The following is a 56751-nucleotide window of genomic DNA, read 5'->3' on the forward strand; positions in this document are numbered from 1 at the left end:
ATGTCGCCGCAGCACGTGCTCGCGGAGGGGCTGCGCCGCGGCACCGTGGCGATCTCCAGCGCCAGCGTGGTGTCCATCGGGGTCTTCAGCGCGCTCGGGATCGCCGGCAGCGGCGAGCTGAGCGAGTTCGGCTGGGCAGCCGCGGCGGCGCTGGCGATCGACGTGCTGGTGATCCGGCTGGTGCTGCTGCCCTTGCTGCTCTCGCTAGCCGGCCCGGTCCGCTGGTGGCGGCGGACCGGGCCGGGGGCTGCACGAAAGTGAACCGGGGAATCACCCCGTGGTCGGGTGTCCGGTGAGGTCGAGGAAGGCTTCGTCGAGAGTCGGCCTGCGGAGCGCGAAGTCCGCCAGTGCGACGCCGCGTTCGTGCAACGCGTTCGCCGCCGCGGCGATCCCGCCGCTCTCGTCGAGCAGTTCGAGCGAGATGCTGCACCGGCGTTCGTCCACGACCGGGACGCCCACCGCGACCGGCGTCAGCGCCGCCACCGCGTCCGCGAGACCTTCGGGGTGGGCGACAGCGACCTCCAGCCGTTCCCGGCCGACCTTGCGCTTGAGCTCGTCCGCGGTTCCTTCCGCGACGCTCCGGCCCTTGTCGATGACCACGATCCGGTCGGCGAGGTAGTCGGCTTCCTCGAGGTACTGCGTGGTGAGCAGGACCGTGACGCCTTCGCTGACCAGCTCGCGGACCATCGTCCACAAGCCCATCCGGCTCGCCGGGTCGAGCCCCGTGGTCGGTTCGTCCAGGAAGAGCACCGACGGACGCGCCACGAGACAGGTCGCGAGGTCCAGGCGGCGGCGCATCCCGCCGGAGTAGGTCCCGACCGCGCGGTCGGCGGCCTCGGCGAGGTTGAACCGCTCCAGCAGTTCTCCCGCGCGGGCGCGTGCTCCTCGGCGGCCGAGGTGCAGAAGACGGCCGAGCAGCACCAGGTTCTGGCGGCCGGTCAACAGTTCGTCCACAGCCGCGTACTGGCCCGCGAGGGCGATGTGCCGCTGGACCTGTTTGCGTTCCCGCATGATGTCGTGCCCGGCGACCAGCGCGCGGCCGCCGTCCGGCGGGAGCAGGGTCGCGAGCATCCGGACGGTGGTGGTTTTGCCCGCGCCGTTGGGACCGAGCAAGCCCAGCACCGTGCCGGGCGGGACGGCGAGGTCGACGCCGGCGAGCGCTTCGTGGTCGCCGTAGCGTTTGCGGAGCCCTTCGGCTTCGATCGCGAGTTCTCCGTGCGGTGTCATGTCAGCCTGCTTCCCGGATGTTCTCGGGCGACAGATCGGTCCAGTGGCCCGAAATGTGCGCGAGGGCTTCTTCGCGGCTGCTCTCCCCGAGCGAAACCCGCCAGCCGGGCGGGACTTCCGCGAAGGAGGGCCAAAGACTGTACTGCCGGGCGTCGTTGACCAGGACGAGGAAAGCGCCGTTCTGGTCGTCGAACGGGTTTGTCATTGCGTACTCCGGATCGGTTAGGCGAGGCGGTAACGGCGGAAGCTCAGCAGGGTCGCCGCGGCGAAGAGGACGACCAGCGTCACCGCGACGACGACCCCGGGATGCTGGGCGGGGAACGAACTGTCCGCGGGCACCGGCACGCCCCACAGCTGGCGGCACAGCGTGGTGACGGAGCTGACCGGATTCCATTCGGCGATCGGCCGGACCCACGACGGCAGCTGGCTGACCGCCATGAACGCGTTGGAGAGAAAGGAAAGCCCGAGGGTCAGCACCGCGCCGACGCCGTCGATGGATTCGGGATTGCCCATGGTCAGCCCGAGCAGCACGCCGACCCAGATCATCACGTAGAGGAACAGCGCGAGCACAGCCAATCCGGCGAGCAGCGCGGGGAACCCGGCGTGCACGCGGCCGCCGACCGCCAGTCCGATCCCGGTGACGATCGCCAGCGCGACGAAGCCGACCAGCGCGTCGCCGATGGTGTGGCCGAACAGCACGGCGGGACGGGAAATCGGCAGCGAGCGGAACCGGTCGGTCAGGCCGCCTTTGAGGTCCATCGCCACCGCGATCGCGGTCGGTGCGACGCCGGCGAGGCCCACCTGCATGAGCGCGGCCGGGAAGAGGAACTCCGGATAGCTGCCGCCGCCTTCGACGCTCACCGCGCCTTTGAAGACGTAGCCGATGGCCAGCATGGTGATCAGCGAATTCAGCGTGATCGCGAGGAGCCGGCCCGGCACCTTGCGCAGGTGGGTCAACCGGCGACCCGCCAGTGCGAATGTCTCGACGAGCGCCGCTGCCCGCGGAGTGTTCGCCGGGGTGGTCATTGTGGTCACTGCGACTCCTCGTTGCTCGCCAGCGTTCCGGCCGTCGCGGCGCCGATCTCCGCTTGCGGCCCGGGATCCATCAGGTATTCGTGCCCGCATTCGATCCGGTGCGCCCGTACTGGACCGGACACGTGCGGCACCCAGCGGCCCGCTCGTTCGGCCACCTCGGCGTCGGTCAGGCCTTCGGCGGCAACGAACAGTTCGACCGCGCCGGTGAACCGCGTCGGGCGGTACCGGTGGGCTAGCGCGGCGTTGTTGTCCATCACGGCTAGGACGCGTGTCATGCGTTCCTCGCCGATGTCGGCCAGTCGGCTGTCTCCCTGCCGCAGCACGGCGATGACGTCGGCCGGGGTCAGCTCGGTACCGGCTTCGGTGTCGTGGAAGCCGACGTGCTCCAGGAAATCGACGAGCAGTTCGTGCCGGGACAGTGCGGCTTCGGTCCCGTCCTGCGGGTAACTGTCCAAGATGGACAGTGAACCGACCGTTTCGCCTTCGGCTTCGAGGCGTACCGCGAACTCGAAGGCCAGCAGACCGCCGTAGGACCAGCCGAGCAAGTGGTACGGGCCGTGCGGCTGGAGGCGGCGGATGTGCTTCAGGTAGTCCTCGGCGACCTGCTCGACCGAGTCCGGGAACTGTTCGGCACCGCTGATTCCCGGCGATTGCAGGCCGTAGATCGGACGGTCCGGCAGGTGCGCGGCCAGCCCGAGGTACGGCAGGCTCAGGCCGAGTCCGGCGTGCAGGCAGAACAGCGGCGGCTTCGTCCCGGTCGGCCGGATCGGCAGCACCGGCGCGAACGGGTCCGGCAGGTCCGCGAGATCCGGTTCGGCTCGTTCGGCGAGCGCGGCCAGGCGTTCGATGCTGCCGTGGGTCAGGACGTCGGCGACTGTCAGCCGGAGTCCGGCTCGTCGGGCCAGTGCGACCAGGCGGACGGATTGCAGGCTGTTGCCGCCCAACTCGAAGAACCCGGTCTGGATGTCGGGGTCCGCGATACCGAGGGTTTCCGCGAAAGCGGTGCGCAGCAGTTCGACGGTTTCGCTGATGTCCTGGCTGGTTTGTGCGGCCGGAGCGGGCAGGGCGGAGCGGTCCAGCGAGCCGTCCGGCGCGACTGGGATGGTGTCCAGTTCCGCGAAGGCGGTCGGGATCAAGTAGTCGGGGAGTTCGGTGGCCAGCGCTTCCCGCAGGGCTAGCGGGTCGACGCCGCGTTCCCACTGCGGGACGACGTAGGCGATCAGCGCGTCATCCTCGGCGATCACCGTGGCTGCGGCGACCGAGGGCTGGCGGTGCAGGGCCGCTTCGATCTGCCCGAGCGGGACCGCGAAGCCACGCACCTGGGCCTCGCGGATCACTTCGACGGTTCCGTCCAAGCGGATGCGGGCGGGGAGACCGGTGGGTGCGTCCGCCAAGTACAGCTCTCCTCGGCCACCGCGAGGCACTGGCTGCCGACTCTGGTCGAGGACGTTGGCTTGACGGTGCGCGAACGGGCGTCCGTTGACTAGAGACAGCCAGCTGGAGGCCGCAGTGCCTTCGCAGTTGAGCGCTCCGTCGAGGAAGCTCTCGCCGAAGTTCACCACCCGGGTACCCGGTCGCAGCGCCAGCATTTTCGCGATGCTCGGGGTCAGGACCACGACGCTCGGGTCCACCGACGAGGCGAGTTCCGCGATCTCCGCGGCGGGAGCGACGGTCACCACCGCGCCGACGTGCAACGCGGCGAGCACAACCGGCAGCGCGAACTCGGTGTCCGGTGCCAGGAGACGGTCGCCGGCGGTGAGCGGCAATTCCTTCAGCAGAGCGGCGATGGTCGCGGCCAGGGCATCTCGGCTGAAGACCGCGTCTCCGCGATACGCCAGCTCCGCTCCGGGCAGCGACACCTCCAGGTCGGTGTCGGCGAATCCGGACACGTCCGCGGGGATGGTGTAGCGGGACTCCCCGCTCGGTGTCCAGGCCGCGCCGATGGCGAGGACACCGAAGATCGCTGCCCAGCGGTCGCGGCCTGGCGGCAGGTCAACGGTCACCGTCTCCCCCGGACCCGCGCCCTGCGCCTGCAAAGCCCGAGCCAGCCGGTTGGCTTGCTCGCGCAGACCGATGTCCCCTGGCACCAGCAAGCCGTCGGGCACCTCGAGAGCCGGTGCCGCTGGGGTGACTCGCTCGGCTGGAGTGCGCAGGTCGATCCGGCTCAGCGGCTGCCCGGGGTCTTCGGCGGCGGCCGTCAGGAGAAGCGTCAGCCGGTCGACTAGCAGCTGTGCGGTTTCCGCGGTGAACGCGTCGGCGTTGTATTCGAGCGTGCCTTCCAGACCGCGCTCGCCCTTGTGCTGGCCCAGCTGGAAGGTCAGGTCGAACTTGAACTTCTTGTGCGTCGGGGCGAGCATTTCGGGTCGCGCGGTCAGGCTGCCGAGGCCGACTTCCGAGGGCGGGACGTCGTAGAAGGACAGCAGCACTCCGAACAACGGCTGTCGCGACATCGACCTTGCCGGTTGCGTCGCCTCCAGCAACCGCTCGAACGGCAGATCCTGGTGGGCGTAGGCGGCGAGGTCGGCGTCGCGGACTCGCGCGACCAGTTCGGTGAAGCGCGGATCGCCGCTGGTGTCGGTGCGCAGGACGAGCGTGTTGACGAAGAAGCCCACGAGGTCGTGCACGGCTTCGTCCGGACGTCCGGCGACCAGGCTGCCGAGCGGAATGTCGGTTCCCGCGCCCAGGCGGGTGAGCAGGGTGGCCAGTGCGGCTTGGACGACCATGAACAGGCTCGCCCCTTGATCGTGCGCGAGCCGCGCGAGGTCGCGGTGCACGGTCGAGGACAGCTCGAACTCGATGGTTCCGCCGCGGTAGCCGGCGGAGGCGCGGCGCGGCAGGTCGACCGGCAACGCCAGTTCTCCGGGGAGTCCCGCGAGCGCTTCCCGCCAGTGCTTCAGCAGGCGGGCGGATTCGCCGTCCTTGGTGTCGTCCAGCAGGGAGTGCTGCCAGACCGAGTAGTCCGCGTACTGGGCGGGCAGTTCGGTCCACTGTGGACTGGTTCCGGACAGCCGTGCCTCGTAGGCGGTCGCGAGGTCGCGGGCGAGCACGTCGACGGACCAGGCGTCTCCGGCGATGTGGTGCAGCACCAGCAGGAGGACGTGGTCGCCATTCTGGTCGGGGCCGAACAGTTTGCTGCGCAACGGAAGGTCGACGGCCAGGTCGAAGCCGCGGGCGACCTCCTCGGCCAACGCGGCGGCGAGGTCCTCGGGCATCGGTGCGGTGCGCAGCGACTCCCCCGCGTCCAGGACGCGCTGGAACGGGACGCCGTCGGTGTCGGGGAAGACGGTGCGCAGGATTTCGTGCCGTGCGGTCAGATCGTCGAGGGCTGCGGCGAGCGCCGAGCGGGCCAGCTCGCCGGAAAGCCGGACGGCGAGGGGGATGGTGTATCCGCCGTGGTCGCCTTCGAGCCGGTTCAAGAACCACATGCGCTGTTGCGCGTACGACAACGGCAGCGGGTCGGGACGGTCCAGCTTGCGGAACGCCGCACGTGCCTGGCCTGCCGACGCGAGCCGTCCGGCCAGCGCGGCCACGGTGCGTGCTTCGAATAGATCCCGCAGCGGCAGTTCGACGTTCAGTTCCGACCGGATCCGGCTGACCAGCGCGGTGGCGAGGAGGGAATGGCCGCCGAGTTCGAAGAAGTCGTCGTCGATACCGGCCTCGGGCAACCCGAGCACCTCGGCGTAGAGCCGGGTCAGCTGTTCCTCGACGGGAGTGCGCGGGCCGCGTTTTTCTTGGCCGGTGAAGCTTTCCGGAGCGGGCAGCGCTTTGCGGTCGACCTTGCCGTGCGCGGTGAGCGGGAGCCGGTCGAGTACGACGATCGCGCTGGGCACCATGTACGCGGGCAGCAGCTCAGCCAGCTGAGCTTGCAGGTCCTCGGGACGGGCGGTTCCCGCGACGTAGCCGACCAGGTGCCGGTTGGCCGCGTCGGAGCCCTGCACGACGACTACCGCGTCGGTGACGGATTCTTGCGCCAGCAGACCGGCTTCGATCTCGCCCAGTTCGATGCGGTGTCCGCGGATCTTGACCTGGAAGTCGCGGCGTTCCACGAACTCCAGCGCGCCATCGGCCCGGCAGACCACGCGGTCGCCGGTCCGGTACATCCGGGTGCCGGGTTCGCCGAAGGGGTCGGCGACGAACACGGAGCCCGTCTTGACCGGATCGCCCACGTAACCGCGGCCGACGACCAGGCCGCCGACGTACAGCTCGCCTGCGGCGCCGGGCGGGACCGGACGCAGCTCGTCGCCCAGCACGTACAGCCGGGTGTTCCGCACCGGAAGACCGATCGGCACCCGCAGGCCCTGCGCATCGTCCACACTGGACAGAACTGCGTGCGTGACGTCGTCCGAGCACTCGGTCGGGCCGTAGGCGTTCACCATCGGGATATTCGGGAAGTACCCGAACCACCGCACGCACAGATCCGGCGGCAACGCTTCACCGGTCACGACCAGCCACCGCAGACCGGTCAGGTCCGGCGGGCTGCCCGCGTCCCAGAAGTCCAACGCGGCTCGCAACAGCGACGGCACGACTTCCAGCACCGACATGCCCAAGCCGAACAATGCGTCCGGATCCGCCGCGGTCTCGCGGCTGACGGCTCGGACTTGAGCGCCGACCATCAGCGGGGCGAGCATCTGCCACACCGAGACGTCGAACGTCAGCGGCGCGTTCTGCACCAGCACGTCCGAGGGCTTCAACGCCAGGTCTTCGACCTTGGCCAGCAGGTGGTTGACCATTCCGCGGCGAGACACCATCGCGCCCTTGGGGCGGCCGGTGGAGCCGGAGGTGAAGATTAGGTACGCGACGTCGTCGTCCGCACCGACGACCGGGGTCGGCTCGGTGTCGATGACGCCGTCCAGCTCGATGACCTCCACCGGCAGGTTCGCTGCGAGCTCCCGGAATTCCGGGGCTGCGATCACGCACGCCGCGCCGCTGTCCTCCACCAGGCCTTGCAGCCGGGCGAGCGGCACGGTCGGATCCAGCGGCACGTAAGCACCGCCCGCGCCCAGGACGCCGAGAACCGCGGAGATGAAGCCGATCCCGGGACCGGCGAGCACGCCCGCTACCCGTCCCGGCGGCACCCGGCGAGAAAGAGCCGACGCCAGGCCGACCAGGTCCGCGTAGGTCACCGAACCGGAGTCGTCGACCACCGCGACCGCGTCTGGCTTCTGCGCACGCACCCGTTCGACCACGCCCGCACCGACCGGGCCGGTCGCGCCGAGCAGGAAGGTCTGCGCCGGTTCGGCCACCACGTCGATCCGGCCGAGCAGGCGGTCGGGATCGCCGAGCACCGTGTCGAGCAGCGCCCGGAACTGCTGCGCCAAATCGCGGACGCGGTCGTCGCCGAAGGCCTCGCGGAGGTAGTCGAAGCGGAAGACGAGCGAGGCGTGCGGTTCCACGACGAGGCTGAGCGGGTAGTGCCGGGAGTCGAGCGTGACCGCGTCGACTACGCGGACGTCCTCGCCGAGCATCACCAGCGGGCCGCCGTCGCCGGCGGGGACGTTCTCGAACACCACTGCGGTGTCGAAGAGTTCGCCGCTGTCCGGGATGGCTCCGCTCAACTGCGCTTGCCCGATGTGCTGGTAGGACACCATGGCGGCTTGTTGCCGGCCCAGTTCGGCGAGCAGGTCGCGGACCGGGCGGGCCGGGTCGAGACGGGCCCGGACCGGCACGGTGTTCACGAACATGCCGACCATCGTTTCGACGCCCGGCAGTTCCGCGGGACGTCCGGAGGCCACCGCGCCGAAGACCACGTCCTGCTGCCCGGCCAAGCGGCCGACCAGAATCGCCCAGCAGGCTTGCACGATCGTGCTGACGGTCAGCTCATGCTCCCGTGCCCAGGCGTAAAGGTGTGCAGTGTCGCTTTCGGACAGTGCTAACTCGACAGTCGCGGGCAGGTTCGCGGCGGCGGGCAGGTCTGGTGCGACGCGGGTCGGTCCGGGCAGGCCGTCGAGCAGGTCCTGCCAGGCTTTCCGCCCGGCCTCCTCGTCCTGGCGGGACAGCCAGGCGAGGTAGTCGCGCATCTGCGGCACCTCGGGCAGCGCGGTCGTCGCGCCGCCCGCGTAGAGCTGAGCCAGTTCGTCGATGAGGATGGGGACCGACCAGCCGTCGGTGGCGATGTGGTGTGCGCTCCACAGGAACCGGTAGCGCTCGGCGGCGACCCGGATCAGCGTGAAGCGGACCAGCGGCGGGTGCGCCAGATCGAAGCGCTGCAATCGGTCCTGGTCGACGAGTCGCTGCAGTTCCGCCTCGCGATCCTGCTCCGGCAGCACGGTCAGGTCGATTTCGGTCCACGGCAGCTCGACCGATTCGGCGACCAGCTGCACCGGTTCCCCGTTGCGGCGTCGCCGGAAATATCCGCGCAGGGCGGTGTGGCGGGTCAGCAGCGTGGCGCAGGCGTCTCGGACGGCGGCGGTGTCCAGGGGGCCTTCGAGGTCCGCGATTGCCTGCACGGCATAGAAATCGACGCCCTCGGCATCGAGTTCGGTGTGGAAGAGCATGCCCTGCTGCAACGGCGCGAGCGGAAGCACTTCCTCGACCGGCCCGGCCCGCAGCTCGTCAAGTTCTCCCGGTTCGAGTTCGACCAGTGCGGCGGCGGGTTCCGGAGCGACGTCGTCCCCGATCGGGACCGCGTTTTCCGCGATCGCCGCCGGTGTCCGGGCTTCCAGCAGGTCGCGCGGGGTGATGACCAGCCCGGCCTTGCGCGCGCGGCTGACCACCTGGATCGAGCTGACGCTGTCGCCGCCGAGCGCGAAGAAGTTGTCGTCGATGTAGACCTTCGGCACCGTCAGCACCTCGGCCAGCACGTCGCACAGGATGGCCTCGACGGCGTTGCGCGGGGCCCGGCCGACCGCTTCGGCGGCGAAATCCGGCTCGGGCAGCGCGTCCCGGTCGACCTTGCCGTGGACAGTCAGCGGCATCGCGTCGAGCACGACCATCGCGGGCGGCACCAGGTAGTCCGGCAGCCGCTGCTGCAGTTCGCTGCGCACGGACGGCACGTCGACCGGCTCCGTGCCGACCAGGTACGCGGCGAGCCGTTTGGTCCCGGCGTCGTCGCGCACCACTACGACCGCGTCCGCGATCTCGGGCAGCTCGCGCAGGGTCGCCTCGATCTCGCCGAGTTCGATGCGGTGACCGCGGATCTTGACCTGGAAGTCCCGGCGCTCGATGAACTCCAGTGCTCCGTCGGCGCGGCGCACTACGCGGTCGCCAGTCCGGTACATCCGCGTGCCCGGCTCGCCGAACGGATCGGCGACGAACACCGAACCTGTCTTGCCCGGATCGCCCACGTAACCGCGGCCGACCACCAAACCGCCGACGTACAGTTCGCCAGCCGCACCGGCCGGAACCGGACGCAGCTCGTCGCTCAGCACGTACAGCCGGGTGTTCCGCACTGGAAGACCGATCGGCGTCCGCAGCCCGCGTACATCGTCCACACTGGACAGAACCGCGTGCGTCACGTCGTCCGAGCACTCCGTCGGACCGTAGGCGTTCACCAGCGGGATCTGCGGGAAGTACCCGAACCAGCGCACGCACAGGTCCGGCGGCAACGCCTCGCCCGTCACCACCAGCCACCGCAGACCGGCCAGCTCCGGCGGACCACCGGCGTCCCAGAAGTCCAACGCGGCCCGCAGCAACGACGGCACGACTTCCAGCACCGACATGCCCAAGCCGAACAGCGTCTCCGGATCCGCCGCGATCTGCCGGTCCACCACGCGGACCTGACCGCCGACCACCAGCGGCGCGAGCATCTGCCACACCGACACGTCGAACGTCAGCGGCGCGTTCTGCACGACCACGTCCGACGCGCCCAGCCCGAGGTCTTCGACCTTCGCCAGCAGGTGGTTCATCATCCCGAGCCGCGAAACCATCGCGCCCTTCGGACGACCGGTCGAACCCGACGTGAAGATCACGTACGCGACGTCGTCGTCCGCGCCGACCACCGGTGCCAACTCGGGGTCGACCGTGCCGTCCAGCTCCACGACGTCCACCGGCAGCTCTGCCGCAAGCTCCTGGTACTCCGGGGCCGCGAGCACACAGGCCGCGCCGCTGTCCGCCACCAGGTCGCGCAACCGCGCCAACGGAAGCGTCGGATCCAGCGGCACGTAAGCACCACCGGCACCGAGCACGCCAAGAACCGCCGAGATGAAGCCACTCCCCGGCCCAGCGAGCACGCCGACTACGCGTCCGGCAGGCAACCGCCGCGACAACGCCGAGGCCATCCCGACCAGGTCCGCATAGCTCACCGCACCGGCAGCATCAACCACCGCCACCGCGTCCGGAGCCTGCGCGCGCACCCGCTCCACCACGCCCGCACCCACCGGGCCGCGAGCGCCCAGCCCGGCGGCGAGCAGTTCCTCGCGCTCCTGTGCGTCGGCGACATCGATGCGGGCGAGCGGCGCGTCCGGATCGGCGCGCGCGAAGCGGTCCAGGAATCCGGCGAACCGGTGCAGGTGAGTGTCCACTCCGGACTCGTCATAGAGATCCGGGTTTCCGTTGAGGTGCAGTTCGATCCCGCCGCCGGGTTCGTCGAGGACGGTGATCGACAGATCGTTCGTGATCCCGGTCGACAGATTCCGCACGCGGGTCACGCAGTCGCCCAGCCGCAGGCCGGGGTCCGCGGGCAGCACGTTGACGAAAGGCCCGCCGAACGGCCGCCGCTCGTCGCTGCGCACGCCGATGTCGCGGCGGATCTGGTTGACGTGATACCGCTGGTGCTTCAGCGTGCGGGCGAGCTCCCGCGAGGCTTGCTTCAGCAGCAGCTGCGGCGTCATCGCCGGCGTGACCTGCATTTTCAACGGCAGGTAGTTCGCCATCATCCCCGGGATCGTCCGCGTCCGGACCCCCGCGCGGGCGGCGACCGGGACGGTCAGCATCAGGTCCTGGATCCCGGAAAGACGCTCGGTGTAGGCGGCCATCGCGGCGAGCAGGAAGGTCGGCAGGGTCACCCCGGCCTGTGCCACCGCCTTGCGCGCCGCGGCGGCCGCGTCGGCGGGCAAGGCGAGGGTGCGGCGAAGGAATCCGCGGGCCGGCGCGGGTTCCTTGCCGGACAGGCTGATCAGGTCCGGGACCGTGCTGAAGTGGCTGCTCCAGAACTCGCGGTCACGGCCGAGGTGCGTCGAGTTCTGGTAGGCGAGTTCGGATTCCAGCAGGTCCCGGAACGGCGGCAGCGGACGGCCCTCGGGCTCCTTGCCGGTCAGCACCGCCGTGTACAGCTCGCCCATCCGGCGGTGGCAGATCGCGGCGCTGAACCCGTCGCCCACCAGGTGGTGGGTGGTGAGATACCAGAACCGCCGGCGCGGGCCGAGCGTGAGCAGCGCGGCGCGGAACAGCGGGAAATCGCTGACCGAGAACGGCCGGGCCAGGTCCTCGTGCATCCACGCGAGCGCGGCCGCCTCGGGGTCCGGTTCGCCGGACAGGTCCAGGAAGCTGACCGGCAACTCGGTCAGCGGCTCGACCACCTGGCGCGGTTCGCCGTCGACCTCGAAGAAGCGCGCGCGGAAGCATTCGGCCTCGTCGGTGAGCAGGCGGAACGCCTCGACGAACACCGGCACGTCCAGGTCGCCGGAGATGTCCAGGTAGTCGGCCATCGCGTAGGCGAGACCGCCTCCGGACAACTGCTCGTCGAACCAGACGTCGGTCTGGGCCGTGGACAGGGGCAGGCTGGTCTCGACAGCGGTCATCGCGGCACCTCGGAAAGTCGGTCGGTGGTCTGCCCGGGCACGCGGCCGAGCGCGTCGGCGGCCCAGTGGTCCCGGTAGACCGTGTCCAGGTAGTGGTCGCCCAGATCCGGGGAGATGGCCACGGCGGTCAGGTCGCGGTCCTCGCGGGCGAGCCAGGACAGCGCTCCGGCGACGACGGTGCCGGTCGAGCCGCCGAACAGGAACCCGTGCCCCACCAGCGTCCGGCACATCTCCACGGTTTCGGTTTCCTCGACGTGCACCACGTCGTCCACCAAGGACTCGTCGAGCAGCGCCGGGCGGATCGCGGAGCCGAGCCCGGGAATCTGCCGCGGCCCGGGCGGGCCGCCGAAGCTCACCGAGCCGACGCTGTCCACCGCGACCACCCGGATCGACCGGCGCGCCTCGCGCAGGTACCGGGCGCAGCCCATCAGCGTCCCGGCCGTGCCGGTGCCGACGAACAACACGTCGAGGCCGGGGAACATGCGCAGGATCTCCGGGCCGGTGGTCCGGTAGTGCGCGGTCCAGTTGCCCGGGTTGGTGTGCTGGTCGAGCCAGACGTAGTCCTCGTGCTCCGCGCAGAGGCTCTCCACCAGCCGCTGCCGCGCGCCGACCAGCCCGTCGACCGGATGCGGTTCGGTCAGCACGCGGACCTCGGCGCCGTAGTTCTGCATCAGCTGCCGCGCGGACAGCGTGCAGTGGTCGTCGGTGACGCAGATGAACCGGTAGCCGCGGCTGGCCGCGACCATCGCGAGCGCGACGCCGATGTTCCCGGACGAGCTCTCGACGATCGTCTGCCCGGGACGCAGCCTGCCGTCGCGTTCGGCGCGCTCGACGATCTCCAGCGCGGCCTTGAGCTTGATCGACCCGGCGAAGTTGAACCCCTCGCACTTGACGAACAGGTCGCGGCCGACGAACCGGCGCAGGTCGACGTACAGATCCGGGACGGTGAACTCCTGAGGGGCGGATATCACCCGCACGGCAAACCTCCGCGGTTCAGCGCCGGGAACGACTCGCCCTGGCCGACTTTGCCGGCGAGCAGCCCGGTGAAGACGATGAGTTTCTGGATGTTCGCGGCGCCTTCCATGAATTCGACGCCGCGTGCGTCGCGAATCAGCTTGTCCAGCAACGGATGCGTCCAGCGCGCGCCCGGCCCGAAGAACCGGCAGGCCGCCCTGGTCGCGTCCTCGGCGAGCCTGCTCGCTTCGGCTTTGGCGGACGAGGCGAGGTGCCCGCCGCGGCTGCCGCCCGCGTCCACCTCCATCGCCGCGAGGTGCACCAGGTTCCGGACGCTCTCGATCCGGTAGCCCAGCTGGTCCCATTCGGCTGCCGCGCCGCCGGTGAGCAGGCCGCCTTCGGCCCGGACGTACTCGTGCGCCGCTCGCGCGATGCCGATCGCGATCGCCGCGACGCCGGGACGGAGGCGGTTGAACGTCAGCGTGGCGGCCCACATCCCGCGCCTGGCCGGGGAAAGATGGTGGCCCAGGACCCGGTTCGCGGGAATCCGCACGTTGTCGAACTCGAGGGCGCAGAATCGTGCGCCGCGCAATCCGAGCATGCCCAGCGGTTCGGCGTGGAAGCCGGGGGAAGCGGTGTCCACGAGGACCGCCCGCACGCCGAGCGGGCCGGGCGCGGTGCGGGCGAAGACGACGCCCATGCCTGCGCGGGAAGCGTTGCCGACATACCGTTTCCGGCCGTTCAGCACGAAGTCGCCGTCCGGTCCCGGAGTCAGGCTCGTGGTCAGCGCGTTCGCGTCGGAACCGGCGTCCGGTTCGGTGAGCGCGAAGAAAGTCCACGTTGGACGGTCGACGAGCCGGCCGTAGAACCAGGCTTTCTGCTCGTCGTCGCCGAGCACGTCGAGCAGCACGCCGGACATGGACGCGCCCGGTGCCGCGAGCGTCGCGCCCGCGTCGCCCCGGGCGAACTCCTCCAGCAGCACCGTCCGTTCCAGCGCGCTCATCCCGTGGAACCGGTGCCCGGCGACGTTGATGCCCTCCGAGCCGTACTCCCCCGGGACCAGCAGCTGCGCCATGCACCGCACCGCGGGCAGGTCAGCGAACTGGTCGACTGCCTCGGGATCGCGGTCGAGCACCGCACCGGCGGCACGCAGGCCGGTCGCCCACTCGGCGGCGAGATCTCGCAGCGCCAGCAAGGGTTCGGTCAGCACAGTGCCCGTCACGTCGTCCCCTCGGCCATTTCGTGGACGCTCGCGAGCAGCTCCGAGACGTCGGCGACCTCACCCGGTCCACCGGCCAGGAAACCCTTCGCCCCCAACAGTCCGAGCAGTTTCCGGTCCACATCGGACAGCAAGTGGTGCAGATACCGCACCCGCGCGGGAGCCAGCGTCTCACCCGCGGCCAGCAGATCAGCTTCGACCGCGAGCTGGCCGTTGAGCGCCGTGGCGAGGCAGTCCTGGATCATCTGCTTGCGCAGCAACGACTCTTCCCCTGAACGCCGCTCGCCCAAGTACCGGACGCACTCGTCGCGCAGGGCCTGGGACAGCCCCAGCCGCACCCACACCAGGTCCGGCCCCGCGGGCGCGCCCGGCAGCCCCCGGGCGAACGCGACCGCGCCGCCGGGCAGCTCGGCTTCCCGCAGGATCTCCGTCCCGGCGGGCAGTTCTCCCGCCGGGACGGCCGCGATCGCGGTGTTCCGGGGCCCCGTCCGCAGCAGCTTGAGCGCGGGCGCGACGCCCTGCTCCCGGGCGACGCGACGGCACTCCTGCCACGACGCCTGGTCAGGCACGGATTTCCGCGATGACGAACGCGGCGAGCGAACGCACCGATTCGAAGTGCTGCATCTCCAGGTTCTCGGTGTCGAACTCGATGCCGAACGTGTCCTCGAGCTGCATCAGCAGCTCCAGCACACCGGTCGAGTCGAGGCCGGCGTCGGACAGCCGGGTGTCCTCGGAAAGGTCGGCGACGTCGCGTTCGAGCACCGCGCCCAGCGCGCCGGTGATGCCCTCGACGACCCGGTCCTCGGTCAAGGTCTGCGTGGTCTCAGTCATGGCTCTCCTTCTCCTTACACGGGGTTCAGCGCGCCGTCGGAGCGAATCCGCGGGCGTCGCGGCGGGCCTGGCCGCGGGAAATCCGCAGCGGATCCCAGTCGTGGCCGCGTTCGGGCAACAGGGCGCGGTCGGCGAAGACCGCGCCGTCGTAGGCTTCGGCCAGCACCGGCCGGTCGAGAATCGCTTCGGCGCATTGCGCACCGCCGACCGCGGCTCCGACGACTCCCCCGCCGTGGACGTCCTGTCCGGCGACGAACAGTCCTTCCACCGCGGTCCGCACGTCCGGCCGCCGTCCGTGCGGGCCCCAGGACTGCAGTCCGTACGCGGCTCCGCCGGTGGCGAGCGTGTAGCGCTCCTGCGTGAGCGGGGTGGCCGATTCGAGGTAGACGATTCGGTCCCGGAACGGGCCGAGCACCTCTTCGGCGCGGTCGAGCAGGCAGGCGGCGAGTTTCTCTTTGGCCGCGCGGTATTCGGCAACGCGTCGGTAGCGGAGCCCGGACGCCGGTCCATCGGTGACGCCCCATGGTGCGTAGCCGGGCGGGCACGCGGTCATGATCTGGAGGTTCGTGTGTCCGGGCGGGCAGACCGCGGTATTGCCGGGATCCTTGTGCGACGCGGACGAGATGAAGACGAACGGCAGCTCGTCGAACTGGCCCGCTTCCGTTCGGGCGTAAGCACTTTCGACGTCGCCGCTCGGCCAGTACCAGATGTTGGCCTCGGACGCTTCGGGCAGTTCCGCGGCCACCACCGCATAACTGGTGACCAGCGGCAGCCGCATGACCGCGTCTTCGGTGCGCCGGACGACGCCTTCGGGGAAGTTTTCCCGGCCGCCGCACAACTCCAGCACGGTGCGCCGATAGTCCGCATTGGACACGACGAGCGGCGCGCGCAGCACGTCTCCGTCGGTCAGCTCCACGCCGGCCGCGCGACCGTCCTCGATCAGGATCCGCGCGGCGCGGGCTTTGGTGCGCAGCTGGCCGCCGTGCGCTTCGAGCTGCTCCACCAGCGCGGCCGCCAGCATCTGGCCGCCGCCGACCGGGTAGTACGCGCCGCCGGTCAGGTAGTCGTCGAGCATGCGAATGTGCGCCGCGACAACGGTGTTCGCGGGCGAGGAGGCGTAGTTGCCGGACTGCGCGGCCAGCACCGTGCGAGCGGCCGCGGACAGTCCACAATGGTCGAACAGACGGCTCAGGCTGCGCCGGCTCCAGCGCACCACCGCGGGCGAACCGCCCAAGACCGGCTGAGCACTCGCCGAATACCGGGCCGACGCGGCAATCTCGCCGCAGATCGCCAGGTACTCCTGCAGTGCCGCGGCCTCCGCGGGAAAGGTCTCGAGCAGCCGGTCCCCGTACCGGGACCAGCCTTCCGGCACGTCGAACCGCACGCCCGGCAGCACGATCCGGTCGAAGCCGTCCGGATCGAGCCTGCGGAACCGCACCCGGTCGCCGACGCCGAGCCCGGCCAGCAGCGACGGGAGCAGCCCGCCGGGCCCGCAGTCGCCGAGGTAGTGCACGCCGATGTCGAACTCGTAGGAGCGCCGCCGCCGAAACATGTGGCAGTTGCCGCCCGCGACGTCGTGCTGTTCGAGCACCAGGACCCGGCGGCCGAAGGCGGCGAGGTAGCCGGCGCAGACGAGGCCGCCGATCCCGGACCCGATCACGATCGCGTCCCAGGAAGGGCTTCCCGCCTCGTTCGGACTCATGCCGGTGACGCTACGGCGGGGCGGTGACCCCGGGCTGACCGCGCGCTGACAGCTGGGGGCAGTCAGCGGCGGGCGGCCGCCCAGGGGTCACCTATTCAGGAGAGAGCATGGCGATCGAGGTCTTGCCGCGCACCGCGAGCCACGTCGGGAAGAGCGTGGCGACCATGCTTACCACGACCGCGAGCACGACCACCACCCCATAAATCCACAATGGACCATACGGCAGCCAGCTGTCGGACACCGCCTGGCTGAACGGGACCAGCATCGCGAGCGAGACGGCGGTGCCGAGAACCACGCCGATGATCGCGACGACGATCCCCTCCACAGCCATCACTCCGAGCACCTGGCCCCGGCTCGACCCGGCCAGCCGTTGCAGGCCGAACTCGCGCCGCCGGTGCGCGGTCGAGAGCACGAGCGTGTTCACCACCGAGATCGCCGCGTAGAGCAGGATCATGCCGACCACGAGGTAGTTGACCCACGCGTTCGCTTCCTGTTCCTGCACGAACTTGGCGGTGAGCGTGTCCCGGTTCGCGACCTGCACGCCGGGCGAGGACTGCGCCAGCCCGTCGAGCGTGCTCATCAGCTGGGAGACCCTCGTGCCCGCCGCCGCGGTGACGAGCACCTGCGACGCGATCCCGTCGGTCGTGTGCGGAGCCAGCGTGCCCGCGGGCAGCAACGCCGTCGCGAACTCCGCCGCCGAGCGCAGGGTCGCCACTACGCGCAACCGCACCTGCGCACCGTCACCGAGCCGCAGGCCGATCTCGTCGCCGACCTTGACGTGCAGCCGGGTCGCGTTGTCGACCGGAAGCGCGATGGTGTTGCCCTGCAACGCGTCCAGCGAACCGGTCGCGACCTCGGACGCCCGGGTCTTCGCGACCGCGTCACCGGTGACCCCGGTCAACGCCAGCCCGTCCTCGTCCTGGCTCGAGTCCGACGGCTTCTCGTTGTAGCCCTTGCTGGTCACGTACGCCGAAGCGGTGCCCACCCCGGGCAGCGCCCGGACCTTGTCGAGCAACCCGGTGCCGACGTCGCCGGTCGACGAAGTGACGACCGCGTCCGCCGAAAGGTTCGACGCGTACTTCTGCTTCGCCGATTCCACCTGCGTGGTCTGGAAGTAGAGCATGAACACGGCCAGCGTCGTGGCCAGCATGACCGGCACGACCGCACCGGACATCGGCAGCCAGCGCACCCGGGCGTTGGCCATCGCGAGATAGCCGGACAGCCCGCTCACCGCCCGCACCGGAACCCGCAGCACGGCGACCATCACCCGGGTGATCCCCGGCGCGAAGAGCGCGACCGCCGCCGCGACTAGCGTGACCGCCGGACCGGCCGTACTGGCGGCGAGCGGTCCGTCCATCACGGTGATCGTCAGGTACGCGAGCGCCACGCCGCCGATCAGGCTGCCGATGCCCCACCACAGCCGGAACGACGTCAGCCAGCGCTTCGGCGAGACCAGTTCCTGCATCGCCTCTACCGGACGCGTCCGCCCGGCGTACCGTGCCGCGACGAATCCCGCGCCCCACGCGGACAGCAGGCCCACGAGAACGCCGGCGGCGGTCGGAATCCAGTCCTGGTGATACGCCAGCACCGGTTCGAAGACGCCGAACCCGGACAGCCGGTCGAACAGCCAGTTCCCGAGCAGTTCGCCGGGGAAAGCGGCCAGCACGGTCGCGAGGATCCCGATCACCATCGACTCCGCGGTGATCATGCGGCTCACCTGTTTGGGCGTCGCGCCGACCGCACGCAGCAACGCGACCTCGCGCCGCCGCTGCTGCACCGACAGACCCAGCGTGCTGGCCACCACGAACAACGCGACCTGCACGGCCAGCCCGCCGAACACCGCGGCCAGGATCACCAGGATTTCGCCGCCGTCGCTGGCCTGCGCGAACTCGGCCGTCCCGCGCGCCACTCCGGTCAGCGCGACCGCGTGCTGGTCGCGGACCACGTTCGCGATCTGGGTGCTCAGCGCGGCCGGATCCGTGCCTGCGGCGGGAAGCACGCCGAACGCGTCGACCTGACCGGTCGCGGGCGTAAGCGCGAGAGCGTCTTCGTGGGAGAAGAACACGGCGTCGGAAGCTATTTTTCCGCCCGCGACAGCGATTCCGACCACCTGGAAGGACCGGACCCCGCCGCGCACGGCGATCTGCACCGAACCGCCCGAGGCGACCCCGGTGGCCGCGGCCGTCGACTGGTCGAGCACGACTTCGCCGCTGCGCTGCGGAGCCCGCCCGTCGGTCAGCGAATACGGGGCCAGCTCGGCGGTCGCCCAGTCGTGCCCCAACGCGGTGCCGCGTACCAGTTTCACGTCGGGATCCGCGGGCAGCGTCGCCGGGATCGACACGTCGGGAATGACCTTCGCGACGCCCGGAACGGCCGCGATCTTGGCCCCGAGCGACGCGTCGAGGCGCACCCGTTCGGGCAGGGTCGCGGATTCGTGGTCCTCGTCCTCGGTGCCCGGATTCGTCGGCGGGAGGTTGTAGTGCTGGTCGCCCGCGACGACCACCGGGGCCTCGGCCAGCCGCTGCGGCGGCACCCGCGGCGAGATCCCGGTCTGCATGAGCCCGCCGCACGCCATCACGATCGCGGTTCCGACGAGCAGCGCGACGAACGTCGCGGTGAATCCGGCCTTGCGGAACCGGAGCGTGCTCAGGGCAAGGCGCAGCATCAGCGCACCGTCCCGACGGTGTTCCGGCCGTCGCGGCCGAGCCGCGTCGTGCGTGCGCTCAACGCGGTCAGGCCGCGCGCGACCTCGTCTACGGTCGGTTCGTGCAACTCTCCGGCGAACTGCCCGTCGGCGAGGAACAGCACCCGGTCGGCGTAGGAGGCGGCGACCGGATCGTGCGTCACCATCACGATGGTCTGCCCTTCGGCCCGCACCGCGGCGCGCAGCAGGTCCAGGATCTCGCTCGCCGACGTCGTGTCCAGCGCGCCGGTCGGCTCGTCGGCGAAGGTCACGTGCGGACGGCTGACCAGCGCGCGGGCGATCGCCACGCGCTGCTGTTGGCCGCCGGACAATTCACCGGGGCGGTGCCCGCGCCGTCCGCCGAGCCCGACCTGCTCGATGATCCGGTTCACCAGCGCCGGATCGGCCTTCGTCCCCGCCAGCCGCAGCGGAAGCGTGACGTTGTCGACCACGTCGAGCGACGGCAGCAGGTTGAACTGCTGGAAAATGAATCCGATGTGGTCTCGGCGCATCCGGGTCAGCTGCGCCTCGTCGAGCCGGCCGAGATCCTGGTCGGCCAGCACGACCGTGCCCGAATCCGGCTGGTCGAGCCCGGCCGCGCAGTGCAGCAGCGTGCTCTTGCCCGAACCGGACGGTCCCATCACCGCGGTGAAACTGCCGCGGGCGAACGAAACCGAGATCCCGTCGAGTGCGACGACGCGGGCCCGGTTCCCTCCGTAGAACTTGGTGACGGAGCGGAGCGTCACCGCATCCGTGCTTGGCTGTCCGGACTGGTACATCGGTCACTCTCCCAGGCGCGTCGGGTACAGAAGAAACCTACGAGCGGCAAGGGCGGATTCCGATGGTGCTAACTCTTCGATCCGGACTGGTCCTAGCACCCCTGCCGGGAAAGCCGGGAACAGCACATAATCGGGACATGCCCTCCACCGATGCCCGCGAGCCGGCGGCGCCGAAGCCCTGGTTCGCGCGGGGCGGCCTCGCCGTGCTGCACAGCACCGCGCTGGGTCTGCTCGCACCGGTCGAGGTGGTGCTTTTCGCGCTCCTGGCCTGCGCGGCTTCCCTGCTCGGCGTCGGCGTCGGGGTCTTCCTGATTCCGCCGGTGGTGTACGCCGTCCGCGCGGTCGCCAATCTGCAGCGGAAACTGCACGGCGCCTGGACCGGGCGGGAGGTGCCGCAACCGTATCTCCCGCTGCCCGAGGGCACGCGGTTCTTCCAGGTGTTCGCGCGGTTGCTGGCCGACCGTGCCACCTGGCGGGACACGGCCTGGCTGCTGGTGGACTGCACGATCGGGTGCCTGCTCACGCTGGCCCCGCTGGCGCTGGTGGTCGACGGCGTGCGCGGGCTGCTGATGCCGTTGCTCTACCCGGTTCTGGACGATTTGTGGCTCGGCGACTGGTACGTGGCGCTGCCGGTGGACAACCCGGCCGTCGCCTGGATCGCGGTCGTGCTGGGCCTGCTGCATTTCCCGCTCGTCCTGTGGGCGGCCCCGCACCTGCTGAAACTGCACGCGGCGCTGGCGGCGAAATTCCTTTCCCCGTCCGAAAGCACCGTGCTCGCCCAGCGCGTCCAGCACCTCACCACCACACGCGACGACGCGGTCGGCCACCAGGCGCTGGAACTGCGCCGGATCGAACGCAATCTGCACGACGGCGCGCAAGCCCGCCTGGTCGCGATGGGAATGACGCTCGACGCGGCCGCGAAACTCGCCGAACGGCAGCCGGAAGCCGCGAAGAGCCTGCTGGAAGAGGCCAAGGCGAGCTCAGTGAAAGCACTGCAGGAACTGCGCGATCTGGTGCGCGGGATCCAGCCGCCGGTGCTGGTCGACCGCGGTCTCGCCGACGCGGTCCGCGAACTCGGGATGGAAGCGACGCTGGAGATGGAGACCACCGTCGACCTCCCCGGCCGGTTCGCGCCCGCCGTCGAGACCGCCGCGTATTTCACCGTTTCCGAGGTGCTCAACAACGCGATGAAGCATTCCGGCGCGGATTCCGGGAAAATCGACATGCACCATTCCGCCGGACGGCTGTCCATCACGGTCACCGACTACGGCAACGGCGGCGCGGACCCGGCGAAGGGCACCGGCCTGCGGGAACTCGAACGCAGACTCGCCCCGCTGGACGGATTCCTCACCGTGCTCAGCCCGCTCGGCGGCCCGACCTCGGTGGTCATCGAAATCCCGTGCCGGCCGATCGGCTGAACGCTCAGCGCCGGTCGTGAGTAGCGATGCCCGGGTATCGCCACGCACGACGCCCGGTATCGGCGCACAGTCAGCGGCGCAGGTAGGCCAGCACCGCCTGCACCCGCCGGTTGCTGTCCTCGGACACCGGCAGCTGCAGCTTCGCCAGGATGTTGTTGATGTGCTTGGACACCGCCTTTTCGGTGACGAACAGCTCGGCGGCGATGTTGCTGTTGGACCGCCCCTCGGCGATCAGCCGGAGCACGTCGTTCTCGCGCGGGGTGAGGCTCTCCAGCGCGACGTCGCGCGTGTTGTGCGTGAACAGCCGCGACACCACCTCGGGATCCATCATGGTGTTGCCCGCGGCGACCCCGCGCAGGACGTCGACGAAGTGATCGCCGTCGAGCACCCGGTCCTTGAGCTGGTAGCCGACCGCGCCCGCACCGTCGGCCAGCAATTCGTTGACGTACAAGCGTTCGACGTACTGCGACAGCACCAGCACCGGCAGCCCCGGCACCTGGCGGCGCGCCTCGATCGCCGCGCGCAACCCCTCGTCGGTGAACGACGGCGGAAGCCGGATGTCGACCACGCCGACGTCCGGCTTCTCCGTGACCAGCGCGTTCAGCAGATCCGGCCCGTTGTCGAGCGCCGCGACGATCGTCATCCCGTGCGCTTCGAGCAGCCGGACCAGCCCGTCGCGGAGCAGGAACTGGTCTTCGCCGATGACCACGCGCACAGATCTTCACCTTTTCTTCGCCGCGGCAGTTCCGCTCCCGATTATAGGGGCGCGGAGGGCTCGCTTTCCCCGGCGAAGGCGCAAATTCCCAGAGTCCCGCGAATCGGGTCGTAATCAGCGAGAACCGCAGGCGGCTCGGCCCACAAGGCGGTAGCGGAGCGTCCTTCCGCGACCGACCCGCCAGCCAAACCCGGCCCATAACGATCCGCCGACGCGAGCCGATCAGCCTCGGCTCGAGCATCAGCCGGGTCGATTCCGGGCAGCAGCGCAACGCGAGTACTGCCTGCTCCGGACTCGAACAGCAGCGCGGCCGCCGCGTCCACGGGCGGGCGTGCTCCGGCGTACGGCATTCCCCGCTGCTCCATGACGAGGATCAGCACGCGCCGCATCGGCCTCCGGCGCGCGTATCCGGCCGCCACCCGCAGGGCGAGGAAACCGGCGAGCGGGCCCTGTCCGGAGACCGAGTACGTCATCGGGCCGCCCGGCAGCACCGCGGTCAGGTTGACCGGAGCGGACAGCCGCGGGTCGAAATCGGGGCCGTCGTGGGCGACGACGACCAGGTCGATCGGCTCGCTCACCTGGTCGTGCAGCAGTTCCCGGGCCAGGGAAATGAACGTGTTGCCTTGCGCTTGGGCGACCAGCTCCGGCGAGTAGCCGACGTCGTGTCCGGCGGCCAGATCGGTGAAGTACCGCGTCATGATTGGGCCGTCGAGCCGGTCGGCGCCAGAGCTGAAACGCCGGTGCAGCACGGTTTTCAGCCCCATCGGCAGCACGGCGAACGGCGAGGTCCGCGTGGCCGCCACGGGAGCGCCGGCACTGAACATCAGCCCTCCACCGCGGGAACCGGCAGCCGGTGCAGGTGCTGGCGGCGCAGCAGGTCCTCCGGCTGGTCCCGTTCACTGATCACATAGGACTGTCCATCATGGACCAAAACCTCAGCGGGATAGCCGTGACTGAGGAACAGCACCGGTGACGCACTCGGGCCATAAGCACCGGAGCGTTCCACTCCGATCAGATCGCCCGGCTGCACCGGCGGCAACGGGATCTTCTTGCCCAGCACGTCGTTCGGCGTGCACAGCGGGCCGGTGATCTGCCAGGTTTCGGTGGCCGGTTCGTCGATCCGGTTCAGCAGCCGCATCGGGAAATCGCGCTTGACGTAGGAGCCGATGCCGACCGCCGCCATGTGGTGGTTGGTGCCGCCGTCAGCGACCGCGAAGTTCTGTCCCAGCGAGGTTTTGACGTAACGGACGCGCACGACGTAGGTGCCGCTCATCGCGGTCAGGTAGCGGCCCAGCTCCATCACGAGCCGAGTGTCCGGATGCCGCGTGGCGAACTCGTCGATCACCGGGTTCAGCCGCGAGGTCAGCAGATCGAGGTCGAGGTCGCGTTCCCCGTCGAAGTACGCCACGCCCAGCCCGCCGCCGACGTCGACCAGGTCGAGCCCGAAGCCCAGCCGCGCGGACAGCTGTTCGGCCAGCGCGAAGATGCGCGTGGTGTTCTCCACCACCGATTCCTCGCTGAGAATGCGCGTGCCCATGTAGACCTGGACGCCCATGATCTGCACATTCGTGTGCCGCGAAACCAGGTCCTCGGCAGCGAACAGCTGTTCCTCGTCCATGCCGAACTGGCGCGGCTTCCCGCCCATCGTCAGCCCGGACCCCTTGACCGCGAAGCTCGGGTTGACCCGCAACGCCACCCGCGCTCGCACTCCGCGCGCCGCGGCGAGCTGGTCGATCAACGCGAGTTCCCCGAAGGATTCGCAGACGATCGCCGCGATGTCCTCGTCCAGACAGGCTTCGAGCTCCGCCTGGCTCTTGCCCGGACCGAGGAAAATGATGTCGTTCGGCGACACTCCAGCACGGCGTGCGGTGCGCAGTTCGGCGAGGCTCGAAACCTCCGCGCGAGCCCCATTGTCGTGCAGCACAGCCAAAATCGACACGTTCGGGTTCGACTTGAGCGAGAAGAAGACCTCCATGCTGTCGTGCAGTTCCCGCCGCAGCCGGGCCATCCGGCCGGACAGCTCGCCGCCGTCGTAGACGAACAGCGGGGTGCCGTAACGGTCGGCCAGCTCGGTGATCCCGACGCCCTCGATCTCGAGTTCCGTACTCATCAGGTTCTGCTCCTAGTGTTCGAAGACCATCGCGGAAAACGTCGAGCCGAGGCCGACCGAAACCATCAGGTAGCGCTCGCCCGGGTTCAGCAGCCCGAGCCGGGTCGCGGTGTGGTAGTTGAGAAACGGGTCCGCGCAGAAACAATGGCCGGTGCGCGGGACGTTGCCGAGGAAGATCCGCTTCCGCGGCACGTCCATCGCCTCCGCCGCGCGGATCCACGAAACCTTGTTGACGTTGTGCGGAAGGACGAGCGCAAGATCGCCCGCCGCGCACCCGGCGGCCTCGAGGGCGGCGCGCGTGACGTCGCCCAGCGCGTCCGGATAGATCTGCCGGAACACCTTGTTCTGCTCTTCGTTCGTGATGACCTCGCCGCCGGGACCGCCGAGCGTCGTCGTCGCGTAGCCGAGCAGCCGATCCCGTTGCCCGCCAGGCGCGACCAGCACCGCGGCGGTCCCCTCGCCCATCACCGCGACGTCCGGGATGATCTGCGCGGCCGGGGTGAAAGCCTTCTCCCCAGCGAGAATCAGCGCCAGCGCGTCCGGGTCGCCGTCCTGTTCGAGCAGTGCGCCGGCGAGGTCGAGGGCGAGCAGCCCGGACGCACACGCGTGATCAGTGACGGTGAAGGCGAGCGCGTTCTGCAGCCCCAGCCGCTGCTGCACTTCGGCCAACGGATCGAACGGATGCGGCGACGCCGCGGGCACGGTCTTGGGCCGCAGCACGTAGCGGACGCGTTCCTCGACCCCGGCGAACCCGTCGAGCTTCGCGACCGCGCCGAGCAGCATCTCGGCCTCGGACTCGGGCGACCGGCAGACCTCGGACAACCCGTAGATGCGATGCAGCCTGCGCAACTGGGCGTCGGTGAGGCCGAGCGCGTCCTGCAGCGTCGCGATCGGCACCGCGGCGGGCAGGTAACTGGACACAGACATCAGGCACGTCACCCCGACAGCGTCGCAACCGGCACTGACGTGACGCTGACGCGCGGCTTTCAACCGGCTTCGTTCACCACAGCACGACGGCGGTGAGCACATGCACCGCGCCCACCACGGAGCTTCCCGCGATCATCCCCTTTTCCCCGCGGAAGATCCCGATGCCGACGTCTCCGGCCTGCGCGACCGCCGCCGCGATCAGGACCACCGCGCAGACTGGTCCAGACCAGATGAACGGCACCACCGCGGCCGCGCAGCCCAGCGGCACGGCTCTGACCGCGTACATCCAGCTGTAGAACTTCTCGCCGTTCGCCGGCGCCTCGCTGTGGCTCAACGCCGCCGGCCGCACGGCCGCCACCACCGCGAAAACAACGCTGACCACCGCGAGCACGGCATTGGCCACCACCAGGACGATCATCATTACCTCACTCATCAACTATTTACAAATTGAACTGTGCACAGATGATAGAGTACCCGCGTGGCGACCGACAGCTCCTTGCCCGAGACCGCGGCCTTCCGGCTCATGGTGCTCGGCACCGACCTGGCCAACGACTTCGCCGGGCACCTGCGCGAAACCGGGCTGACGCCCAAACACCTCGGGACGCTCGCCATGGTCGACCAGGGTTTCGCCCGGACCCAGGACGACATCGCCCGGCTCATGCGGGTGAGTCCCAGCCTGGTCGTCCGGCTGGCCGACCAGCTGGAGCAGCGCGCCCTCATCGAGCGACGCCGGGACCCGGACAACCGGCGCAAGCACATCCTCACCGTCACCGCGGAAGGGAAAACCCTGCTGGCCGAGATGGGTTCGCTCGCGGCGGCCGTCGACGCCGAACTGGCCGCCGTGCTCGGCTCGCGGCTCGGCGGCCAGCTGGACGAGGCGCTCTCGCGGCTGATGGGCAAGCTCATGACGGACCGGCAGCGGTGATCAGCGGAATTCCGCTCGTCCGGCTACCGTCGCAAGCATGCGGGTACTGGTCGCCGGAGCCTCGGGGTTCGTCGGCAGACGGTTGTGCCCGGCGCTGATCGACGCCGGGCACGACGTGCTCGCCATGACCCGCCGCCCGGACAGCTACCGCGGCGCCGGTCAGCCGGTCCACGGCGACGTCGCCGACATCGGTTCCTTGCGGGACGCGCTCAAGAACGTCGAAGCCGCCTACTACCTGGTGCATTCCCTGGACAGCACCGATTTCCAGCAGCGCGACGCCGCCGCGGCCCGCGCGTTCGCCCGTGCCGCCGCGGAAGCGGGAGTGCGCCGGATCGTCTACCTCGGCGGTCTCGGCGACGACGCGGACTCGCTGTCGGCGCACCTGGCCAGCCGACGCGAGGTCGAACAACTGCTGGCGGAAACCGGAGTGCCGGTGACCGTGCTGCGCGCGGGGATCGTCATCGGGCACGGCGGCACGTCGTGGGAGCTGACCCGCCAGCTGGTCGAACGCCTGCCCGCGATGATCACGCCGCGCTGGGTCGGGACGCGCACCCAGCCGATCGCGCTCGCCGACGTCGTCCGCTACCTGGCCGGCGTGCTGGAGCATCCCGAGACCGAGGGCCGGACGTTCGACATCGGCGGCCCGGAAGTGCTGACCTACCGGGACATGCTGCAGCGCGTCGCGGTGATCGAGGGCCGGATGCTGGCGATCGTGCCGGTCCCGCTGCTCACACCCCGGCTGTCGTCCTACTGGCTTTCGCTGGTCACCGACATCGACGCCACGACCGGGCGCGCGCTGATCGACTCGATGGGCAACGAGGTCGTCGTCCGCGACGACGCCATCCGCCGCATCGTCGACTTCGAGCCGATGGGCTACAACGACGCCGTGCTGCAAGCACTGGGCGAACGAGCGCGGCGTCGGCGGGCCAAGTGAAGAAGCTCCTGACAGCGGTGACCGCGGCGGGCTCCGGGCTGCTGGGCGCGTCCTTGGCGAGCAAGCCGGGGTCGCGCCGGTTTCACGCGCTGACCGCGTCGGTCGCGGCGACCTGGTTCGCCGGAGCGCGCGCGGCTGGCCCGGTGCCACGAGGTCGTACCGCCGTCGTGCAGCCGGTATTGGCGGGCGCGGGCGCGTTCGGCGGGTTTTACGGCTGCGCACTGGTCGCTCGCCGAATTCCGTTGCTGCGCCGGGCAATCACCGGCGTGCTCGGCCACGCCCATCACGGTTCGACGCCGACCGTGGTGACGACGACGCTCGTAACCGGTGCCGCTGAGGAGATTTTCTTCCGCGGCACGCTTTACGACGCGTTCGGCGCGCGAACCTCGACCGCGATGTACGTGCTGTCGACCACGGCGACACGGAATCCGGCCTTGGTGCTGGCGTCAGCGACCATGGGAACGCTCTTCACGCTGCAACGCCGTTGGGGCGGCGGTGTTCAGGCACCCTTGTTGACGCACGTGACCTGGTCCGCCCTGATGATCAGCTTCCTGCCGCGGCTTTTCCCGCCTCAGGATTCCAGCACCGGCGGAGTAGGTCCGTAGGCATTGGCACGGGCGGCGCGAGCGCGGGCGCCCGGGATGCCGGTGAGCAAACGCAGCAGTCGATACGGCGGGGCGGCGGGACGACCACGCTCCCTCGCGCGAGCGGCGCGTTGTTCCAGCCGGACCTGCTGTGCCTGCACCTGCCGGATCGCGGGTTCGCGTTCGGCCTGAATCCGCGCGAGGGCAGCGTCGGACGTATCCCGCACGAGGTGGTTGGCCGCGGCGACGGCGTCCTGGACCGCCATGAGGATTCCGTTGCCGCCGACCGGCGAGATGACGTGCGCGGCGTCGCCGATGAGCAGCAGCCCCGGCCGCCACCAGCGCTCCACCCGGGAGATGTCGACCGACAGCAGGGTCGTCTGGCTGAAATCGGTCAGCAGCTCGGCACGGTCAGCCAGCCATGGCACGTGCTCGGCGAGGAACGCCCGGATCGGGCCGACGCCCTGTTCGCGCGCCTCCGCGTAGCCGCCCTTGGGCAGGCTGTACCCCACCTGCCAACCGCTGGTCCCGGCGAGCAGGCCGACATAGTGGTGCCGGCCGAAGAAGAGGTCGACGTCGGCGTCCGGCGGATCCTCGGGACGGTGCGGGAGCCGGAACCACAGCAGGTCGGTGGTGGCGCCGAGGGAGCGCGCCGGAGCGTCTGCCAGGCGGCGGATTCGGGAGAAGCGGCCGTCCGCGCCGACCACGAGCGCGGCGGGCTGGTCGTGGGTACCGGTGTCGTCGCGGTAGCGGACGCCGGTGATCCGGCCGTCGTCATCGCGGTTCAGATCGACGACTTTGGCACCGGTGCGCACGCTCGCGCCCGGGAGCGCGGCGGTTTCGGCGGCGAGGAAATCGAGGAAGTGCGCCTGCGGCATCAGGGCGACGTAGTTGTACGGCGAGGAGAGCTTGCCGTAGTCGGCGGTGGTGATCGACCCGGCCGGGGTGTGGAAGCGGAAGAAGCGCGCTTTGTGGTGCGGAATGGCGAGCAGCCGGTCGGCCAAGCCGAGACGGTCGAGCAGTTCGAGGGTGTAGGGGTGCAGCGAATCGCCGCGGAAGTCGCGGTCGAAGTCCTGGCGCGCTTCCAGCAACGTGACCGGGATTCCGGCGCGGCCGAGCAAGTAGGCGAGCATCATGCCGCCGGGTCCGCCGCCTGCGACGACCACGCCGGTCATTCCGCCCCCGGTTCGAGGCCGTCGAGCAGCTTCCGCACCATCTCGGCATTGACGTCGGCTAATTCGCTAGATTTTCTAGCCATACCCGGCACCATACCTCGTCGCTAGAAGTTCTAGCTACTATGCCGACGTGGCGGACGAGCAAGCGGCGCGGGACCTCTCCCTGGCAGTGCGGCGGCTGCTGCAAGCGGGCCGGGGCATGCAGGCGGCGCTGGCGCGGAAACTGTCGCTGCGGGTCACCGACGTGCAAGCCCTCGACCAGGTCGTTTCCAGTCCGGAGCCGATCGGGCCCGGCGAGCTGGGCACCCGGCTCGGCATCACCTCGGCGTCGGCGACCGTGCTGGTCGACCGGCTCGCCGCGGCCGGGCACCTGGCCCGCCACGCCGATCCGGGCGACCGGCGGCGCGTCCACCTCGAGGCCACCGACCACGCCCGCGAGGACGTCCGGAACGCGCTGGGCCCGCTGCTCGCCGAGATGGAAGCCATCACCGATCGGCTCGAGCCCGAGCACGTCCCGGTCGTCCTGTCCTTCCTGGACGACGTCGCGGCCGCGATGCGCGCCTACGACCGACGCTGAACCGCCTGCTCGCCCCGCCGCCGGGTCAGCAGCGTCCACCCGATCAGCCCGGCGAACGCGACGACCATCAACGCCTGCGAAAAAGCGGCCGCCGTGTCGAACGGCAGCGTGTAGACGCCCACGATGCGAAGCACGGAGTCGGCGGTCAACCCGAGGCCCCACACCAGCGAGACCTGGTACCAACGCCGCCGCAACCTCGCGTCGCCCGCGGTGGCCTCGAATTCGCGCTGCTGCTCGCCGCCGGCCGAGAGCGCGAAGCGTCGTGCCGCGTAGTACGCGAGCGGCCGGTTGAGCACACAGCTGCCGACTAGAGCGACGCCGGCGCAGAAGGTCGTCACCGATTCCTTCGCCAGCAACAGGCGCGGGTCGCCGGTGAGGAAGCTCAACCCGAGGCCCAGGCCGAAAAGCAGCACGAGGAACGACGAGAAGAGGTCGAGCCGCCGCTGTGCCACCGCGACCCAGATCGTCCGCAGTCCCGCGACGATCGTGCCGATCAGCAGTGACACGTAGGCGCTCGCGCCGAGCAGGTTGGCCGCGTAGTAGGCGACGACGGACAGGCCGACGTCCAGGAACAAAGTGGTGATCATCGTGCGGGCGTGCGAGGTCATGCCGTACTCCCCGATTTTGGCTTGGCTGCTGGGATTCGCCAGGAAAACGCTACGGTCGCCGCGCCCGGCCGTCTTGGCGCCGCGGGCGTATCCCGGGTGGAGAAATCCAGGGCCGGGTGGAGGCGTTTCTCCACCCGCGAATACGCCGCTCACCGCACGACTTCGCCGCCGTTCCGCCGTAGTTTTCTCGGCATCGGAACGAAATCGAAAGGCAGGAACAACCCATGAGCGGACCCGTGGAGATCGTCCTGATCGTGGCGGCGGTCGGCTACCTGATGGTGCGGCGGATGATCGGCGAACCCGCGCAGGCCAAGCAGATGCTGATCCTGCCCGCGATCCTGTCCGTCGTCGGCCTCAGCACGGTGTCCGGCGACGTGAAGACCGCGGCCTCGCTGGTCTTCCTGATCGGCACCGCGGCGATCAGCGTCGTCCTCGGCGTCCTGCGCGGGTACAGCGTCCAGATTTCCCGGCGCGACGGCACCGCCTTCGTCCGCTACACGCCGGTCACCGTCGGGCTGTGGGTGGCGAACATCGTGGTCAAGATCGGCGTCAACGTCGCGCTCGACGCGTTCGCCCCGCAGGACGCGGGCGGCGTCTCGAACAGCATGCTGCTCACCATCGGCGTCGGCATCCTCGCCGAGGGGCTGGTCGTGCTCTACCGCGCACTGCGCGCCGGGCACCAGGTCATGTGGACCCGGGGCAGCGACGGCGCGCCCGGGCAGACCTCGCCGCTGCTGGACAACATCCAGCGCAACCTCACCGGCCGCCCGGCCGAGTGGAACACTCAGTCCGCGCACGACGCCGGCCAGACGAGGAGGAACCTGGTCCCATGAGCACGACGGACCGGCGGTCGCTGTCCCTTCTCGGGCAGTACCGGGACGAGCTGATCCAGCCAGCCCTCGTCCTCACCGCGATCGCCTGCACCGCGGTTCAATGGCCGGACGCGACCATCGCGTACCGGCCATTGGCCTTGTCGCTGTTCGTGCTGTGCTCGGTCGCCGGGATCGTCTCGCTGCTGCCCTGGGCGCGGGTCGCGGAGAACCGGCAGATCACCGTGATGGGCGCGTACATGCTGTTCGGCGCGCTGCTCCTGCCGCTGGCGCACGGAACGTTCGCGGCGATGTTCCCGTTCGTCGCCGCGTCCGCCTCCGGGGTCAAGCTCGCGTCCCGCCGGGCCGCGGTGACCATCGCGGTCGCCGGATCGGTCATCGCGGCCGCCGCGACCTGGACGGTCGGCGAGCTGCTGCCGGGCTTCCCGGTGTGGCCGGTGTGGGTGCCCCTGACCGTGGGTCTTCCGGTCGCGGTCGGCATCTCGCACCACGACCGTCTCGACGCCGTCCGCAACGCCCAGCTCGCCGCCGACTCGGCCCAGCGCGCCCGCGAGTCCGAAGCCCGCGAGGCAGCGCTCGTCGAACGCGGCCGGATCGCGCGCGAGATTCACGACGTCCTCGGTCATTCGCTTTCCGGGATCGCCCTGCAATTGGACCTCGCCGACGCACTGCGCGGCAGCGGCCGCGACGACGAGGCAGCCGCCGCGGTCCGCAAGGCACGCGCCATCGCCGTCGACTCGATCAGCGAGACTCGCCGCGCGGTGCACGCGCTCCGCGAAGACACCTTGCCGCTGCCTGAGACGTTGAACCAGCTCGCCGAACACGCGTCGGCCGAGTACGCGATCGAGGGCGAAGCCGGCGCGGTCGGCCCGGAGACCACGCACACCATGGTCCGGGCGGCGCAGGAGGCGATGACCAACGCGGCCAAGTACGCGCCGGGCGCGACTCGCAGCCTCCGGCTCGCCTTCACCGCCGATCATGTCAGGCTGACCGTGCACAACGGGCCCGCGACCGAACCCCGCCGCGCCGAACTGGCCGGCGGTTCCGGGGTCGGGCTCGTCGGGATGCGCGAACGGGCCGCCCTGCTCGGCGGCACCCTGAAAGCAGGACCGGCCGGCGACGGCTGGACCGTGGAACTGGAGCTGCCTCGATGACCGACCGCCCGATCAGTCTCGTTGTCGTCGACGACCAGGCGACTGTCCGCGAAGCGCTCGCGGTCATGCTCGACCTCGCCGAGGACGTCAACGTCGTCGCGACCGCGACCAACGGCGCGGAAGCGGTCAAGGCGGCGCAGGAACACCGTCCGGACGTCGTGCTGATGGACCTCAACATGCCGGTGCTCGACGGGGTCGGCGCGACCGGGCGCATCCGCGAAAGCCAGCCGGACACCACCGTTCTCGTGCTCACCACGTTCGACGACGACGAGTCGATCCTGGCCGCACTGCAGGCGGGCGCGAGCGGATACCTGACCAAAGAAGCGGACCGCACCACGATCCTGCACGCCGTGCGCACCGCGGCGCAGGGCCAGACCGTGCTCTCGCCCGAGGTGCAGCGACGGTTGCTCGCGCTGGCCGCCAAACCCGCCCCGCCCGCCGAACCGGATCTGGCGCTGACCGCACGCGAACGCGAAATCCTCGGCCTGATCGGCGACGGCCTGCGCAATCCGGAAATCGCGGCCGCCTTGGTCATCAGCGAGGCGACCGTGAAAACCCACATCAACAACCTTTTCGCCAAAGCCGGCTTCCACTCGCGCGCCGACGCTGTCCGCTACGCGCTCAACTATCAGAACGGCCAGCGTCGGCCATAACCTTTGCGGCGCGGTTCCTATCCAGGCAGGTCTTCGAGACCGAGCCGGTACCAGTCGTCCCGGGTCACGACGTGCAAGTCCGCGCCCCGCCCGAAAACCCGGGCATCTCGCGGTACTTCCTCCCCATCCGGCAACACGAGCCGGTACTCGCCGGTGACCCGGAACCGGTCGTCATCGAGCACTCCGGCAACCAGCCGATCCCGGTACGCCTCGTAACCGCCGTAGAAGGCCAGCCGGGAACCACGCACTGCCAACGCGGTGGCGCTGCGGATTTCGTTGCGCCACCCGGTCACGCCGCCGTCGTGGATCCGGACGACGGGCCATTCGGTGTAGAAGCACGTCCATGCGGTGTCGCCGTCGACGTTGAGGGCGTAGCAGTCCAAGATGTGGCCCCACGCCGCCCGCGCGGAATCGGGGTAGCGCCATTGCTCAGTCAACTCGGCCGAGAACCGGACCAGCCCGCTCCGGCCAACGGGAGGCGCGGCACCGTCGTCACCCCAGCCGTGCGAACCGAGGACGCCTTCGTCGAAGTAGCCGACCCAGATCTCGCCGTTTCGGGTGGCCTGCACGTGATCGATGCCGTCGCCGAAGGTCTGCTCGGCCACCGCTTCACCGTCAGAGTCGTAGACGATCGCGTTGCGGTCCGGCCCTTCAGACCGCCAGGTGCACCGCGCGTCGACCGTGAGCACGCGACCGTCCGGCAGTGGCTGCACCGTCGGATGCGCCAGCCGAAAATCCGGAATCCGCGCGGCGACCGCCATTTCCGGCACATGCACGGTCACCCGCACCGGACGCGAGGCGCGTACTTCCGGAAGCTTCACCGCTCGGTCCTCAGGGGCCGTCCAGACCGCCAGCAGTTCACCTAGCGGCCCGATGGACTCCGAGATCCGCACGTCTCCCGGCTGTGGCGGCACGATTCGCGCATGATGCCAGGCGTGGACGGTCGGCAGGGCCAAGACGGTCGCCCGGCGCGCGGCGTTCTTCCGCTCCCACTCCCCCATCCGCGTATCCGACCACGCCGAGGGCTGCGAGCTCCACCGGTTTTCCCCACCATCCCCCGGCGACCCGCGATCCGCATATCGTCCGTGTATCGGAAACCGCATACGTGCTGGCAACATCCTCCTGCCTTGACTGGCACCCATGACCTACCGCGAACCGGCACGTGCTGCGGGGCTTCGGGTTCGGTCGCTGGTTCCGGCGGCCGGGATCACGATCTACGGCTGCGGGCCCGACGAAGCCGCTCTGGTCGAGGAGGCGGTGTCTCGTTTGGGGGTGACACCGACTGTCACCGCGGCGGCGTTGTCCGAAGCCACCGTCGAACTCGCCGCCGGGAACCGGTGTGTCAGCGTCAGTCACAAAACCCGCATCACCAATGGCACCTTGCGCGCGCTCAGCGAGGTCGGCGTCAAGTATCTCTCGACGCGGAGTATCGGCTGCAATCATCTCGACGTCGGATACGCCGAGAAAATGCGCATAACGGTGGAAAACGTGGCGTACTCGCCCGACAGTGTCGCTGATTACACGCTCATGTTTATGCTGATGGCGATCCGAAACGCGAAGTCCCTCATCCGCCGGACCGACGCGCACGATTACCGATTGAGCCATACCCCTGGAAAAGAACTGCGCGACCTCACCGTAGGCGTCATCGGAACCGGACGGATCGGCGCGGCGGTCATCGACCGACTGTGGGGTTTCGGCGGGCAGAAGCTGGCCTACGACCTGTACCCCCGGACGTCAGCCGATTACGTTCCCCTCGACGATTTGCTGCGGCAGAGCGACATCGTCACCCTGCACACCCCGCTCACTCCGGAAACCCACCATCTCCTTGACCGACAAAGGATCGAGCAGATGAAACCCGGCGCGATCGTCGTCAACACCGGCCGCGGCGGGCTGATCGACACCGACGCTCTCCTGTCCGCACTGGAAAACGGCAGGCTCGGCGGCGCGGCATTGGACGTCCTCGAAGGGGAGGAAGGGATGTTCTACGCCGACTGCCGCCGCAAACCCCTCGAGAACACGAATCTGGCGCGGTTGCAAAACCTCCCGAACGTCCTGATCAGCCCGCACACCGCGTACCACACCGACCATGCCTTGCGCGACGCGGTGGAAAACAGCCTCCTCAATTGCCTGAATTTCGAAAGCTGGACAAACCATGCCTAAGCTCAAGGTCGGCGTCATCTTCGGCGGAATCTCCGAGGAACACCCCGTCTCGATCAAATCCGCGCGAGAGGTCGCGAAGAACCTCGACCCGGAAAAATACGAACCGTACTGGGTCGGGATCACCAAGGACGGCTCGTGGCAGCTCTGCGACGGACCCGGCGAGGCGTGGGAAGACAGCGGTCGCCCGGCGATGTTGTCGCCGGATCGAAGCGTCCACGGGCTGCTCGTCGAGGAGCAGGGCAAGTACGAACCGGTCCGGCTGGACGTGGTGCTGCCGGTGCTGCACGGCAAACTCGGCGAGGACGGCGCGATGCAGGGCCTCCTCGAACTGTCCGGAATCCCCTACGCGGGCTGTGACGTGCAGAGTTCCGCGCTGTGCATGGACAAATCCCTCGCGTACCTGGTCGTCGACAGCGCGAGCATCGCGACACCGAATTTCTGGGCTGGCACCGCGGACGAGGATGTCGACGCCAGCAAGTTCTCCTACCCCGTCTTCGTGAAACCGGCCCGGTCCGGTTCGTCGTTTGGCGTCACCAAGGTCTCGCGCGAGGAAGACCTGCCGGGTGCGATCGCGGAGGCGGCGCGGTTCGATTCCAAGCTGCTGATCGAGGAAGCGGTCGAGGGCAGCGAGGTCGGGTGCGCGGTCCTGGGCAACGGCGCGGACCTGATCGTCGGCGAACCGGACCAGATCCGGCTGTCGCACGGGTTCTTCAAGATCCACCAGGAGGACAACCCGGAAAGCGGCTCGGAAAACTCGACCATCCTCGTCCCAGCGGACATTCCGGCGGAGTCGCGCGCCCGCGTCCAGGCGACCGCGCAGACCATCTACCGCGCCCTGGGCTGCAAGGGACTCGCGCGCGTCGACCTGTTCCTGCTCGAAGACGGCACCGCCATGCTCAACGAGGTCAACACCTTCCCGGGCTTGACCTCTTACAGCCGATACCCGCGAATGATGGCGGCGGCCGGACTTTCGTTCGCCGAAATGCTCGACCGGATGGTGTCGCTCGCGCTGGCCGGGACGCCCCGATGAAGCCCGGTTTCGCCTTCCTCGACGAAGCTGTGCCCGGGATCCGCTGGGACGCCAAGTACGCCACCTGGGACAACTTCACCGGCAAACCGGTCGACGGCTACCTGGCGAACCGGATCGTCGGCACCCACGCCTTGTGCAGCGCACTGCAAAGCGCGCAGGACAAAGCCGCGACGCTGGGCTTCGGCCTGCTGATCTGGGACGGCTACCGGCCGCAGCGCGCCGTGGACTGTTTCCTGCGCTGGGCGAAACAGCCGGAGGACGGCCGGAAAAAGCGTCAGCACTACCCGAACCTCAACCGTGCGGAGATGTTCGAAAACGGTTACGTGGCAACCAAATCCGGACACACCCGAGGCAGCACAGCGGATTTGACGCTGTATCACCTGGACACCGGCGAACTCGTCGCGATGGGCGGCGGCTTCGACCTGATGGACGCGGTCTCGCACCACGGCGCACCCGGCCTCACCGCGACCGAGGCGGCGAACCGGCAGCACCTCCGTTCCCTCATGGAGGACTGCGGTTTCGGCGCCTACGAATCCGAGTGGTGGCACTACACGCTAAAGGACGAACCCTATCCGGACACGTACTTCGATTTTCTCGTTGCCTAGATGGACATCAAAGCACCACGCGTGGTCGTCGCCGGAGGCCATTCGGCCGGGCACATCGAACCCGCGATGAACTTCGCCGACGCACTGCGGAGATTGGCCCCCGCCGCGGAGATCACCGCGCTCGGCACCGTCCGCGGTCTGGACACGACGCTGATCCCGGCGCGCGGGTACCCGCTGGAACTCATCCCGCCGGTCCCGCTGCCGCGCAAGGCAACCCGGGCGCTGCTGCACATTCCGTCCCGGCTGCGCGCTTCGATCCGGGCCGCCAGCGCAGTCCTCGACCAGGTTCAAGCCGACGTCGTGGTGGGCTTCGGCGGCTACGTCGCCGCACCGGCCTACCTCGCCGCCCGCCGGCGCCGGCTGCCGATCGTCATCCACGAAGCGAACATCCGCCCGGGAGCAGCCAACCGCATGGCCGCCAGGCTGACGCCCCACGTGTACACCGCTTCCCCGGACGTCCGGCTGAAAAACGGCACCGCGATCGGGATCCCGCTGCGTCCAGCGATCACCGGACTCGACCGTCCCGCGACCCGCGAAGCAGCTCGCCGCAAGTTCGGCCTCAGCACCGATGGCCCCGTCCTGCTGGTCACCGGCGGTTCGCAAGGCGCCACCACGATCAACGCCACCGCCTCCGGGGCGGCTGCCGCATTACAGAGAGCCGGGGTGCAAGTCCTGCACATCACCGGCCCGCGGCACAGCGTCGAAGCGGACGACCCGTCGTATGTCGTCCTGCCGTTTGTCGACGAAATGCAGTACGCCTACGCCGCCGCCGACTTCGCGATCTGCCGTTCCGGCGCGATGACCTGCGCCGAACTGGCCGCCGTCGGACTCCCCGCCGCGTTCGTCCCGCTGCCCGACCGCGGCGGCGAGCAACGGCTGAACGCCCGACCAGTCGTCGCGGCAGGCGGCGCACTGCTCGTCAACGACGCCAACCTGACCCCAGCGTGGATCGAATCCGCCCTCGTCCCGATCCTCACCGACCCAGCACGTCTCGCGGCGATGTCCGCCCGCGCCTCCGCGACCGGAGCACCCGACGCCGACACCGCCCTAGCGCGACACGTCCTGTCGATCGCCCAACAACATCGACCCGCCAGGTAGCCGCACCGTCACCCGAAGCCCGCCCGCAACACCCGGTGCGAGAGAAAGCGTCCCGTCATGCGCCTGCGCGATGCTCTTCACGATCGCCAGCCCCAGCCCGACCCCAGCGTGATCACGACGGATCCGCTCGGTGCCGCGCTGGAACGGCTCAGTAAACGTCCAGATCCGCTCCGGGCTGACTTCCTCCCCGGTGTTTTCCACGATGAGCGTGCTCGACGTCGCGGACGCAGTCGTGCGGAGCTGCACCGTCCCGCCTTCCGGCAGGTTGTGGACGATGGCGTTGTGCAGCAGATTCGTCGTCAGCTGCAGCAAAAGCGCCCGAGACCCGTTCACTGCAGTGACATCGCCGGAGGTCTCAATGGTCACCCCGTGTTTCTCGGCGAGCGGGAGCAACGTCTCCGCGGCTTCTTCCGCCAGAAGCGACAGGTCGACGGGCTCCCGGGTGAACGACCGCTGATCCGCGCGGCTGAGCAGCAGCAACGCTTCGGTGAGTTCGATCGCCCGCGCGTTCACGACGCGGAGACGCTCGTGCAGTTCGCCGATATCGCGCTCCGGGTCGTCGCGGGCGACTTCGAGGAGGCTCTGCGTGATCGCCAGCGGCGTGCGCAGTTCGTGGGAGGCGTTGGCGGCGAATCTCCGCTGTTCGGCGACGTGCGCGTCGAGGCGCGCGAGCATGGCGTCGAAGCTGTCGGCGAGTTCGCGGAACTCGTCATCGCGACCTTCCAGTTCGATCCGGTGCGCGAGCGACCCGGTCGAAGCCTGCCGGGTCGCGGCGGTGATCCGGTTCAGCGGGGCGAGCATGCGCCCGGCGAGAATCCAGCCGCCCAGCAGGCCGAACAGCAGCAGGAGCAGCATCACGACGGCGGCGTCGGGCGCGAAATCCTTGATCAGGTCGCGGCCCGACGGGGCCATCACCACCGGCATGACCTCCAGCGCCCGGTCCTGGTAGTCCAGCAGGAAGAAACCCACCGCGCCGAGCAGCAGCGTCCCGGCCAGCATGAGGAATCCGGCGTAGCTGAGGGTCAGTTTGAGCCGGACGCTCATCCCGGGCTCGCGGATCACGCGCGGTCCGATCCGTCGTCGATCCGGTAGCCGACCCCGGGGACGGTCGCGACCAGCCACGGTTCGCCGAGCCGTTTGCGCAGCGCCGAAACCGTGATGCGCACGGCGTTGGTGAACGGGTCCGCATTCTCGTCCCAAGCCCGTTCGAGGAGTTCTTCGGCGCTGACCACCCCGCCCTCGGCCGCGACGAGCACCTCCAGGACGGCGAACTGCTTCCGGGTCAGCGCGACGTACCGGCCGTCGCGGTAAACCTCGCGGCGGAACGGGTCCAGCTTCAGTCCCGCGATTTCCCGCACCGGCGGCCGGTTGTGCGCGCGCCTGCGATCGAGCGCGCGCAGCCGGAGCACGAGTTCCCGCATCTCGAACGGTTTGGTGAGGTAATCGTCGGCGCCGAGTTCGAAGCCGGAGACCTTGTCGTCGAGCCGGTCGGCGGCGGTGAGCATGAGGATCGGCATGCCGCTGCCGGACGCGACGACGCGCTTCGCGATCTCGTCGCCCGAAGGCCCGGGGATGTCCCGGTCGAGCACAGCCATGTCATACGCGTTGACGCTCAGCATTTCCAGCGCGGTGTCGCCGTCCCCGGCGAGGTCGGCCGCGATCGCCTCCAGGCGCAACCCGTCCCGGATGGCCTCAGCCAGGTAGGGCTCGTCCTCGACGATCAGCACACGCATGCCGTCGATGCTACGAGCAGACACGTATCGCTGGCATATCCGAAACCGCGTACGTGCTGGCAACACCGGTTCCCCTTGGCTGAATGCCATGACCCGCAGCGAATCAGCACGACGCCCGGCTCTCGCCGTTTTCCGGCGAACCGTCCGCCAGGTGCTTCGCCGTCGTGGCGCATTGAGCGAGGCCGACGGAGCCGTCCCGCCCGGCACCACGGTGTTCGCCGAGATTCCGGCCGTGGCCAATCTCGACCCGGTTTTCCTGGATGCGCTGCGTCGAGCGGCGAAGGACGCCGCGAACGACGGCGTCGAATTCCGCGTCAACAGCGGCTGGCGTTCCCCGGCGTATCAGAACCGGCTTCGGCACAAGGCGATCGCGAAGTACGGCTCAGAACAGGAAGCCGCTCGCTGGGTAGCCACCGCTGACCGGTCCGCGCACGTTTTGGGAAACGCGATCGACCTCGGTCCCGCCGAAGCGACGTCGTGGCTCTCGAAACACGGTGCCGCGTATGGACTGTGCCAGATCTACCGCAACGAACCGTGGCACTACGAACTGCGCCCCGAAGCCATCGACCGGGGTTGCCCGCCGATGTACGCGGACCCGTCGCAAGACCCGCGATTGCAGCGCTAACCCGGATCCGCCGCGAGCCGTTCCTGCAACCGCGCGTGCCGGAACTGGTAGACCTCGCCGACCTGGCGCAGCACACCGCGGCGATGCGCGTCGTCGAGGAAACCCATCAGATCCACCGGGATCCGCTTCCGCGAGGCCAGCCACAACCGGCTGAACGTGTACGCGCCCCAAGCCCGGGAGATCCACACGCTCAGCCCCACGGCCAACCCGAACATCAGCCCGGCCGCCACCGCCTGTGCCGTGCTCGACGCCCGCGAGAAGACCTGGCCGCCGATGATCACGCCAGCGAGGCCGTAGGCGAGACTTCCCGGACTCCGCACCAAAAACCGGCCCAGCAACGCCGATGCCAGTCCGCCGGCGAAGGCCAGCGCCAGGTCGTAATGGTCGTTGAAGACGCCGAGGAACCGCGTTTCCTTCGTGAAGGCGAACGCCATCCCGTAGAACAGGCCCAGCGAGACGATGAAGGACAAGGTGAACGACAACGTCGCGGCGCGGTCGTTGCGCAGGACGCTCGCCGGACTCGACACGCGGCTCGCCTCCAGGGGCGTATCCAGCCAGACGTGGACGCCGATCGCCAGCCCGAACACAATCGCGAGCAGGGCGATCACCCCGACCGACAGCGACCACGCCAACCCGAGGCACACCCCGATCAGCACCCCGACCGCGAACCGACGCAGGAACCGGCCCGCAGTACCGCGGAACCGCGCCTCCACCCGAAGCGGCCCCGGTCGGCTGCCGACTGTATGCGTTACACAACCTGCCACCGCGAACGACAGCCCGTAGATCGCCCCGATCACCGGACCCGCGGCGATCCAGCCGGTCAGCGCGAACAGCAACGCCGGCGGCAGTCCGAGGCACAGTCCCAGCACCAGCCTCGGCACCGCCCGGTCCAACTGCCACCACGCGAGATCGCGGCTTTGGTCGCGTTCCAGCTGCCGGGCGAAGAAGCTCAGCCACCGCTGCGCCTGCTCCGCCGGGTAATCGCGCGGACGGGTCGGCCGGTCGAGCCGGGCGGGCGGGGCCGGTCGCGAGGTGTAGACCACGGGCAGGTACTCGTCCAGCAGATGTCCCTCGATCGCCGCGCGGTCGGGAAAGCGCGTCGTGTCGCAGAGTTCGCCGGGATCGGTCGACGGATGCGCGTACGCCGTCCTGGCCAGATCGACCATCAGCGGCGTGCGAAGGGCCTGCGCCAGCGGGCTTTCCGGATGCTGCCGCAACTGCCGGACCACCGGGTCCCAGCGAGTTTCGCCGAAGCGCTGCCGGGCGGTGAGGAAGTCGATCGCGTCCTCGGTCTCGACCGGTTCGATCTCCACCACCGCCGCGCGCGACAGAAAGGTCCCGGACTGCTCCACCGCGGATTCGTACTCGGTGCTGCGGCAGGTCACCACGAGCGGACGACCGCCGGAAACGGCCTGGTCCAGCGCGTCGATCGCGGCGGTGTGCAGTCCGGGAGCCAGCTCGTCGAGACCGTCGAGCACCGGGATGACCCGGCCTTCGAGCACCAGCCGCAGCGCCGCGCCCTTGCCGTACGCGCCGGTATTGGCCAGGCCCGGATACTCCTCGACCAGCCGTCGGGCGAGCCAGCCGTGCAGGTGTTCCTCGCGCGGATTCCACGACGACAGCGGCAGCAGCACCGGCACCGGCTCGCCCGGCGGCGGGTCGGCCAGCAGCCCCAGCGTGAGCAGGATGGCCAGCACCGACTTCCCCGCGCCCGGCTCGCCGAGCACGACCAGCTGCCGCGCCGGGACCTGCCGGAACTTCGCGACGACGTCGGTGAGATCGCCGCTGAACGTCAGCCGCTCCGGGTCGCCGGGCCGCCCGAGCACCGCCGACGCGGCCGCGGCCACCGGACGCTCGGTGCTCGTCCAGGTCAGCGGCACCGGCTCCGGACGGTGCAGCGAGCGGATCTCGGTCTCGGCGGTCCACTGCCGGACGATCGCCGCCGCGAGTTCCTCGGCCGCCCGATCGAGCTGACTCGAGGGCTGCTCCGGCCGCACCTGCTCCACGACAACCGGCTCTTCGGTCTCCCCGCGCAGGATCTGCTCGTGCAACCGGCGCACCTCGGCACCGGGATCGACCCCGAGCTCCTCGGAGAGCTGCGTCCGCAATCGCTGGAACACCGCGAGCGCGTCCGCCTGCCGCCCGCTGCGGTCCAAGGCGAGCATCAGCTGCGCGTACGGCCGTTCCCGCAGCGGATGTTCCTCGACGATCTCCCCCAGCTCGTCCACGACCTCGCGGTGCTGGCCGAGCTTCAGCTGCCAGTCGATGCACAGCTCCACCGCGTTGAGCCGCTGCTCCTCCAGCCGCGCCGCCCGCCCGGCGAGCGCCGCGGCGTCCAGTCCGTCCAGCACCGGACCGCGCCACAGCCGCAGCGCCGACCGGATCTTCTCGACCCCGTCCGCCAGCGCTCCGCCCTCCGCCGACTGGCGGGCGGCGGCAACGGCGTCGGTGAACCGAAGCCAGTCGACTTGCAGATTGTCGACCGTGATCCGGTAGCCCGAGCCGTCGGTGACGATGAGCTTCTGCTTGGGATCGCCGAGCCGCTCGCGGAGCACGGACACACAGTTCTGGATCTGCTTCGTGGCGGTCGCGGGCGGCTCGCCGTCCCACGTCGCCTCGATCAGCTTCGGCAGCGGGACGACCGAGTTGGGCGAGAGCAGCAAACAGGCCAGCACGCGGCGATGGCGCGCGCCGGGCAACGTCAGCCGGTCGGTCCCGTCCTGGATTTCCAGCGCTCCGAGCACGCGAAAATCCATTCCGCGACTTCCCTCCTCCGCTCCGGGTTACGAGCATACCCGCGCAGGTCACCGGCACCGCGAAGATCGAAAGGACAGACCGGGGACAGCTTGGGGACGGCGCCGGGCAGGGTGGAAACCACGTCCGGCCCCCGAGGTGGGGACCTGGTCGCCTGGCCTCCGGGCCGGCGGCGGTGGGGCCGGGCGGACAGCCTCCGCGGGAGGGGCGAGTGCTGGGGGTACTCGCCGCGGCGCGCCGGAAAATGGGGCGACGCGAGTGATCGTCTTCGTGACAATCGCGGCCATGGAGGAAGTCGAAGTCATCGTCGCCCACCACGAACGCGCGACCCTGCGCGTCGGCGACGTGTTCCTGAAGGTCGACACCGATCAGGCGCGCGCCGACGCCGAGGTCGCGGCGATGGCGCTGGCCCCGGTCCCGACGCCGGAGATCCTGTGGCGGAAACCGCCCGTGCTCGCGCTCGCCGCCCTGCCCGGACGCGAACTGGGCCGCCCTGGCACACCGTCGACCGCGTCGCCCGAGGCCTGGGCCGCTGCCGGAGCCGCCGCCCGGAAACTGCACGAGGCGCCGCTGCCGCCTTCGCCCGGCTGGGACCCCGACGAACTCGCCGCGGAACTCGACCGCGAATGCGCGTGGCTGATCGCGAACGACGCCCTCCCCGCCGACCTGGTCACCCGCAACCACCAGATCGCCAAGGCGGCGCTGCGGCCGTGGACCCCGGTGTTCACCCACGGCGATCTGCAGGTCGCCCACATCTTCGTCGAGGGCGACGAGGTCACCGGCATCCTCGATTGGTCCGAAGCCGCCCAGGGCGACGCCCTCTTCGACCTCGCCGCCCTGACCCTCGCCCACCAGGAACACCTCGCCGACGTCGTCGCCGGTTACGGCACGGACATCGACCTCGACGTGCTCCGCGCGTGGTGGTCGCTGCGCAGCCTCCGGGTGGTCCATTGGCTGCTCGGGCACGGCTTCGACCCGGCACCGGAGGTCGCGGTCCTGGAGGCGCAGCTATTCTAGTACTAGAATAGCGGTCGTGCCCGCCCTCACCGACGCCGAACTGACCGTCCTCGGCCTGCTCGTCGAACAACCCCGGCACGGCTACGAACTGGAGCGGGTGATCGAGGACCGCGGCATCCGCGCCTGGACCGCGCTCGGCTTCTCCTCGATCTATTACGTCCTCGACAAGCTGGCCAAACGCGGCCTGATCGAAGCCACCGGCGGCCCGCGCTCTGGGAAATCGCGGGCGACCTTCCAAGCCACGCCGTCCGGGGTCGAACTCTGTGCGGACGCCACCCGCGAAGCGCTCACCACCCTCACGCCGGTCCACGCGCGCGTCCTCATCGCGATGGCCAACAGCCCGGGCCTGCCGGACGCGGAAGTGCGTTCCGGACTGACCACCCGGCTCGCCGCGATACGCGAACAACTCGCCGAAGTCCGAGCAACTCGCGCCCGTCAAGAACCCCTGCCCGACGCCGCGGCGGCGATCTTCGACTACAGCGAAGCGATGCTCACGGCCGACCTCACCTGGACCGAGAGCGTCCTTGCCAAGGAGACCGCGATGGAGAAGTACGACGTCAAGAAGGCCCACCGCACGCTGTATGCGCCGCCGTCGAAGGACTTCACCCTCGTCGACGTCCCCGCGCTGCAGTACCTCGCCGTCGACGGCCACGGCGACCCGAACACCGCGCCGGAGTACACGAACGCCGTCGAAGCGCTGTACGGAATCTCGTACTCGGTGAAGTTCGCCAGCAAGAAAACCCTCGGCCGGGACTTCGTCGTCGGACCGCTCGAAGGGCTGTGGCGCGCCGACGACCCCACCGTCTTCCTCACTCGGGAAAAAGCGAAGTGGGACTGGACGATGATGATCAATCAGCCGGACTGGGTCACCGAGGAGATGGTCCGGGAAGCCGCCGAAAGCGTCGCAAAGAAGAAGGACAACCCCGCGCTCGCCGGCGTTCGGCTACGCACGCTGACCGAAGGCACGAGCGTCCAGATCCTGCACCTCGGCTCGTACGACGACGAAACGCCCACGCTGCACCGGCTCCACGACGAATACCTGCCCGCGCACGAGCTGACCTTCAACGGCGACCACCACGAGGTCTACCTGAGCGACCCGCGCCGCACCGCGCCCGAGAAGCTGAAGACCGTGCTGCGACAGCCGGTCAAGCCTCTTCGAACACGATCTGCTCCGGCGGAGTCGTGAGCTTCAGCGTCTGCCGCCGGACGGAGAGGAGCGTGTGGAGTTCCGTCGCGTGCCCGTCCGGGATGGTGAAAAGCCGGTCGTTGCGGGTGTCGATGTAATCCGCGAACCCGGCGAGCGAGACGCCGCCGGTTTCGTCGAGGCTCAGGTAATCGACCAAACGGCGGAACAGTTTCGGCAAAAGCACCACGTCGTCACGCAATTGGGCGCGACTGCTCAGCCGGAACCCCTTGGTGGTGACGTCGTGCTCCCACACGCCTTTGCCCGCGCCGCGCGCCGCGACCGCCGCGTCGGACATCGCCTGCCGGAGGTCCGGGTAAAGCTTGGAGTAGAACGTCGGATACGCCAGCCCGGTTTCGAGAAGACGGAAATTCGCCGACGCCTTCAGCGCTTTCGGATCGAGGTGCACGCTCCCGCCGTCGGTGGAACGCCCCGCGCGCTGTCCGGGGAACGCGAACGCGACCGCGCGGCCGTACTTGTCGGCGAACCGGGTCAGGATGTGCCCGCTCGTCTCCCCCGGCGTACTGGTGGAAACGCGGCCGCCTTCGTCGCGCTCGATCTTCGTGAAACCGAGGTACCGCAACAGTTCCGCCCCGGCGGCGTCCGCCAGTTCCTTGGGCTGGCGCCACAACTCGGCCCCGGCAACCCTCGGGCGGTAATGCGTTTCGAGCGCGTCGATCCCGTCGAGGCGCAACTGCACCCCGCCGCGGGAATTGGTCCGCACCTTGAGGTTGGCGGCGGAAAACGCGTCGGCGCGGTCGGGATAGAACCGGACCGAATCCCCGTCCGGGGAGGCCCCGACGACCCGGAACTGACCTTTGATCAATGTCAACGGCACGAGAATGACGGTAACTGCCGGAAGGGCCGGCAGTTACCGTGTTTCCCGAGCCGTCACCGACCGGTCACTCGTGTTGTTACCACTTGTCACGCAGCGGATTCCTCCGTGCGTGCGGTGTTACTGGCAGGCTTCGCAGTCCGGGTCGTCGATCCGGCAGGCGGCGCCGTCGACGAGCGGGAAATCGAAGTCGTCCAGAACGGGAACGACCGCGGCGGACTCTTCTGGCGTAGTGGGAGCAGACATATCCGTTGTAGCGCCCAAGATCGCCGAACATTCCGTGACGCCCGCCACAGCTCAGGCGACCCAGTCCGGAAGAATCTTGTCCCCGTCCGCCGTCGCACAGGCCGGCACCACACCCGTCCGATACACCCGAGTACTCCCCGGCGCACACGCGATCGCCACCATGCCGCTCCGCGCGTCCGCCCGCACCTGCCGCTCCGCGTCCGCGGGCAGCACCACCGTCTCCCCCTCCTTCACGGCTTCAACGACACCGCCCACGGTGATCTCCGCCGAGCCGCCGAGGATCGTCCACACCTGCTCGGTGTCGAACGCGTGCACCGGCCCGACCGCGCCGGGCACCATCTCGACTCTCCAGACCGCCTGCTGGCTGCCGCCCTGCGTCGGCGAAGCCAACGTCGTCATCACCGCGTTGGGCGTCTCGGTCCGACGGCTGTCCCGGATCACTGTCATGCTGCTCTCCCCGTTAAGATAGACAATCAGGTTGTCCATATAGTCAACGAGGTTGTCTACCTATGTCAAGCGATCCGCCCGGATACGAGCTGCCGCTGCGCCTGTTGTTCGCCTTCCGCAGCCTGATCGACGACCTGCACGCCGAACTGGCGAAGCAGGGCCACCCCGGCCTGCGCCCGATGCACGGCTTCGTCTTCCAGGCAATCGGCCCGTCCGGGACCACCGCCGTGGAACTGGGCCGCACGCTCGGGGTCACCAAGCAGGCCGCGGGCAAGACGATCGACACCCTGGAACGGCTCGGATACGTCCACCGAGAACGCGACCCCGAGGACGGCCGCCGCATGCTGGTGCGCCTGACCGACCGGGGTCTCGACTGCCTGACCAAGTCCGCACAGATCTTCGACCAGCTGCGGGCTGAGTGGGCTGAGACTTTGGGTGCCGGGCGGTTGCGGTCGATGGAAGAGGATCTGAGGAAGGTCGCTTCGCCGGAATCGGCAAGGCTGGATCTGCCGGGGTGGTTCTCCGGGCATTGATCACGTGTTGCGCGTGTCGATGACCAGCCTCTCGAGCTGCGAAACGAAGATGCCGCGCTCGGCAAGCACGGCCTGATCCGGCGGCGCTCCGGCTAGTTCTCCGAGGCCGAGAGTGGTGAGCCGCCGCTGGATCGACGGATTCGCCCGCTCCGCTGCCCGCCGACGTTCACCACTGGCCCGGCACTCAGCGATCTGGTCACGCTCGTCGTCCAGCGCGGCTTGGAGGTCTGCATCGGCAGGCGCGAACTGCTGCGCGATCCGCCGCCGGATGCGATTGACCGCCGCGGGGTAGGAAATCGCCTCCCAGCCGTGGGTCGCGGGAAGACTGGCGCGCACCGCCGCCGCCCCGCGCAGCATCCCGGACACCGCCTCCGCACGGTACCGCTCAGCAGTCTCCGGACCGACCAAAATGGACAGTTCGCGCAGCGCATTGGCTGGATCGTCCGGGCAGTGCAGGAGATTGAGGATGACGTTCTCCCCGAGGTGCCGCACTGTCCCCGGCTCCGCGGCGTCCGGCCGGGTCGCGCCCTTGCAGCGCGTCAACGTCGCGCAAGCGTCCCCTTCGGCGCGATGCAGCAGGAGCAAACACGCCGCTCCCGAACCGTAAAGCCGCGCGAACGGATCATTCTCCAGATCAACCGCTTCCGACGCCCGGTACACCCGCATCATCGACGGCAGATCCAGCTGAAGCACCCGACCCGTCACCACGACGAAGCCATTGCGCTGCACCAGATCCACAATAGAATCGAATGCGTCACTGACCACTCCGTCCGGAGTGATCAGCGCGAACGTCCACACATCCGTCACCAGCGAAGGCTGATCGGCGGAACCGTCGCCCCGCGCAACGTCAGCTCGTCGACCGACACCGGCCGGTACGGCAGCGTCTCCAACCGCGCCACCATGGTCTCCAGCGGCGCTTCCACGTCCGTCCCGAAGAAAAACGCCCATTCGTGCTCCGGCGACCCGAAGTACACCGGCGTCGGGAAGACCTCCTCGAACCGGCGCCAGCATTTCACCAAGGTCGCGTTCCGCCACAACGTCGGACACCCACCCTGATACGCCACCACCCCGCCAGGCGTCAGCAACGAGCGGCACTGCTCCAGGAATTCCTTGCCGTACAACCGATTGTGCTGAGCATCGGTGCCATCCTGCTCATCCGGCAGATCGACCAGCACCACGTCGTACTTCTCCGCACAGGTGTGGACGTACTCCCACCCATCGACGTAATGCACCCGAACCGGCCCCTCGCCACGCTCCGCCCGAGCCAGGTCAGCCGACGTGTATCCATACGGAAGATGCTCCGCGCACAGCCGAACCGCCGCGGCATCGATGTCCACGTGATCGACCGAAGCCCCCGCCTCGGCCGCGATCTGGCACACCACGCCTTCACTGGACCCGACCACCAAGACCCGGTCCACAGTGGACGCCAACAGCAACGCCGGAACCAGCAGCGCCTCGTGATATACCAGCTGACTGAACTCGGTGCTCTGCCGTTCGTCGTCGCAGAACAGCGAAATCCCCTGCGCTGTCTTGCCGATCACCAGATGCTGGTAAGCAGTCCGCGTGTCGACCAGCACGTCCGAGACGTGCCACGTCCGGGTCAGTCCCGCACCGACTGGTTCCTCGATGTTCAACTGTCTTCCTGTCCTCTGTGGATAGTGGTGACCCGCGAAACGCTCGCGCCGAGCAAGTCCCGCAACAACTGAACCGCCTGCTCCGGATCCGCCTTGTGCCCGCACGTGAACACATCCACGAACGCCGACCCGCGCTCCGGATACGTGTGGATCGAAGCGTGGGACTCCGACAGCAACGCCATCGCCGTCACCCCGTGCGGTTCGAACTGCTTGTACGTCAGCTCGCACACCGTCGCGCCGGCCTTGTCCAGCACTCGTTCCAAGCTCTCGCACAGAAACGCCGGATCGTCGAGCAGCTCCGCGGACACCCCGGAAAACTCAGCCAGCACATGCCGTCCAGCGAATTCCCCGACCCCGCCGGGCTCCCCGCCGATGAAGTACGACCGCAGCGGCGGAAACCCGTTGAACGACACCGAAGAATAGCTTTGCGTGTACGCTCCAGCGTCCGGAATATCGACGTAATCCCCAGCCCGCAACGCCAACGGCAACCGATACGGCGTGCGCTGATAAAGCACGTCGTCCCCGTCGCACGTCGGCCCCGCAACCACGACAGGCCCATCCGGACCGCCGTCATGCGCGGTGACCAACCGGTACGCGATCGCCTCGTTCTCTGTCTCGGCGAGCCCGCCGTACCGGCCGATGTCGAGGTACACCCAACGCTTCTCATCCGCCGCGGACTTGCGCGACACCAGCACGACCTCGCTGCGAATCACCCCAGCCGACGCCACCACCGCACGCCCCGGCTCGAACGACAACTCAGGCGCCACCGCGAAATGCCGCCCCACCGCATCGCGAATAACCGCCGCGTACTCCGTCAACGGAGGCGGCTCAGTCAAATACCCAACGGGAAACCCACCGCCGATATTCAAGCCCCGCAAGGAAACCCCGCGCTCCGCAACCGCACGAGTCGCCTCGCCCGCGGCAGCGATCCCGACTTCCCAAGCCCGCGGATCGACATGCTGCGACCCAACGTGAAACGCGACCCCCTCCGGATCCAGCCCCAGCCCCGCCGCCCGAACCAGCAGGTCGACCGCCATCTCGGGAGCACAGCCGAACTTGCGCCCGAACGGCGTCTGCGATCCAGGACTGTCCACCAGAATCCGGCACGAGACCGTCGCTCCGGGCGCGAACTCCGCGATCTTCTCGAGGTCCTCGAGGCTGTCGAAGGTAAACCGCCCCACCCCCACGCGATGGGCGAACTCGATGTCCCGAGCCTTCTTCACCGTGTTGCCATAGGACAGCAACTCGGGCCGCACCCCTTGCGCGAGACACAACTCGATCTCCTCGCGCCCCGCGACATCGAACCCAGCGCCCGCTTGCCGAAGAACCCGCACGACCTCCGGCGCCGGATTAGCCTTGACCGCGTAATACATCCGCGCTTCCGGCAGCACCCGCCCAAGCCGCTCGCAGTTCCCGCGCACCACGTCAAGGTCCACGACCAGACACGGCGTCGACGGCTGCCGCTCCTCCAGGAACGCCCGGCAACGCTCCAGCACCTGCGAGAACCCTTCAGTCACAACGCCCGAGTATAGGTGCCGGCTTCACCGAAGCAGCTCCGCGAGCCTGCGCCGCGCGAACCCTACGAACGGTACACAGTCCATTACTTGACACTCCGCGCTCCCGATCTTCCCCCGCCGGACGCCGCCCGTCGCCTCGAATGCCGCCCCGACCTGAGGAAAGAACCGCCCGTTGTCGTCCCCGACGTCGTCGGTCCGCACCCACACCCGCTCCCCGTCCACCAGGTACGGAAACCGCCGAACCTTCCGCCGATGATGCGGGACCAGCGATTCGGCGTAGTGCAAGAACGAGTTCCGGTCATGCCCGACCCCGAGCAACAAGATCCGCGCCCGCTCCCGGTACAACCACTCGAACGGCGACCCCCGCCCCACCGCATACGCCAACGGTTGCCGACCAGCAACCTCCGCTGCCCGCGCCCCCACCGCCGCTACCGACGCCTGCGGATGCCGGCTGCGACAGCTCCCCTCCCACCCCAGCACCGCGTTGGGAATCGCCCCCATCGGCGTCGCCAGTCCCTCATGAAACAGCGGCACCCTCCCCCGCGCCTCGTCTACCTCGACGTCCCCCGCCCCCACATACTCCGGAAACGGATCCGCCACCTGCGGTGTAAACGCAGGCACCACCACCGTCCCCTCGGGCCCCACCGCCCGCAACACCCCTCGCACCACCGCATCCGCCCCGCCGTCCACCTCCCCCAACGCAGACAACGACGAATGCACCATCACCACCCCGCCAAACGAAACCCCCAACTCCCGAACCCCCGCACACACCATATCCGCGTCAACCACAATCACAACAGCCACCAACCCCCATAACTCACCAAGACGACCACTCCACCCCCATCCCCTCGCCCCCGCCGCAGTTAGCACTGGCTCGGCGCTGTCAAGGGTGGCCGTGCCAGCGGTCATCGCGCAGCGACGCCGAAGGCGCCCTTGATAGCGCCGAGCCAGTGCTAAACAATCAAAAGCGAGGGAGCCAACGCAACCCAGACTCACCAAGCAACAGGAATCCGGGAAACCCCGTAAATATTCTGCAACTCAGGCCGCAAAACAACCTCCCCCGCCACTCGCAGCTCAGGAAACCGCCGCACCAACGCAGGCAACGCCACCGTCATCTCCACGCGAGCCAACTGCTGCCCCAAACACTGATGAATCCCATGCCCGAACCCGACATGCCCCACCGCACCCCGCCGCACATCGAGCTCATCCGGCCGCTCGAACTTCAGCGGATCCCGATTAGCCGCCTGCACCGACAGCACCACCGACTCCCCAGCCCGGATAACCTGCCCGCCGACCGCGACATCCTCCAGCGCCGCCCGCACCCCGGTATGCGCGATGGACAGATACCGCATCAGCTCCTCAACCGCCCCGCCAGCAGCCTCCGGCTCATCCCGCACCGCCGCCCACTGCTCCGGATGGCGAAGCAACGCATAAGTCCCCAACGCCAGCATGTTCGCCGTGGTGTCCAGCCCAGCCGCCAGCAGGAACGTCCCCAGCCCCGCCAATTCCTCGTCGGTCAGGTCACTGCCGGTCAGGTCGCTGAACAGATCGTCCGTGGGCGCGGCCCGCTTAGCCGGTACCAGCGAAGCCACATACTCCTGCAGCTGTCCATAAGCAGTCATCCTCTCCGCTTCGGAAAGATCGACATCACTGATCGCCGCGGCATACCCCAGAAACGAAGCCCGATCCGAATAAGGCACCCCGAGCAGTTCGCAAATCATCACCGCGGGAACCGGATACGCGTAAGCTTCGAGCAGATCGACCCCCGGCCCGGCCTTCTCCATCGCGTCCAGATACTCGTCGGCGACCTCGGCCACCCGGTCGCTGAGCAACCGCATCCGCCGCACCGTGAACTTGCCCGTCAGCAGTTTCCGGAACCGCGTGTGCTCCGGCGCGTCGAGTCCCGTCATATCCCCCACCGGAGCCGGTGGCAATTCCGGGAACTGCTCCATCCCGGGAAACGGGTAGTGCCACAATTCGTACCGACTGCTGAACCGCTGGTCCGCCAGGATCGCCCGGACCTCCGCGTGCCCGGTGGCCAGCCAGCCGACGTGCCCGTCCGGGAACGCCATCCGCGTCAGCGGAGCCCGGTCCCGCACCGCGGTCAGCGACGGCGGAGGATCGAACGGGCATCCCCGCGCCCGCCCCATCGGAACCCCTTGCACGATCTCTTCGCCAGTCATCCCCCATGCCCCCTTCAGTGTGCGTATTCGCGATTGAAAAGCTTCTTGGACCAGAGATAGCCGCCGACGCCCATCACGGCGCACCAGCCGAGCGCGAACCACAGGTGGTTGCCCAGCGGCTTGTCGAGCAGCAGCGCACGCAGGGTCTCGATGATCGGCGTGAACGGCTGGTACTCGGCAAACCACCGCAGCGCACCCGGCATCGAGTCGGTCGGCACGAACCCGCTGCCGAGGAAAGGCAGGAGCAGCAACGGCATCGGCGTGTTGCTCGCCGATTCGACGCTCTTGCTCACCTGTCCGAGCGCGACACACAGCCACACCAGCGCGAGCGCCACCACCACCAGGAATCCGACCGCCGCGAACCACGAACCGACCCCGGCGGCGGGCCGGAACCCGACCAGCAAGGCGACCCCGGTGACGACCACGAGCCCGAACAACGCTTGCAGCACACTGCCGAGCACATGCCCAGTCAGCACCGAAACCCGCGCGATGTGCATGGTCCGGAACCGGGCGATGACCCCCTCGGTCAGGTCCATCGCCACCGAAATCGCCGTTCCCTGCACGGTGGCGGTAATGGTCATCAGCAGAATCGTCGGCGCGACGAAGTTGGCGTACTCGGCTCTGCCTCCGCCCGCGCCGCCTAACCCCGCGCCTAGAGTGCCGCCGAAAACGTAGACGAACAGCAGCAGGAACACGACCGGCATGCCGACCAGCATGATCGTCAGCGACGGATACCGGAGCATGTGCTTGAGATTCCGGCGCAGCATGGTCAGCGAATCGCGCACCGGGTGGAACCGCAGATCCGGGCCGGCGAGAACGGGAGCAGTCATCGGGAAGTCACCTTTTCGTCAGTGGGATTGCCAGTCAGGGCAAGGAAAACGTCGTCGAGATCAGGGGTGTGCACGGACAGTTCGCCGACCTTCACCGCCAAAGCGTCGAGCCGGTCGATCAACGCTTTGAGCGACTGCAAGCTGCCGTCGCTGGGCGCGCGCAGCACCAGCGCGTCGTTCTGCCGCGACGCCTCGCTCAGCGCACGCTGCGCCTCCGCGAGGTCTGCCTCTTCCTCGAAGCGCAATTGGACGTGGCCGCCGGGGATCTGGCGCTTCAACTCTTCCGCCGTACCCTCAGCGACAATCCGCCCGTGGTCGAGCACCGCGATCCGGTCCGCCAGTTCGTCGGCCTCTTCGAGGTATTGCGTGGTAAGGAAAATCGTGACCCCGTCGGCCACCAGTTTGCGCACGATCTCCCACATCGCCCGGCGGCTGCGCGGGTCGAGGCCGGTGGTCGGCTCGTCGAGGAAGATCACCTGCGGGCTGCCGACCAGCGTCAGCGCCAGGTCGAGCCGGCGCCGCATGCCGCCGGAGTACGTCGACACCGGCTTCTTCGCCGCTTCGACGAGATCGAACTGTTCGAGCAGCTCCGCCGTGCGCTGCCGCCGGGCGGTCCGGTCGAGGTGGTGCAGATCCGCCATCAGCAGCAGGTTTTCCTCGCCGGTCAGCAGATTGTCGACGGCGGAGAACTGCCCGGTGACCCCGATCGAAGCCCGCACCCCGTCCGCTTCCGCGACGAGGTCGTACCCGGCGACCTGCGCCGCACCGGCGTCGGCATTGATCAAAGTGGACAGAATCTTCACCGTGGTGGTCTTGCCCGCGCCGTTCGCGCCGAGCAGCGAGAAGACCGTGCCGCGGGCGACGGTGAGGTCGATGCCGTCGAGCACGACGTGGTCGCCGAAGGATTTGCGGAGTCCGGTCGCGGCGATCGCGGGCCGGGAATGGTTGCTGGACATAGGTTTCCCCTCAGATGTGAGTCAGGAGCGGTGGATGACGATCTCGCCGAACGCCGTGTGCCCGCGGACCTCGACGGTCTCCTTGGACTCGCCCGCGCCGGCCGACGTCTCCAGCTGGTTGCGGACGTGGCCGAAGTTGGTCTTCACGTCGAGCCAGGCCGCGGTGCCTTCGGCGATGCCGATCCGCAGGTCGCCGATCGCGCTCTCGAGCAGGACCGAACCGCGAACGACCTCGCCGAGCCGGATCGCCCCGTTGGACGTCTTCGCGTCGACCCCGGAACCGGCGTGCTCGACGGTGATATCGCCGTTGGCCGCACGCACCCGGACCTCGGCGCCGGCGGACTCGATCGTGGTTTCGCCGTTGGAGTTCTTGACCGCCACGGTCCCGTCGATCTGCCCGAGCCGGACCTTCCCGGACGACGTGGAAACCTCGGCGTCGCCCGCGACCCCCTCGACCGTCACGTGCCCGACCGAGGTGTCGACGCGCAGCGGACCGGTGCGGTCGAGGCTGACGTTCCCGGCCGCGGTCTTGAACCGCGACTGCCCGAGCTGCCCGGTGCCCTGGAACGCACCCGCCTGCACCTCGGCGGTGACCCGCGAGCCGGTGGGCAGTTCGACCGTCACGTCGACCGAGCGGGTCTTGCGGGAGAAGTCGAACGCCCGCATCTTCGGGCCGGTGATGTGCAGCGTGCCGTTGCTGTAGTCGACGCGGACCTGCTTCGCGGTCTTCACGTCGGACGAGTCCGCCTCGTCGGTCGGCCGGACCTCGACGACCGTGTCGGCACGGTCGCTCGCGGCGAACCGGACCTGGCCGACGCCCAGGTCGAGGGTGACGGAAATCGGGTCGGGCGTGTCGAATTTAGGCATGGTTGTCCCCACATTTCGGATAGGTGTGCCGTCTCCGCAGGTCAGAGACGGGTGAAGGAGTGCGCGAAGAAGAGAGAGCTACCGGACCCAGCCGGTGAAGCTCTGCTTGGAAAACGTGCCGCCGGGCGGCTCGAACCGCTGCTCGCGTTCGGGCCGCTGCTGCAGCGCCACGGTGGCCGCCCGGACGAGCCAGGCGTTGACCGAACGGCCTTCCTTGGCGGCGGCCTCCTCGACCGCGGCCTTGAGCTGTTCGGGCAGCCGCACGTTGATCCGCGCGGACGGACCGTCCTCGGAGAACAGCGGTTCGGCCTCCGGAGCCGGTTCCGCCGCGGGCGCCGGAGCCGGAGCGGGTTCGGCGGGCGGCGCGGTCACGACGAAGTTCGGGTCGCGGCCGCGCAGGCGCAGTTCGACCGAGCCGGGCGCGAGGTCCCGGGTGATCTCGTCGACGGCGCCGGACAGGGTGTCCAGGAGGGTCATCCGGATCGCCGATTCGAGCGATCCGGTCAGCCGCTCGACCAGCGCGCGTCCCTCTTCGCCGCCGGCCTCGGCCAGCGTCGCGAATTCCCGCCCGAGGTTGCTTACGTACGTGGTCAAGTCCATGGCACCACTATGGCACACGCTTGGCACCACCACAAGCCACCATGGCTCAGTTTGGCATCACCATGGCACCGAAATCAGCAAACCAGCAGCTCAAACCTGGTGCCATCTCGAGCAACCCCGTGCCGCTCCACGCCGGGCGAACGTACGTGAGGGGAACCCTCATTGACTCTGATTCCCTGAGGGTTCCCCTCACGCACTTCACCGGAACGACGCGACCTGGCCAGGCTCGGCTACTTGGCCGCCTTGGCCACCGGCAGCTCCACCCCGGCCCGGAACCCAGGGCACTCGTCCAGAGGACCGTCGTGCCGACACGTCATGAGGTGGTGCAGATAAGCCTGCGCGTCGAGCAGCCGCGTCACCTGCGCCTGGATCGACTCGATCCGGGCGGTGACCGTGCTCCGCCAGTCGCCGGACTGGCCGTGGACCCCGAGCAGCGCCGCGATGTCGTCGAGGCTCAGCAGGCCGGTTTCGCGCCAGGTGCGGATCAGCGCGATCCGGTAGAGCTGGTCCCGGTCGTAGAACCGCCAGCCGGAGCGGCGGCGCGGCTCGATCAGGCCGCAGCTCTCCCAGTAGTGCAGCGTCGACACCGGCACGTCGAAGCGCGCCGACACCTCGCCGATCGAGTACAGGTCCATACCTCATTGCACCGCACCTCGACCACTCGAAGCAAGGTTAGCCTAACCAAATAGCCCGCTAGCGTACCAGTCGGCCTGGTCGCGGACGCCGGGCAGCGTGAAGAAATAGCCGCCGCCGAACGGCTGGACGTAGTCCACCAGCGGTTCGCCGGCCAGCCGCTGCTGCACCGTCTCGAACTGCCGCCGCACGTCCTGCTGGTAGCAGACGAACACGTGCCCGGCCTGGAGTTCCCCGTTCGCGTCCACGCCGAGGTCGTAGTTGTAGGAACGGCGGACCAGGCGCTGGTTGTCGGTGGCGGGCGTGCGCGGGTTGGCCATGCGGATGTGCGAGGTCAACGGGATCACCGCGCCCTTCGGGTCGGCGGCGTAGTCCGGGTTGTCGGTCTCGGCGTTGCCGTCCAGCGGCGCGCCCGAATCGCGGCGGCGGCCGAACATCTTCTCCTGTTCGTTGATCGACACCCGGTCCCAGAACTCGACCAGCATCCGGATCAGCCGCACCACCTGGTAGCTGCCGCCGCGCGCCCACGCGGGTTCGGCCGGATCGCC

Annotated in this window: 53 protein-coding genes and 1 pseudogene (2 of these 54 running past the window's edge); 17 read left to right on the forward strand and 37 right to left on the reverse strand. The window is 69.1% G+C overall.

The annotated features are described in order from the left end of the window. Positions 1–261: the 3' portion of an MMPL family transporter gene (locus EIZ44_RS30515; RefSeq protein WP_134732698.1), read on the forward strand. 1026 nt of this gene lie to the left of the window's left edge; 261 of the gene's 1287 nt are visible here — the last part of the coding sequence; its start codon lies off the left edge, out of view; it ends in the stop codon at positions 259–261. 9 nt (positions 262–270) lie between these two features. Here EIZ44_RS30515 and EIZ44_RS30520 read toward each other — a convergent pair whose 3' ends face one another. The 11 genes from EIZ44_RS30520 to EIZ44_RS30570 form a co-directional block, all read right to left on the reverse strand. Further along, entirely contained in the window at positions 271–1227 is a 957-nt protein-coding gene (locus EIZ44_RS30520; protein ID WP_134732699.1) for an ATP-binding cassette domain-containing protein, read from the reverse strand. A gap of 1 nt (position 1228) precedes the next feature. Then, positions 1229–1432 (reverse strand): MbtH family protein, encoded by a 204-nt coding sequence (locus tag EIZ44_RS30525; protein WP_037812019.1) that lies wholly within the window; start codon positions 1430–1432, stop codon positions 1229–1231. Between the two features lie 17 nt (positions 1433–1449). After that, a complete protein-coding gene (locus EIZ44_RS30530) occupies positions 1450–2253 on the reverse strand; it encodes an ABC transporter permease (RefSeq protein ID WP_134732736.1) in 804 nt (267 codons plus the stop codon). A gap of 5 nt (positions 2254–2258) precedes the next feature. Further along, positions 2259–11939, reverse strand: a complete 9681-nt coding sequence (locus tag EIZ44_RS30535; RefSeq protein WP_134732700.1) for a non-ribosomal peptide synthetase — start codon at positions 11937–11939, stop codon at positions 2259–2261. Beyond that, on the reverse strand, positions 11936–12916 hold the full coding sequence (sbnA, locus tag EIZ44_RS30540) for a 2,3-diaminopropionate biosynthesis protein SbnA (RefSeq protein WP_051728886.1): 981 nt from the start codon (positions 12914–12916) through the stop codon (positions 11936–11938). Before sbnA ends, EIZ44_RS30535 begins: the two co-directional genes overlap by 4 nt. Then, positions 12907–14115: an acyl-CoA dehydrogenase family protein gene (locus EIZ44_RS30545; RefSeq protein ID WP_134732701.1), complete on the reverse strand. Its 1209-nt coding sequence runs from the start codon at positions 14113–14115 to the stop codon at positions 12907–12909. Before EIZ44_RS30545 ends, sbnA begins: the two co-directional genes overlap by 10 nt. After that, on the reverse strand, positions 14112–14681 hold the full coding sequence (locus tag EIZ44_RS30550) for a DUF2786 domain-containing protein (protein WP_134732702.1): 570 nt from the start codon (positions 14679–14681) through the stop codon (positions 14112–14114). The genes EIZ44_RS30545 and EIZ44_RS30550 overlap by 4 nt, the downstream gene beginning before the upstream one ends. Beyond that, positions 14674–14943: an acyl carrier protein gene (locus EIZ44_RS30555; protein ID WP_043839328.1), complete on the reverse strand. Its 270-nt coding sequence runs from the start codon at positions 14941–14943 to the stop codon at positions 14674–14676. The genes EIZ44_RS30550 and EIZ44_RS30555 overlap by 8 nt, the downstream gene beginning before the upstream one ends. 25 nt (positions 14944–14968) lie before the next feature. After that, on the reverse strand, positions 14969–16645 hold the full coding sequence (locus tag EIZ44_RS30560; protein WP_134732703.1) for a phytoene desaturase family protein: 1677 nt from the start codon (positions 16643–16645) through the stop codon (positions 14969–14971). Between the two features lie 91 nt (positions 16646–16736). After that, complete coding sequence (locus EIZ44_RS30565; protein ID WP_134732704.1) at positions 16737–19310, reverse strand: ABC transporter permease; 2574 nt, start codon at positions 19308–19310, stop codon at positions 16737–16739. Further along, entirely contained in the window at positions 19310–20107 is a 798-nt protein-coding gene (locus EIZ44_RS30570) for an ABC transporter ATP-binding protein (RefSeq protein ID WP_134732705.1), read from the reverse strand. Before EIZ44_RS30570 ends, EIZ44_RS30565 begins: the two co-directional genes overlap by 1 nt. A gap of 137 nt (positions 20108–20244) precedes the next feature. On the opposite strand from EIZ44_RS30570, the gene EIZ44_RS30575 reads away from it, so the two are divergent. After that, a complete protein-coding gene (locus EIZ44_RS30575) occupies positions 20245–21525 on the forward strand; it encodes a sensor histidine kinase (protein WP_134663261.1) in 1281 nt (426 codons plus the stop codon). A 70-nt stretch (positions 21526–21595) separates the two neighbouring features. Here the strand turns inward: EIZ44_RS30575 and EIZ44_RS30580 are convergent, their stop codons facing one another. From EIZ44_RS30580 to EIZ44_RS30600, 5 genes are all read right to left on the reverse strand, one after another. Next, complete coding sequence (locus tag EIZ44_RS30580; RefSeq protein WP_043839341.1) at positions 21596–22240, reverse strand: LuxR C-terminal-related transcriptional regulator; 645 nt, start codon at positions 22238–22240, stop codon at positions 21596–21598. A gap of 41 nt (positions 22241–22281) precedes the next feature. After that, complete coding sequence (locus EIZ44_RS30585) at positions 22282–23064, reverse strand: beta-ketoacyl-[acyl-carrier-protein] synthase family protein (protein WP_134732706.1); 783 nt, start codon at positions 23062–23064, stop codon at positions 22282–22284. Beyond that, on the reverse strand, positions 23064–24350 hold the full coding sequence (locus tag EIZ44_RS30590; RefSeq protein WP_134732707.1) for a type III PLP-dependent enzyme: 1287 nt from the start codon (positions 24348–24350) through the stop codon (positions 23064–23066). The genes EIZ44_RS30585 and EIZ44_RS30590 overlap by 1 nt, the downstream gene beginning before the upstream one ends. A gap of 12 nt (positions 24351–24362) precedes the next feature. Next, positions 24363–25277, reverse strand: a complete 915-nt coding sequence (locus tag EIZ44_RS30595; RefSeq protein ID WP_238608023.1) for a 3-oxoacyl-[acyl-carrier-protein] synthase III C-terminal domain-containing protein — start codon at positions 25275–25277, stop codon at positions 24363–24365. A gap of 73 nt (positions 25278–25350) precedes the next feature. Beyond that, positions 25351–25710: a hypothetical protein gene (locus tag EIZ44_RS30600; protein ID WP_134732708.1), complete on the reverse strand. Its 360-nt coding sequence runs from the start codon at positions 25708–25710 to the stop codon at positions 25351–25353. 45 nt (positions 25711–25755) lie between these two features. Here EIZ44_RS30600 and EIZ44_RS30605 point away from each other — a divergent pair, with 45 nt between their 5' ends. The 3 genes from EIZ44_RS30605 to EIZ44_RS30615 are packed head-to-tail and all read left to right on the forward strand — an operon-like array spanning position 25756 to position 27741. Continuing rightward, positions 25756–26202, forward strand: a complete 447-nt coding sequence (locus EIZ44_RS30605; protein ID WP_134732709.1) for a MarR family winged helix-turn-helix transcriptional regulator — start codon at positions 25756–25758, stop codon at positions 26200–26202. 37 nt (positions 26203–26239) lie between these two features. Next, positions 26240–27136 carry an NAD(P)H-binding protein gene (locus tag EIZ44_RS30610; protein ID WP_134732710.1) on the forward strand — a complete coding sequence of 299 codons (897 nt, stop codon included), beginning with the start codon at positions 26240–26242 and terminating at the stop codon, positions 27134–27136. Beyond that, positions 27133–27741, forward strand: coding sequence for a CPBP family intramembrane glutamic endopeptidase (locus tag EIZ44_RS30615; RefSeq protein WP_134732711.1), 609 nt, complete (start codon positions 27133–27135; stop codon positions 27739–27741). Before EIZ44_RS30610 ends, EIZ44_RS30615 begins: the two co-directional genes overlap by 4 nt. Here the strand turns inward: EIZ44_RS30615 and EIZ44_RS30620 are convergent. Next, a complete protein-coding gene (locus EIZ44_RS30620; protein WP_134732712.1) occupies positions 27708–28895 on the reverse strand; it encodes an FAD-dependent oxidoreductase in 1188 nt (395 codons plus the stop codon). The two genes, EIZ44_RS30615 and EIZ44_RS30620, sit on opposite strands and share 34 nt — an antisense overlap. A 130-nt stretch (positions 28896–29025) precedes the next feature. Here EIZ44_RS30620 and EIZ44_RS30625 point away from each other — a divergent pair, with 130 nt between their 5' ends. Then, entirely contained in the window at positions 29026–29472 is a 447-nt protein-coding gene (locus tag EIZ44_RS30625) for a MarR family winged helix-turn-helix transcriptional regulator (protein ID WP_051173179.1), read from the forward strand. Here EIZ44_RS30625 and EIZ44_RS30630 read toward each other — a convergent pair. After that, entirely contained in the window at positions 29457–30080 is a 624-nt protein-coding gene (locus EIZ44_RS30630) for a VC0807 family protein (RefSeq protein WP_037812049.1), read from the reverse strand. The two genes, EIZ44_RS30625 and EIZ44_RS30630, sit on opposite strands and share 16 nt — an antisense overlap. Positions 30081–30304: 224 nt before the next feature. Between EIZ44_RS30630 and EIZ44_RS30635 the strand changes: the two genes are divergently transcribed. The 3 genes from EIZ44_RS30635 to EIZ44_RS30645 are packed head-to-tail and all read left to right on the forward strand — an operon-like array spanning position 30305 to position 32717. Continuing rightward, positions 30305–30913, forward strand: a complete 609-nt coding sequence (locus EIZ44_RS30635; protein ID WP_134732713.1) for a DUF1453 family protein — start codon at positions 30305–30307, stop codon at positions 30911–30913. Next, positions 30910–32064: a sensor histidine kinase gene (locus EIZ44_RS30640; RefSeq protein ID WP_134732714.1), complete on the forward strand. Its 1155-nt coding sequence runs from the start codon at positions 30910–30912 to the stop codon at positions 32062–32064. Before EIZ44_RS30635 ends, EIZ44_RS30640 begins: the two co-directional genes overlap by 4 nt. Further along, positions 32061–32717 (forward strand): response regulator, encoded by a 657-nt coding sequence (locus EIZ44_RS30645; RefSeq protein ID WP_037812055.1) that lies wholly within the window; start codon positions 32061–32063, stop codon positions 32715–32717. The genes EIZ44_RS30640 and EIZ44_RS30645 overlap by 4 nt, the downstream gene beginning before the upstream one ends. A gap of 17 nt (positions 32718–32734) precedes the next feature. Here the strand turns inward: EIZ44_RS30645 and EIZ44_RS30650 are convergent, their stop codons facing one another. Further along, the gene (locus EIZ44_RS30650) at positions 32735–33718 is read right to left on the reverse strand and encodes a hypothetical protein (RefSeq protein WP_134732715.1); all 984 of its coding nucleotides are present in this window, start codon (positions 33716–33718) and stop codon (positions 32735–32737) included. 139 nt (positions 33719–33857) lie between these two features. Between EIZ44_RS30650 and EIZ44_RS30655 the strand changes: the two genes are divergently transcribed. From EIZ44_RS30655 to EIZ44_RS30670, 4 genes are read left to right on the forward strand one after another with little or no spacing between them, the layout of a single operon-like run. Further along, a complete protein-coding gene (locus EIZ44_RS30655; RefSeq protein WP_134732716.1) occupies positions 33858–34877 on the forward strand; it encodes a D-isomer specific 2-hydroxyacid dehydrogenase family protein in 1020 nt (339 codons plus the stop codon). Further along, positions 34870–35907, forward strand: coding sequence for a D-alanine--(R)-lactate ligase (gene vanA, locus EIZ44_RS30660; RefSeq protein WP_134732717.1), 1038 nt, complete (start codon positions 34870–34872; stop codon positions 35905–35907). The genes EIZ44_RS30655 and vanA overlap by 8 nt, the downstream gene beginning before the upstream one ends. Further along, positions 35904–36512, forward strand: a complete 609-nt coding sequence (gene vanX / locus EIZ44_RS30665) for a D-Ala-D-Ala dipeptidase VanX (protein WP_134732718.1) — start codon at positions 35904–35906, stop codon at positions 36510–36512. Before vanA ends, vanX begins: the two co-directional genes overlap by 4 nt. Beyond that, positions 36513–37610, forward strand: a complete 1098-nt coding sequence (locus EIZ44_RS30670) for a UDP-N-acetylglucosamine--N-acetylmuramyl-(pentapeptide) pyrophosphoryl-undecaprenol N-acetylglucosamine transferase (RefSeq protein WP_134732719.1) — start codon at positions 36513–36515, stop codon at positions 37608–37610. Here EIZ44_RS30670 and EIZ44_RS30675 read toward each other — a convergent pair. Continuing rightward, a complete protein-coding gene (locus EIZ44_RS30675; RefSeq protein ID WP_240016076.1) occupies positions 37560–38654 on the reverse strand; it encodes a sensor histidine kinase in 1095 nt (364 codons plus the stop codon). The genes EIZ44_RS30670 and EIZ44_RS30675 overlap by 51 nt on opposite strands. 14 nt (positions 38655–38668) lie before the next feature. Then, positions 38669–39343, reverse strand: coding sequence for a response regulator transcription factor (locus EIZ44_RS30680; RefSeq protein ID WP_037812063.1), 675 nt, complete (start codon positions 39341–39343; stop codon positions 38669–38671). Positions 39344–39431: 88 nt separating this feature from the next. Here EIZ44_RS30680 and EIZ44_RS30685 point away from each other — a divergent pair, with 88 nt between their 5' ends. After that, positions 39432–39968, forward strand: a complete 537-nt coding sequence (locus EIZ44_RS30685) for a M15 family metallopeptidase (protein WP_205673364.1) — start codon at positions 39432–39434, stop codon at positions 39966–39968. Here the strand turns inward: EIZ44_RS30685 and EIZ44_RS30690 are convergent. Next, entirely contained in the window at positions 39965–42724 is a 2760-nt protein-coding gene (locus EIZ44_RS30690) for a BTAD domain-containing putative transcriptional regulator (protein ID WP_134732722.1), read from the reverse strand. The two genes, EIZ44_RS30685 and EIZ44_RS30690, sit on opposite strands and share 4 nt — an antisense overlap. A gap of 283 nt (positions 42725–43007) precedes the next feature. Here EIZ44_RS30690 and EIZ44_RS30695 point away from each other — a divergent pair, with 283 nt between their 5' ends. Continuing rightward, positions 43008–43739: a phosphotransferase family protein gene (locus EIZ44_RS30695; protein ID WP_134732723.1), complete on the forward strand. Its 732-nt coding sequence runs from the start codon at positions 43008–43010 to the stop codon at positions 43737–43739. 16 nt (positions 43740–43755) lie between these two features. Then, on the forward strand, positions 43756–44925 hold the full coding sequence (locus tag EIZ44_RS30700) for a GyrI-like domain-containing protein (protein ID WP_134732724.1): 1170 nt from the start codon (positions 43756–43758) through the stop codon (positions 44923–44925). On the opposite strand, the gene EIZ44_RS30705 is transcribed toward EIZ44_RS30700, so the two are convergent. From EIZ44_RS30705 to EIZ44_RS30710, 3 genes are all read right to left on the reverse strand, one after another. Continuing rightward, positions 44885–45760, reverse strand: coding sequence for a nuclease (locus tag EIZ44_RS30705; protein ID WP_134732725.1), 876 nt, complete (start codon positions 45758–45760; stop codon positions 44885–44887). The two genes, EIZ44_RS30700 and EIZ44_RS30705, sit on opposite strands and share 41 nt — an antisense overlap. A gap of 117 nt (positions 45761–45877) precedes the next feature. Beyond that, positions 45878–46003, reverse strand: a complete 126-nt coding sequence (locus tag EIZ44_RS45995; protein ID WP_255409804.1) for a hypothetical protein — start codon at positions 46001–46003, stop codon at positions 45878–45880. Positions 46004–46054: 51 nt separating this feature from the next. Further along, entirely contained in the window at positions 46055–46450 is a 396-nt protein-coding gene (locus tag EIZ44_RS30710) for a cupin domain-containing protein (RefSeq protein WP_205673365.1), read from the reverse strand. Between the two features lie 62 nt (positions 46451–46512). On the opposite strand from EIZ44_RS30710, the gene EIZ44_RS30715 reads away from it, so the two are divergent. After that, positions 46513–46983 carry a MarR family winged helix-turn-helix transcriptional regulator gene (locus tag EIZ44_RS30715; protein ID WP_134732727.1) on the forward strand — a complete coding sequence of 157 codons (471 nt, stop codon included), beginning with the start codon at positions 46513–46515 and terminating at the stop codon, positions 46981–46983. Here EIZ44_RS30715 and EIZ44_RS30720 read toward each other — a convergent pair whose 3' ends face one another. The 12 genes and pseudogenes from EIZ44_RS30720 to efeB form a co-directional block, all read right to left on the reverse strand. After that, positions 46984–47790, reverse strand: a complete 807-nt coding sequence (locus tag EIZ44_RS30720) for a nucleoside-diphosphate kinase (protein WP_167754326.1) — start codon at positions 47788–47790, stop codon at positions 46984–46986. Beyond that, positions 47787–48617: a spermidine synthase gene (locus EIZ44_RS30725; RefSeq protein WP_134732729.1), complete on the reverse strand. Its 831-nt coding sequence runs from the start codon at positions 48615–48617 to the stop codon at positions 47787–47789. The genes EIZ44_RS30720 and EIZ44_RS30725 overlap by 4 nt, the downstream gene beginning before the upstream one ends. Continuing rightward, positions 48614–48991 (reverse strand): adenosylmethionine decarboxylase, encoded by a 378-nt coding sequence (gene speD / locus EIZ44_RS45710; RefSeq protein ID WP_043839628.1) that lies wholly within the window; start codon positions 48989–48991, stop codon positions 48614–48616. The genes EIZ44_RS30725 and speD overlap by 4 nt, the downstream gene beginning before the upstream one ends. A 75-nt stretch (positions 48992–49066) precedes the next feature. Further along, positions 49067–50134, reverse strand: a pseudogene (locus EIZ44_RS30730) (type III PLP-dependent enzyme); the annotation flags it as partial. A 24-nt stretch (positions 50135–50158) separates the two neighbouring features. Then, positions 50159–50938: an AAC(3) family N-acetyltransferase gene (locus tag EIZ44_RS30735; RefSeq protein WP_240691458.1), complete on the reverse strand. Its 780-nt coding sequence runs from the start codon at positions 50936–50938 to the stop codon at positions 50159–50161. 188 nt (positions 50939–51126) lie between these two features. Beyond that, a complete protein-coding gene (locus EIZ44_RS30740; RefSeq protein WP_134732731.1) occupies positions 51127–52317 on the reverse strand; it encodes a cytochrome P450 in 1191 nt (396 codons plus the stop codon). Positions 52318–52331: 14 nt separating this feature from the next. Continuing rightward, on the reverse strand, positions 52332–53147 hold the full coding sequence (locus EIZ44_RS30745) for an ABC transporter permease (protein ID WP_037812077.1): 816 nt from the start codon (positions 53145–53147) through the stop codon (positions 52332–52334). Then, positions 53144–54103, reverse strand: coding sequence for an ATP-binding cassette domain-containing protein (locus tag EIZ44_RS30750; protein WP_134663289.1), 960 nt, complete (start codon positions 54101–54103; stop codon positions 53144–53146). Before EIZ44_RS30750 ends, EIZ44_RS30745 begins: the two co-directional genes overlap by 4 nt. Before the next feature lie 21 nt (positions 54104–54124). Next, the gene (locus EIZ44_RS30755; RefSeq protein ID WP_037812081.1) at positions 54125–54970 is read right to left on the reverse strand and encodes a DUF4097 family beta strand repeat-containing protein; all 846 of its coding nucleotides are present in this window, start codon (positions 54968–54970) and stop codon (positions 54125–54127) included. A 78-nt stretch (positions 54971–55048) separates the two neighbouring features. Beyond that, complete coding sequence (locus EIZ44_RS30760) at positions 55049–55570, reverse strand: YlcI/YnfO family protein (RefSeq protein WP_134732732.1); 522 nt, start codon at positions 55568–55570, stop codon at positions 55049–55051. Between the two features lie 230 nt (positions 55571–55800). Continuing rightward, on the reverse strand, positions 55801–56205 hold the full coding sequence (locus tag EIZ44_RS30765; RefSeq protein ID WP_043839387.1) for a MerR family transcriptional regulator: 405 nt from the start codon (positions 56203–56205) through the stop codon (positions 55801–55803). Positions 56206–56247: 42 nt separating this feature from the next. Next, positions 56248–56751 carry the end of an iron uptake transporter deferrochelatase/peroxidase subunit gene (efeB, locus tag EIZ44_RS30770; RefSeq protein ID WP_167754327.1) on the reverse strand. The gene runs 729 nt beyond the window's last position, so only the last 504 of its 1233 coding nucleotides appear in the window; the start codon falls outside the window, past its right edge — the gene reads right to left on this strand; its stop codon occupies positions 56248–56250.

The organism is Amycolatopsis nivea (genome assembly GCF_004522235.1).
Classification (GTDB): Bacteria; Actinomycetota; Actinomycetes; order Mycobacteriales; family Pseudonocardiaceae; genus Amycolatopsis; species Amycolatopsis nivea.

Coding starts and splice junctions, on each gene's coding strand:
- EIZ44_RS30520 (WP_134732699.1), bottom strand. CDS start 1,227: ATGACACCGCACGGAGAACTCGCGATCGAAGCCGAAGGGCTCCGCAAA.
- EIZ44_RS30525 (WP_037812019.1), bottom strand. CDS start 1,432: ATGACAAACCCGTTCGACGACCAGAACGGCGCTTTCCTCGTCCTGGTC.
- EIZ44_RS30530 (WP_134732736.1), bottom strand. CDS start 2,253: ATGACCACCCCGGCGAACACTCCGCGGGCAGCGGCGCTCGTCGAGACA.
- EIZ44_RS30535 (WP_134732700.1), bottom strand. CDS start 11,939: ATGACCGCTGTCGAGACCAGCCTGCCCCTGTCCACGGCCCAGACCGAC.
- EIZ44_RS30555 (WP_043839328.1), bottom strand. CDS start 14,943: ATGACTGAGACCACGCAGACCTTGACCGAGGACCGGGTCGTCGAGGGC.
- EIZ44_RS30560 (WP_134732703.1), bottom strand. CDS start 16,645: ATGAGTCCGAACGAGGCGGGAAGCCCTTCCTGGGACGCGATCGTGATC.
- EIZ44_RS30565 (WP_134732704.1), bottom strand. CDS start 19,310: ATGCTGCGCCTTGCCCTGAGCACGCTCCGGTTCCGCAAGGCCGGATTC.
- EIZ44_RS30570 (WP_134732705.1), bottom strand. CDS start 20,107: ATGTACCAGTCCGGACAGCCAAGCACGGATGCGGTGACGCTCCGCTCC.
- EIZ44_RS30575 (WP_134663261.1), top strand. CDS start 20,245: ATGCCCTCCACCGATGCCCGCGAGCCGGCGGCGCCGAAGCCCTGGTTC.
- EIZ44_RS30585 (WP_134732706.1), bottom strand. CDS start 23,064: ATGTTCAGTGCCGGCGCTCCCGTGGCGGCCACGCGGACCTCGCCGTTC.
- EIZ44_RS30590 (WP_134732707.1), bottom strand. CDS start 24,350: ATGAGTACGGAACTCGAGATCGAGGGCGTCGGGATCACCGAGCTGGCC.
- EIZ44_RS30595 (WP_238608023.1), bottom strand. CDS start 25,277: ATGTCTGTGTCCAGTTACCTGCCCGCCGCGGTGCCGATCGCGACGCTG.
- EIZ44_RS30600 (WP_134732708.1), bottom strand. CDS start 25,710: ATGAGTGAGGTAATGATGATCGTCCTGGTGGTGGCCAATGCCGTGCTC.
- EIZ44_RS30610 (WP_134732710.1), top strand. CDS start 26,240: ATGCGGGTACTGGTCGCCGGAGCCTCGGGGTTCGTCGGCAGACGGTTG.
- EIZ44_RS30620 (WP_134732712.1), bottom strand. CDS start 28,895: ATGACCGGCGTGGTCGTCGCAGGCGGCGGACCCGGCGGCATGATGCTC.
- EIZ44_RS30630 (WP_037812049.1), bottom strand. CDS start 30,080: ATGACCTCGCACGCCCGCACGATGATCACCACTTTGTTCCTGGACGTC.
- EIZ44_RS30635 (WP_134732713.1), top strand. CDS start 30,305: ATGAGCGGACCCGTGGAGATCGTCCTGATCGTGGCGGCGGTCGGCTAC.
- EIZ44_RS30640 (WP_134732714.1), top strand. CDS start 30,910: ATGAGCACGACGGACCGGCGGTCGCTGTCCCTTCTCGGGCAGTACCGG.
- EIZ44_RS30645 (WP_037812055.1), top strand. CDS start 32,061: ATGACCGACCGCCCGATCAGTCTCGTTGTCGTCGACGACCAGGCGACT.
- EIZ44_RS30650 (WP_134732715.1), bottom strand. CDS start 33,718: ATGGGGGAGTGGGAGCGGAAGAACGCCGCGCGCCGGGCGACCGTCTTG.
- EIZ44_RS30655 (WP_134732716.1), top strand. CDS start 33,858: ATGACCTACCGCGAACCGGCACGTGCTGCGGGGCTTCGGGTTCGGTCG.
- vanA (WP_134732717.1), top strand. CDS start 34,870: ATGCCTAAGCTCAAGGTCGGCGTCATCTTCGGCGGAATCTCCGAGGAA.
- vanX (WP_134732718.1), top strand. CDS start 35,904: ATGAAGCCCGGTTTCGCCTTCCTCGACGAAGCTGTGCCCGGGATCCGC.
- EIZ44_RS30670 (WP_134732719.1), top strand. CDS start 36,513: ATGGACATCAAAGCACCACGCGTGGTCGTCGCCGGAGGCCATTCGGCC.
- EIZ44_RS30675 (WP_240016076.1), bottom strand. CDS start 38,654: ATGAGCGTCCGGCTCAAACTGACCCTCAGCTACGCCGGATTCCTCATG.
- EIZ44_RS30680 (WP_037812063.1), bottom strand. CDS start 39,343: ATGCGTGTGCTGATCGTCGAGGACGAGCCCTACCTGGCTGAGGCCATC.
- EIZ44_RS30685 (WP_205673364.1), top strand. CDS start 39,432: ATGACCCGCAGCGAATCAGCACGACGCCCGGCTCTCGCCGTTTTCCGG.
- EIZ44_RS30690 (WP_134732722.1), bottom strand. CDS start 42,724: ATGGATTTTCGCGTGCTCGGAGCGCTGGAAATCCAGGACGGGACCGAC.
- EIZ44_RS30695 (WP_134732723.1), top strand. CDS start 43,008: ATGGAGGAAGTCGAAGTCATCGTCGCCCACCACGAACGCGCGACCCTG.
- EIZ44_RS45995 (WP_255409804.1), bottom strand. CDS start 46,003: ATGTCTGCTCCCACTACGCCAGAAGAGTCCGCCGCGGTCGTTCCCGTT.
- EIZ44_RS30710 (WP_205673365.1), bottom strand. CDS start 46,450: ATGACAGTGATCCGGGACAGCCGTCGGACCGAGACGCCCAACGCGGTG.
- EIZ44_RS30715 (WP_134732727.1), top strand. CDS start 46,513: ATGTCAAGCGATCCGCCCGGATACGAGCTGCCGCTGCGCCTGTTGTTC.
- EIZ44_RS30740 (WP_134732731.1), bottom strand. CDS start 52,317: ATGACTGGCGAAGAGATCGTGCAAGGGGTTCCGATGGGGCGGGCGCGG.
- EIZ44_RS30745 (WP_037812077.1), bottom strand. CDS start 53,147: ATGACTGCTCCCGTTCTCGCCGGCCCGGATCTGCGGTTCCACCCGGTG.
- EIZ44_RS30750 (WP_134663289.1), bottom strand. CDS start 54,103: ATGTCCAGCAACCATTCCCGGCCCGCGATCGCCGCGACCGGACTCCGC.
- EIZ44_RS30755 (WP_037812081.1), bottom strand. CDS start 54,970: ATGCCTAAATTCGACACGCCCGACCCGATTTCCGTCACCCTCGACCTG.
- EIZ44_RS30760 (WP_134732732.1), bottom strand. CDS start 55,570: ATGGACTTGACCACGTACGTAAGCAACCTCGGGCGGGAATTCGCGACG.
- EIZ44_RS30765 (WP_043839387.1), bottom strand. CDS start 56,205: ATGGACCTGTACTCGATCGGCGAGGTGTCGGCGCGCTTCGACGTGCCG.